Here is a 57,671-nt window from a genome sequence, read left to right on the forward strand (position 1 = left end):
TTGAAAGCGGCCTTCAGCTCTTATCGCTCTACATAGAGCAGGGCAAGCTAGATAAAGCGGTTGCTGTCATCAAGAAATCAGTGGCGCTTGATCCAGATTACCCTGGCGTAACGGAGATTGCCCGCGCTTTCTTTGAAGAGCATCAAGACTGGGGAAATGAAGTCGAGCTGGCAGTCAATGAAGGTGTTCGTACGGGTTCGCCTAAGTGGTTCGACGTCTTGAATCAATATGTAGAGCAGGGGCATACAGTACAGTTCGCACCGGATTATTTTAACGAAGCATTATCTGTTCTTTTCCAGGTGGACAGAAGCCGGTTTGAGCAACTGGCTGTATCCCTTTGGGAAAGCTACAAGGATCAAAGTTCATACATGACATGGCTAAGGGAATTCAACCAATTGTTCAGCGGAATGGATGGCAATAGAAAAGATGGCTGGACCCACTTGTCAGCGGTCTATCAGGACACATATTTCGAGTTGATTAACGGAGATCGATTAATCAAGGAAATTTCCCCATTGATCCCTGAATTGCTTACAAATTGGCTGAAAATCACAAGTCCCGCTAACAGCCTTGTATCCGCATCTTCTATCATTGCGTGGAATGAGGTATTTCCAGGAAGCATCACCTCGTCCGCAATTCACGATGCTGAAAATATCGTGCTGAATTCGCGCGAGTACCATGATGGCTACGGGGATAGCATGCAGCTATTCAAAAGAATCATTGAATGGGCAGAAAACCATGAGATAGAGGTTGGCAACAAGATTAAGTGGATGGTCCAGGAGCTGCAAGAATCCAATCTCCATAACCTGTTGATTGCCGGTTTATCAGGTAGCGGGAAGTCTTCCTTCGTCAATACCATTGTTGGGGAAGAACTGATCACGTCACCAACTGCTGCTGTCATCCGTTTCCAGAATGAAGAGAATCCAGAAATCCTTGAAATCACGGATACGGATGTCCGCCAAATCACGGATCTCGAGGACTTCAAGGAATCTGCAGGAATACGCCGTCAGACGCACAAGAATGAAACAATCATTGATTTCAAGGCAGAGTTCCCATTCCTGCGCGACCATGAACTTGCACTGATTGATACACCAGGAGTCAATAGCAATAACTATGACAAGCACCCGTTGTACAATTACTTGAGATTTGCTGATAGTATGCTTTTCGTGCTCAATGCGAATGATCCTTTTACGGAAAAAGAAAGGGAAATCCTCTCGAAAATTTCAGAGTACTTCCCGGATCTGACTATACACTTCCTGCTGAACAAAATAGATGTGATATACAGTCAGCAGGAGGCAATAGATGTCTTTGACCAAACATGGGCTGAAATCAGCCAATACTATCCTGACTCAAAAATGTTTGCTTTCTCATCTAACTACGATAAAGGCAAGCAGCTAAAAGATTTCTCTGATTTCATTAGGACAAACAGAAGCACAGTCGACTTCGAGCAGGAACGCACCGCAAAACTTCAGTTCTTCGTCAGAAGGGCCATCACGTATTTGCTCGATAAGCGAATTGAAATCGAGAATAACCATATAGAATCAAACAGCTGGAATGAAGAAATGGTGGGTAAGCTTAACGGCGCGATCAACCAGTTGGGAGACATTGAAGAAGAAAAATCACGATCCATCCAGAAGTCATACCGTAAAATCAAGGATGAAACCCGTGCAGAAATCATTGAAAAGATACCGGAAATACTGCGAGGTTGCTCTGAATTGGTGACGGAGGAGAGCGATTTCGGAAAGATCCATACTGATATGGACGAAGAAATGAATAAGAGAATACAGGAATATCTCGATGGAACCGTATTGCCGAAATTCCATGATGATTTGAGAGGCTGGATTCAACTTTCGAAGGACGAATTTGACCAAAGCCAAAACTATTTGAATGAAATGGCTGAGGGCTTTAACTCCATTTATGGGGATGAGCGGATCAGCCTCGACTGTGATTTCAGGGTACTTGATGACTGGCGCCGTGATGCAGACCGGATGACGAACGGTGTCCACTATGAAAAGGTCAACATCATGAACCGCTCGACGCCACAGCAGTTCTTCCTAAAAAGTGCTGGCAAGCTTCTTGCTGTGCTGCCGCAAAACAATGCGATGCTTTATAACAGATACAAAACCTATCTCGAGACGGAAGATTATTATGAAATCGGCGTAACCATTGCGAAAAGATTTCTGCAGCAATTCGAGATTTTTGAAAAATCGATTGAACGCGATGTGAACCTGTTCTTCAAAGACCCATTCAACGTTCTTGAAGAAGCAGTAGAAGAAGCCAAGGCCGAAATCGAATTCGGAAAGATCGAACTTGAAAAAATGAGAATCAACCCAGAGCTTTACCGCGACCCATTGACACTGTACGAAGTGAAGCTCCGCCAGTTTGAATGGATGACCGCGGCAGGCAAGGAATAATCAAAAAAGGAAGATTCCGAATTAGGGTCTTCCTTTTTTTCTGGGTACTGAAAAATAATAAAATTAAATTTTCATAATATTATTGACAATATGAGTATAGGAGTTTAAAGTAAAATTTATCGATTTGCAACATTAACTTAATAAAGAAATTCTCTTATCAAGAGTGGCAGAGGGACTGGCCCTATGACGCCCAGCAACCGTTCCAACTGGAATTGGTGCTAAATCCTGCAAAACAATCATTTGTTTTGAAAGATAAGAGAGGAATCCGACCTTTGTATTCTACTGCGTTTGAAACCTCTCTTTTCTGGAGAGGTTTTTTTATTTTAGTTAACCAAGCAGATCAATCAAAGGGGGAAAGTCAGATGAAAAAAGGAATTAAAAAAGTATTTTTAGGTGCAGTTGCTTCCGCATTGCTGCTGACAGGCTGTGGCGGAGGAGATACAAAGACGGCTAGCGGTCCGGTGGAAGGAGTACCGGAGCGATTTGCCAAAGGTGAGGAAGTCAAAATTAAAGTCATTCGCAAGATTGGCGGAGATGACCATACTGCGCAATTTTTAGCCGGAGCGAAGGCTGAGGGTGAAGCGCTTGGCTTCAAGGTAGATGTCTTCACGGCGAATGGAGATACAGCCAAATTCCATGACGCGATTAATCAGGGGCTTCAGCAGGACTATGATGGTTTCATCATTTCCCATGGTGATGATGCAGCAACGGTAGAGGACGTAAAGAAATTAGTTGATAACGGCAAAAGCGTCGTGACCTTCGACTCAAATCCGGATTTGGCTCAGGTAGAAGGAGTCACACTTACATCCCAGGATGATGAAGCACTCGCAACGCAGGCATTAGAACAACTTGTGAAGGACCAAAATGGAGAAGCGAATATCGTCTACCTCTGGGTCGATGGCTTCCCGCCAATGGTTAGAAGAAATAAAGTTTACCAGGAAACCCTGAATGCGAATCCAGGAATCAAAGAGGTTGAAAGATTTGGAGTAGCGGCTGCAGATACAAGCGTCCAGACGCAAAACGCGGTGTCCGCTATGCTGAACAAGCATCCAAAAGGAGAAATTGATGCGATCTTCGCAACATGGGACGCTTTTGCAATTGGCGCGGCTCGTGCGATCAAGGAAGCTGGCCGAGAAGAAATCAAAATTTACGGAATTGATGTTTCCAATGCTGACTTGCAGGAAATCCAGGGAGAAGGCAGCCCATGGAAATACACCGCCGCTGTTGATCCTAAGCTTATCGGAGAAGTGAATATGAGATTGCTGGCGAAAAAGCTGGCCGGCGAAGAAACACCAGCAACATATGACCTTGAAGCATCACTGATTTCACAGGAAAAGCTGCAGCAATCAAAAAATCCGGTGAACATGGTGAATCTTGCTGAAATTATCGAAGGCTGGGGCAAGTCTGATGCATTTTTGGAAGATTGGATGGAAAAATTGAAGGAGCATTATAAAAAGTAACGTTATTTCTTCATAATGTGCCCCGAGTTTTAGACGTTGAGAATTATATTGGCGGTTTTCACAAATTAATTGGCGATAATCGAATTTTATTGGCGGCGTTCACATATTTATTGGCGATTTCAGGGGATTAATTGGCGAAAATCAAAATTTATTGGCGAACTGGAAATTTTCTGCGATTTTTTCCAGTCCAACAAAATCAAACCGGGCAGACACTCTCAAAATCGAAGAGAGTGTCTGCTTTGCAGATTGATAGGGAGGAGGAACCGGAATGGCAGTTAAGAGATTGGAGATGAAGAGCATCACGATTGACTTTCCGGGGGTGCGAGCGCTGAACGGTGTGGATTTCAACACGGCAACAGGAAGTATTCAGGCGTTGATTGGCGCGAATGGAGCGGGAAAATCGACGTTAATGAAGGTGCTTTCTGGTGCCCACGATCATTACACAGGGGAAATCCAGCTCGATGGCGAGAGTGTCGAAATCAGGACACCAGCTGATGCACAAAAACTCGGCATCCAGACGGTCTACCAGGAGGTTGATACAGCCATCATCCCATCGTTGACAGTGGCTGAAAATATCATGCTCAACCAAACGGTGCAGGCGATGGGCCAACAGCACTGGATGAATTGGAAGCAGCTTTTCAAAAAGGCCGAGTCGATCCTATCCAGCATGAACCTTCACATTCCTGTAAAAAAGCTTGCCGGGGAACTGACGCTTGCCGAAAAGCAGCTTGTCCTGATTGCCCGGGCAATTTCAAGTGAATGCTCCTTTTTAATTCTTGATGAACCAACAGCTCCTCTCAGTCATACTGAAACATCGGAATTGTTCCGGATTGTCAGGGACCTGGCTAAAAGGAATGTGGGCATCATCTTCATCTCCCATCGAATGCCGGAAATCTTTGAATTGTGCGATGAGCTGACGGTTATGCGAAATGGCGAGCTGGTGGTAAAAAGGAATATTCCTGAGGTCGACACCCACCAAGTGATTGAGTACATGCTCGGCCGGAAGCTGGAAGACCAATTCCCAGCAAAGTTCAGCACATTCGGAGAAACCCTTCTGGAGGTCGAAGGCTTATCAGATGGAGATAAAGTGAAAAATACTTCCCTCCATGTAAAAGCAGGGGAGATTGTCGGGCTTGCCGGCCTGGTCGGGGCAGGAAAGACAGAGCTGTGCAAAGCACTGTTTGGCGCGGGACCAACCAAGAGCGGGACCGTAAAGCTAAAAGGAAAAATCCTTAACCTAACGAGTCCTCATGCTGCAGTAAAAAGCGGTTTGGCCTTGGTGCCTGAAGAAAGGCGCAAGGAAGGGGTCCTTGTCGCAGAATCGGTCACTTCCAATCTTACCGCGGTCAACCTCAAGAAATTCACCAGGTTTTTAAGCTTTATCAACCAACGTGCTGAAAAGAAAACAGCGCAGGAATACATAAAAGCTCTCGGCATCAAGACTTCATCGGAAATGGCTAAAGTTGAAAACCTCTCAGGGGGGAACCAGCAGAAGGTAGCGATTGGCAGATGGCTGATTGCCGATGCGGACGTTTATATTTTTGATGAGCCAACAAAGGGTGTGGATGTAGGAGCGAAACGGGATATTTTTGAGCTGATTGCCCAACTCGCAGCTCAAGGGAAGGGTGTCATTTACGCATCCTCGGAACTGTCAGAAATCACCGGCATCACGAACCGAGTTTACGTGCTCTATGACGGTGAACCTGTTAAGGAGCTTGAAACAGCCGTAACTACAGAAGAAGAACTTTTATTTTATTCAACAGGAGGAAGATAGGATGGAAGCGAAACTCCCATTGCAGCAAGATCCAACGCCGAAAAAGACCTTCGAACTGTTCCAGTTCCTATATAAATATGGGACGATTTTGACAATCTTTGTCCTGGTCGCAATCTTTGCGGCAGCGAATCCTTCTTTTATCAACGGTGATAATGTCATTAATATCCTACGTTCGATTTCCATCGTGACCATCATCGCGATTGGCATCACCATCTCGCTGACGGTGGATGGCTTCGATTTATCTGTCGGCTCTGTCGCTTCACTATCCAATGCCATCGTCATTTCGATGTTTGTCTGGTTTTCCCAGAACACCTTGATTGCCGTTCTATCCGCGATAGCGGCTGCCTTGATTGTAGGGGCACTCAATTCATTGATGATCGTAAAACTGAAGATTCCGGATATGCTGATGACATTAGCGATGATGTTCATCATTCAGGGAACGGCGTTGACTTATACGAAGGGCGCCACTGTTTCGGAAAATATGATTCTGCCTGATGGGAGTTTTTCAACAGGAACAATCAGCACGTTTTTTGCTAAAATAGGGCAGGTACCGTGGATTATTCTGATCATGGCCATCGCTGTCATCATCGTCCATATATTCCTGACGTACACAAAACATGGCCGCTATATGTATGTGATCGGTGGGAATAAAGAAGCGGCAAGGCTTTCAGGCATCCCGGTCAACCGTTATAAAACAGCAGCCTATCTGCTATCTGCATTATTCGCGGCAATCGGCGGAGTTGTTTTGGCATCCCGCGTCATGACTGCGGAAATCAATGCAGGTTCCCCATATTTAATGGATTCGGTAGCCGCTGCTTTCATTGGCTTTTCCGTCCTCGGTGCTGGCAAGCCAAACGCGTTCGGAACCTTTGTCGGTGCTGTGTTGATCGGCATTTTGCAAAATGGACTTGTAATGATGTCTGTCCCGTATTATGCGATGGATATCGTGAAAGGGACCGTGCTGGCTTTTGCACTAGGGATTACCTACTACAAACAAAAACATTAAGATGCACCAACGGAGTGACAAAGTTATCTGTTATGATATCTTTAGATAGCAGGACTCCGTTTGGATATAGAACAAGTAAGCCGGATTTAGAGACGATCTAAATCCGGCTTTTATTTTGGGATTATTTATTGTTCAAAAAACGGACTATTCGCATAGTAATACATCCAGCCCATCATGATTCCCCCTCCAATGAGATTGCCGATGGTTACGGGAATGAGATTGTGAATCACACCTGCAAAAGTAACAGACTGGGGGTCGTCCAGAACCATGCTAATCGCGAAGGTGCACATATTGGCGATGCTGTGTTCATATCCCGAAATGAAGAAGCAGTAGACGAAAAACACCATTGCGAACATTTTCGCTCCGTCGCCCTTCATCGACATTGGCAGGAAGAACGCGAGGCAGACGAGCCAGTTACAGAGAATTCCCCTGAAAAAAAGCTCTGATGTTGGTGCAAGTGTCTTTTTTTCAGCGACACTTAACAAGAATCCATTTACAGAATGATCGTCAAACAATCCCGTTGTGTAAATCAAAAAAGCAAATGCGGCAGCGCCGATGATATTGCCGATATAGCTGTAAATCCACATCCTGGCCACCTGCATCCAGGCCATTTTTTTCCGCAGTGCCGTAAACGTATAGTAAAAGGTGTTCCCTGTGAACAGGTCTCCTCCTCCATAGGCAATCAGGATGATCGCGGCACCGAAGGTAATCGCGGCTATAGGGTAGGCAAAGGGCGAGTGTTCTACATAAAAGGGATTTCCCGTCTTGAATGCGACAATCACCCCAAAGCCTATGAACATCGAAGCAAGGGCAGCCCTTGCCAGATAGCGGATTTTGCTTTGCTTAAAAATCGTGTGCTTTTTTAAGGCGAGTTTTTCGACCTCTTGCAACGCTTGCACTTCCAAATACAATCACCCAATCCAGTCTTTAATATGTACCATATTCTGTACTAAATCTCCTGGCCATATGTAATTGTTCCCCAGAAATCATGTGAAACGGGGTAGATGGAAAAAAGACTGAATCAGAGATCCAGTCTTTTTTTGCCTGTTAAAATGTATCTCTAACGAACTGGGGATTGCGCTGCATCGATGCAAACAGGACAATACCGCTTACCAGCAGTAGCCCGCTTGTCAGGACGAATACCGAGGTGAATCCAAAGTACCCCGAAAGGAAACCGCCGAGCACTGGACCGACAATATTCCCGAAGAAACGAAGACTCGTGTTATAGCCCAGCACCTCACCCTGCATCGCGACCGGTGCTTCCTGCCTGATATAGGCAACCCTGACAGGGATAATGCCGCCGATGGTGATTCCAAGCAGAAATCGAATCAGGACGAGCTGCCAGATGTTACTGACAAAACCACCCGGAAGATAGATAATCGCTGATAGAAACAGGAGAACGACAAGTATTTTTATATAGCCAACCCGGTCGGCAATTTGGCCCCATTTCCGTGCCATTAACAAATTACCGAGCCCTGCTGCTGAAAAGGCGATTCCAGAAAAGAATGCCAGGTTTTCAGGTCCATGCAGCTCTCCCACATATAGCGAAAGGATTGGCTGGATACTGAAATGGGCAATCTGCACAAGCATAGACATGAGCAGGACATTCACCATTATTGGGTTTTTGAGGATATGTTGGAGAACTTCTTTGCGGCTGTAATTTGTTTTTGTTCCTTTTTTGATATCAATTCTGTATTCCATCACCATGAACACTAACAATCCTGACAGGACGATGAAGGCAGAAGTAGATTGGAAGGTTGCTGCATAGCCTAGAGAGTCAGCAAGCACCCCGCCGATCATCGGTCCTAGAAGCGCGCCTGTTATGCTTCCTGTCTGGAGAGTGCCTAATACCTTGCCGGCCTGTTCCTTTGATGTCTGTGTTGAAATCAGTGCCTGTGAAACAGGAATGAAGCCAGAGAATAATCCCATGAACATCCTAAGTAAAAATAATTCCCATACAGAATTGGCTAATCCTAACAGGAAAACCGAAAATCCCATCCCGAAAGCCATGAAAATCAGGATCATTTTTCGGCCGAACCGGTCCCCCAACCTGCCGATGGCCGGAGAGAATAGAAATGCAGTCACGAATGTAATCCCGAACGTCAATCCCGACCAGTTCTGAACATACCTTTCTGAAAAATCACCGAAAGTCTCAATGTACAAGGAGAGAAAAGGCATCACCATTGTCATGCTGCCTGCGATGAAGAAATTCGCGAACCACATGATCATCAAGTTGCGTTTCGCCTTTTGCTGCTGGGTCATTCCATCAACACTTCTTTCTCAGTACGAATATTTCGCTTTTCTAAATATGATACCAAATTTTTGCTCGATTGAAAACCAATCGAGCAAGCAATAACTATCTGATCCACTCCAGTAATTCAATTCTATTGCCAAACGGATCATGTACATAAATCCTATTTGCGCCTGGAAGTTTATCATCTTCTATGTATTCAACTCTTGATACGGCAAGGTGCTCCTTCAATCCTTCAAGATTGTCAATTTCAAACGCCGGATGAGCTTTGCGTGCAGGTATAAACGGCTCCTCGATGCCAATGTGGATTTGGCAATTCCCATATTGAAACCATGCTCCGCCGCGCTTTTTCAACTCTGCCGGCTTTTCGACTTCATCAAATCCCAATATTTCTCCAAAAAAATTCCTGGCCTGCTCTTCTGAACCCTTAGGTGCTGCAAGCTGAACATGATCAAGCGCTTTAAACTTAAACTTCATAATCAATCCCTCCCCATCCCAATTTTATCCTGGAAGGAAAAATAAACAAATAACAAGATACCAATCTATTAGTATAAGTTTTTCTTATCATTTATTCGGTAATACAAGCCTCATTCTCTACATATAAATTATTAAAAGCTATGTACGTTTTTAATAAGAGGGGGAAGTAAGAATGAAAAAAAGATTTTTTGCCATTGTAATGATGGCGATCACGGCGCTCATTGTGACGGCATGCGGTACAAGCAGTTCTGGAGGAACCGGTACCGAGGCAGAAAAGAAGGAGTTAAGGGTCGTCACTGATGCAGCATATGCACCATTTGAATACATGGAAGGCGACAAGATTGTTGGTTTCGATATCGATTTTCTGAAGGCTGTGGCGAAAGAAGCAGGATACGAGCTGAAGATTGAAAATGTCGGCTGGGACCCAATTTTTGTGGAAATCAAGAGCGAGCGAGCTGATTTGGCGGTATCCTCAATTTCGATTAATGATGAGCGCAAGCAGACCTATGACTTTTCATTGCCATATTTCTTATCCACCAATAAAATCCTTGTCCGGGAAGACAGCGAAATTAAAAGTGCTGCTGATCTGAAGGGCAAGGTAGTTGCTGTCCAAAACGGCACAACCGGGCAGGCAGCAATGGATAAGCTCCTTGGCAAGAATAACGAGGATATCAAGAAATTCGATAACAACAACCTGGCAATCATGGAAATGCTTTCAGGCGGAGCAGATGCAGTCGTTGCCGATAACGGCGTTGTCGAAGTATATGCCAAAAACAATCCGAAAGAAAAACTGAAGGTCATTGAAGATAGCGGCAGCTTCGAGGCTGAATACTATGGAATCCTGTTCCCGAAAGGCACAGATTTGAAGGCGGACTTGGATAAAGCAATCAAGAAAATCGTCGAGAATGGCACATATGAAGAAATCTATCAAAAATGGTTCGGCCAAGAACCAAACCTGAAAATGCTGAAAGCGGAACAGGAAGCATCAGAATAACTTCTCATAAACAATGAATCTTCGATGATGCGTAACTCTTGAAAACAGCGTTACGCATTTTTTTGTAGAGCTCTTTTCGTAAACTTTATTGCTTTCACAGACTTATAATGCAATTTCGGTTCAGAAGTCACAACGAAAAGAGACCGATACCTTTTAGATGCAAGAAATGTGCGAAAAGCAACAGTCAATGTGAGTGTAAACTTCATCAAAATCTAGTCCCAGGCCTCGGGGCTTTGGAGGGCAAGCTATGGATTTTCGTTTTGATATTATTATTGAATATTCTCCTTATCTAGTAAAAGGCACGCTGCTGACAATCGGGCTATCATTGGCGGGGATTTTAATCGGGACAATCCTCGGCCTGTTCATCGGGCTTGGTAAAATACAGCGCCGAAAACTGCTGACATGGCCTTTTGTCTGGTATATTACTTTCTTTCGGGGAACCCCGTTATTTGTTCAAATACTGCTGATTCATTTTGGTGTGGTTCCTATGCTCATAGGGGAGACAAACGGGATTGTCGCGACAATCCTCGCCCTGTCCCTAAATGCGGCGGCTTATATCGCCGAGATATTCAGGGCGGGAATCCAGTCGATCGACCGCGGACAGATGGAAGCAGCCCGCTCGCTTGGGATGACCCATGTCCAGGCGATGAGGTATGTTATTTTACCTCAGGCCTTCAAGCGGATGATCCCGCCTCTAGGTAATGAATTTATCGTTCTTATTAAGGAATCATCACTTGCGGCAATTGTCGCGACCCCGGAAATCATGTACTGGGGCCGTGCAATGGCAGGACAGTATTATCGTGTATGGGAACCTTACCTTACTGCAGCAGTCATTTACCTCATCCTGACGCTCTCGCTTAGCTTTTTATTAAATCTTCTTGAAAGAAGGCTAAAAACAGAATGATAAAAGTCGCTAATCTGCAAAAGTCATTTGGCAGCCACAAGGTTCTGAATGGTATAAATGTTGTCGTCCAGCCCCAGGAGGTTGTTGTGGTGATTGGTCCATCTGGTTCCGGCAAATCGACCTTTCTCCGCTGCATTAATTTGCTCGAAACGATAACGGACGGGCGTGTGCTGATCGAGGACATCGACATTACTGATAAGGGTACGGATATCAACAAAGTACGCGAAGAAGTTGGAATGGTATTCCAGCACTTCAATCTCTTCCCGCATAAGACAGTGATTGAAAACATTATGCTGGCGCCGCTTAAGGTAAGAGGTGTTTCGGAACAACAGGCAAGGGCAAAAGGAGTGGAGCTGCTGAAAAAGGTAGGTCTTGAGGACAAAGCAGAAGCCTACCCTGACTCATTATCCGGAGGACAAAAGCAGCGGGTGGCGATTGCCCGCGCCCTTGCGATGGAGCCAAAAATCATGCTATTTGATGAACCAACCTCAGCCCTCGATCCGGAAATGGTCGGGGAAGTATTAGAGGTAATCAAACAACTTGCCCGCGAAGGAATGACGATGGTCGTCGTCACCCACGAAATGGGCTTTGCCCGCGAAGTCGGTGACCGCGTCATTTTCATGGACGGAGGATTAGTAGTAGAAGAGAACAAGCCGCATGAGATCTTCGAAAATCCGCAGCATGAGCGGACGAAAGCCTTTTTGAGTAAGGTGCTGTAGTTTGAAAAAGGAAGCCCGATTTTTAGAGTCGCGGCTTCTTTTTTTGAACAACCGTAAATAAATTGGATGCAACCGTAAATAAATTGGATGCAACCGTAAATAAAAGGCATGTAACCGTTAATAAAAGTAGGACAACCGTTAATAAATCTGCTGCAACCGTTAATAAAACTCTTGCAACCGGTAAAAAACTTCTTCGACCCAGAAATGAACATTGGGATACTGATAAGTTTACTGGCAATTACCCGGAATTTCGTTATCAAACTGTTTAAAATTTAACATTAATGGACTATAGATAGGGAAACTAGCCCGTTTTTTAAAATTTTTCCAATTAGTGATTGCGGAAACTAATAACATTAGTTAAAATAAAACTAATGACATTAGTTTTATTAGGAGGTTCAATAAAATGAGAATGATTAAAGAGGGGTTTTTATATCAGCTGACGTTCATGCCAAGGGTATTTCCTGTGAATTGTTATTTTATCGAGGAGGAGGATGGATTGACTTTAATTGATGCGGCACTTCCATACAGCGCGAAGCCAATTTTGCAGGAAGCTGAAAAAATCGGAAAACAAATCAAACGGATTGTTTTGACCCATGCTCACGGTGACCACGTTGGCGCACTTGATGAATTGAAAGACAAACTGAATGTTCCTGTATATATATCTGCACGTGATTCCCTTCTTTTATCGGGTAATACTTCTCTTGACTCTGCCGAACCCCAGACACCGATTCGCGGAGGCGTACCAAAAAAAATCAAAACAAGGCCGGATGTTCTAATAAAGGCAGGGGACCAAATCGGTTCTTTGCTAGTAATCTCAACTCCTGGGCACACACCGGGATCGATGTCGTTTCTTGATCAGCGAACAGACATGTTAATTGCAGGAGATGCCTTTCAGACAAGGGGCGGCACAGCAGTATCTGGTGTGACCATACCGTGGTTTCCTTTTCCGGCAATGGCGACTTGGAACAAAGAAACAGCCTTGCAAAGCGCCCGGAAAATCCATGGTCTAAAACCAAGCCTGCTGGCTGTCGGACACGGTGAACTGCTTCGTGATCCTGCAGCACATATTGAAAAAGCCATTCAAAACGCTGAAGCAACTTTTACAAAATAAAGGAGTACGAAATCATGTCACCAAGACCTAAGATTGCACTTGATAAGAATACGATTGTGCTTGCAGCTGCTGAGCTTGCGAATAACTATGGGAGTGAATATATAACCCTTGCATCGCTGGCAAAAAAACTGAACATTAAACCGCCTTCATTATACAACCATTTTGACGGACTGCCGGGAATCAAAAGAGAATTGGCGACATTTGCACTAGAAAAACTGTACAACAGCCTGGAGGAGGAAGCGGAAGGCAAGTCTCAAGGCAAGGAAGCAGTAGTGGCATTAAGCCAGGCGTATTTTACCTTCGCAAGAAGAAATCCAGGACTTTACGAGTTCGCATTATCAGCACCTGACCCTGCAGATGAGCGCGTACATGACATTGGCAACAAAATCGTTGGGATCGTCGTTTCAGCGATTCAACCATTTGGATTAGAGGAAAAGGAAACAATCCATGCTGTCCGCGGATTAAGAAGCCTAATGCATGGGTTTGCTTCGCTTGAGCAAAAGGGTGGTTTCGGAATGCCGCTTGATTTGGATGAAAGCTACCAGCTCGCCGTCATTGCCTTTATCCGCGGATTGAAAAAATAAGGCTAATTTTCATCTTCTGAAATAGATTCCAAAGGTACTCATATATATATGTATAGATGCCACTTTGAAAGAACAGGAGGAGCGCTATGGATATATATGTGAGAAGAGGAGATTCCTTTTGGTATTTCAGCAATATTTTCAACATCCCTCTCCAGTTGATCATAGATTCCAACCGTGATTTGGATCCGAACGCATTGGATGTGGGACAGACGGTGAGAATTCCCGGTTTTGCAGCTGTGGATTATCGAATCCGTGCAGGGGATACCCTTTGGAAGATCGCCCAAAGCAGGAATCTGCAGGTGGATGCACTGCTACTGGCAAATCGCAATATTAATCCGAACGCACTGTATATTGGCCAGATGATCAAGGTTCCGATAAGAATTACCTGGAGAATTGTCCAGGGGAAAAAGAAATATGATTATGCCTCGTTAATGAGTGATTTGAGACGATTGGAAAATGTGTATCCATTCATGAGGGTGCCTTCGATTGGCAATTCTGTTTTAGGAAAAAGAATTCCTGAAACATTAATCGGGAACGGCAATAAGAGGGTTCATTATAATGGTTCGTTCCATGCTAATGAATGGATCACCACTCCGATCATCATGACTTTCATGAATGACTACCTGCTGGCACTGACAAATAAATCCTCCATACGCGGCCTCTCCATGCAGAACTTCTATGGACAGTCGACTTTGTCGATTGTGCCGATGGTCAATCCTGACGGAGTCAATCTCGTGCTCAATGGGCCGCCTGAAGAGGAGCCATGGAATGGAAGAGTAGTAGAATTGAATAGGGGAAGCCTTGACTTCAGCGGATGGAAGGCGAATATAAGAGGAGTGGATCTGAACGACCAATTTCCGGCAAAATGGGAGCTTGAAAAAGAACGGAACCCAAGTCAGCCTGGACCGAGGGATTATGTTGGGGAAAAGCCATTATCCGAGCCAGAAGCGATTGCGATGGCAGAAATGACCCGAAGACGTGATTTTGCCAGGGTTCTTGCGTTCCATACTCAGGGAGAAGTCATTTATTGGGGATTCGAAAACCTGGAGCCGCCGGAATCAGAGACAATGGTCAATGAGTTTGCCAGGGTGAGCGGCTATGAGCCGGTAAAAACAATCGAGAGCTATGCCGGCTATAAAGACTGGTTCATCCAGGATTGGCGCCGGCCAGGTTTTACAGTAGAACTTGGCTTCGGTATAAACCCGCTGCCGCTGTCTCAATTCGATGAGATTTATGAAGAAGCATTGGGGATATTCCTCGCTGGACTTTATCTATGAAAAAGCAGATCACCTGAAAAGGTGGTCTTTTTCTATATCAGTAGTTGGATTTATCTGGTAAAATAAAGTTTATGAGGGGGGAGTTAGTTGACTTATTCAGGAAATATATCCAAAAATATTTTGTGGGGAATCATTTTCATGAGCGCATTTATCCTGCCAAATTTAAGCTGGATGATCCGGGTTACAATCACTCTTGCCGTGGTGGTAATTACTTTACATCAAGTCCAATTAACGATTACCTCAGATCAGCTTGATTATAAAATTAAATTCTTTAAGCTTACGCTTTACAGGAAGATTCTTACGCCAGAGAAAATCAAAAAAATTAAGTTCGGTCGGATTGGCTGGACGACGAAGAATGCAGTGGTGAAGGTAAGAAGAGGCTTCAATTTCAATGTTGCGCACTTTTACAGTGAACAGCTTATTCGTGAGCTTGAAGAATTTGCTTTGGCGAATAAAATTGAGATCCAAAAAACAAAGGATTATCTGCTGCTAGAAAAATACTATTCACATAACTAAAATAGCATCGGACAAGGGCCCGATGCTTTTATCATGATTATTTTTCAAAAATGCTGTTGGAAAGAAGTCGGAATAGGTAGTCTGTATGGTCGCGGAAGCCTGCTTCGAGGCCAATCAGCGTAACATCCTTATCCTGTTCTTTCACGATGACTGCCTTACCCTGTGCTTCCGCATTGTTTTTCCAGTGTCCGGCAACAAAGAAGTCGGAGTTGTTGTCAAATGTTGCGGATACCTCGTCGTTTTCGGTGTTTTCATACCAGACAGGGCGGTAAACAAAACCGATATCATCCTCGCCGTATCCTCCCGTCACACCTTCACCGCTGTAATCAACCTTTGCAATCCCGTTGCTGCTGTAGCCTGCGATGACAACTTCATCATCGGTAAGTCCCAATGCCTTTGTCGCGAGGGATGCGCCTGCCCCAACTGCGATATACTTCCCACCATTATTTAAAAATTCTTCTACATTGGTTTTGAAACTATCAAACTGGCCTGGATTCTGGAAACCAAACTCTTTATTGCCTGCACGTGATTGTGTTTTTGCAATCAATCCTTCCGTTCCGCTGTAAACAAATACATCAAAGCCAGAGATACCTTTTTCAGCCACTTCTACTGGTGTTACTTCAGTAACATTGAATCCAAGGCGTTTCAGCGCAAGTTTCGTTCCTGAATGAGACTGAGCCTTGTTCATGCCGCCATCCTTCAAAATCGCAACCTTCAAGTTCCCAACTTCGGCTGCATCAGCTGGAACCTTTGCTGATTCAATGTGCAGTCCGGATTGTTTTACTGCTGCTGAAATCACATTCGCCGCTGCTTCTGTGTAAAAATTACCTTCCTGATCGCGCTTAACTTTGACTCCTTGCTGTAGGAGCGTATTCACCAAGTTAACAGCTTTCACTGAACTGTTCGGAATCAAGAATGGACCTTTGCCATTGACAGAACCCTGCCCCTGGACCTGGTTCACTTTAGTCGCTGACACATCAAACTCGCTTTGAACCGCAATTGCTTCAAAGCCCCAGAGCTCTGGCAGGCTCCATGCTGAAATATCATACATGGCATCCACATCTTCAGTGATGTCCTCGCCATCCCACAGCATCGTATTGGCAAGGCCGGCTTTTGCCTGATCCATTTTAACGAGGTATGTGCCTTTAGGATAAGACTTTCCGTCCGCTGTAAAAGCTTTGGAAGCCTGGACGACTTCGATGTCGTTTTTCTGCAGATGATTGACAGCCTTATGTGTTACTGTTGGATCTTCTGAATCAACCGGGAGTACATAGGCAGTCGGGAAGAAGCCTTCTTCATGGAATGGGTGGTCAAAATTGATGCCTCGCTTGAACAATTCAATCTGATCATTGATCATTTCTTGCTTGTTGTCGGTTGCGTTTTTCAGTGCGCCCATGATGGCATCATACATCCAGCGAACGCCGTCGAGGTCATTCGTTGGCGCTTCAAGCGTGTGGCCGTATGCTCCGTGGTACATCGCATACATTGGCGTGAAAATCGGCGGATAATCATCCCAGCCTTCTGCGTCATCACGCTGAGGAATATATGTACCAACCATATTTTTATACAGGTTTCCAGAGTAAGTTCCCTTGTTGGACATGATTTCTGTTTCCATCGCTTCAGCCAGATCCATTGCCCATTTTTCATATAAATCATATTCGTAATTTGGGTTGTGCGGAACCGTACAAGGCTCAATAAGACCCTGCTTGTTCGGTGCATAATTTTTAACATAGCCATGAGTATCAAGGAAGACCATAGGATTCCATTCCTTGATCAGGGCGACAGTTTCCTGGGTTTCTGGCTGTGACTGGGTGATGAAGTCACGGTTCAAATCGATTCCTTCTCCGTTGAAACGTGTAGCTTCAATCCGGCCATCAGGATTCTGGACAACATTGAAAATCAAGATGTTATTTTCGAGGATTTCCTTTGTTGTATCATCATTTTCAAGAGCAAAGCGCTCGATCAGCTGCATGACAGCGTCACTGCCGATAAACTCAGTGCCATGGATGGAGCCATTGATCATGATTGGCACCTTGAAGTCGGGGTTCTCTTCAATCCAGTCCTGTGCTTTTCCAGGGTTTTTGAACATTTGTTTTCTTAATGCCTGAATCTTGCCGAACTTGCCTTGAGTGTCAGGTGCGGCAATCGTAACGACATAAAGAGGCTGTCCTGTTGATGATTGGCCTTTTACTTCAACCTTCACACGATTGGATTGCTTCTCGATTTGTGCAAGCTTATCGCCGATTTCCGAGAATTTCATAAAATCATAGTTTTCGCTGTTAAACAAGCTGCCGTCCTTTTCTTCATATGCATTTACGTAATTCCACTTCAAAGACCCCGCGAGTGCCGGAGTCCAGGGGGAGGATGCCAGCAAACTTGCAGCTACAACACCCGAGATAATTTTTTTATGCTTCATTTATGTATTCCTCCGTGATAAGTATTTGTATATTTATACATAATAATCATTAAATATTATTACGGCAATCGTACTAAATTCCTAAATATTTGTCTCGGCAGCATAAGCCTTGATTTTGCTTGATTTTAGCGTCGTTGGGAAATAAATCAGATGAAGATATAGGAAGATAGTCACCCTGCAGGAGCAAAATAAAAAAACAGGGCTTGATACCCTGTTTATTGTGGCTGCATTGTACGATTACGATGCTTTCGATTCCACTGTCTTGCCTTATATTTCTGTTCAAGATCAGCGACAGGTTTTGCAACAAGCGCGTTCTTGAATTCAAGAGGGGTCTGTTTTACTGAAAAAACAACTGTATTGACAGCTTTCTTTTTCTTTTCAAAATCAGTCATAAGCTTTTGCTGTTTAAACTTAAGTGAATCCGTTTCTTCTTTGATTGCATTGGTTTTTGTCTGGACACGAGATGCTGTCTCCTGAAGACTTTCAATCGTTGGCTTGGCGTCTTTATATGTTTTATAAACGACATATCCAAGATAAGCCAGGGCAGCCACGATGACAGCGAGGCTAACATAGACAATGATCATAATTCTACCTCCTTCAAATTTACTCCTTAAAGAGTATTTACCCATTAATGTTCAATTTTAAAAGGAGAAATGCTCCAGCAAAGGAAGGGACATTTTGGAAATGGTATAATTACTGTAAAACCTTTTAAGATCGGAGAATTTTTTATGAATAGATTTGTCGTGCTTCTGAAAGATAAACGGAAAGGAGAACTGGATTCCAGCCTGCTAGCAAGGCATATTGACCACCTGAGGCAGTTAAACCAGGCAGGGAAACTGATGGTTGCCGGACCTTTTAAAAATAACGAACAAGCAATGATCATCCTGAATTGCGAAGATATCGATGAAGCGATCAAGCTAGTAGAAAGAGATCCGTTCATAAAAGAGGAGTACTACAATACATATGACATCAATGAATTAATCATCGCCAACGAAGAAAATAACTGGCTGATGGACAGTCCGCAAACTACGGGAAATCTGGTTCACTAATGGATTATATTAAAGAAAGGACTTCCAGCTAAGCTGGAAGTCCTTTCAGCGGTAATAACTTAATTATTTTGTTTCTTCTACGATAACTTCATCAGTCACAGTTTTCGCAGAATCATCTGCTGACTTTTCAAAGACAGCAAGTACAGCAGAGATCAAAGCAGCAAATTTCTTCGCGATTTCACTTGCATGTACGCTAGCTTTAGACTCAGCTTTGTTCACAGCAGAAGTGTTTACTTTAGCTTCTTCAGTAGCAGTTTCATCAGCAACAACTTCCTCAGTCACTTCTTCAGTAGCAGTTTCATCAGCAACAACTTCTTCAGTCACTTCTTCAGTAGCAGTTTCATCAGCAACAACTTCCTCAGTCACTTCTTCAGTAGCAGTTTCATCAGCAACAACTTCTTCAGTCACTTCTTCAGTAGCAGTTTCATCAGCAACAACTTCCTCAGTCACTTCTTCAGTAGCAGTTTCATCAGCAACAACTTCTTCAGTCACTTCTTCAGTAGCAGTTTCATCAGCAACAACTTCCTCAGTCACTTCTTCAGTAGCAGTTTCATCAGCAACAACTTCTTCAGTCACTTCTTCAGTAGCAGTTTCATCAGCAACAACTTCCTCAGTCACTTCTTCAGTAGCAGTTTCATCAGCAACAACTTCCTCAGTCACTTCTTCAGTAGCAGTTTCATCAGTGACAACTTCCTCAGTCACTTCTTCAGTAGCAGTTTCATCAGCAACAACTTCCTCAGTCACTTCATCAGTAACAGCTTCGTCAGCAACGACTTCCTCAGTCACTTCAACAGACAAAGCAACAGCTGAATTTTTGTTAGCTTTTTCTTTAGCAACATCACTAGCATTGAAAGCTTTAGACTTCATTTTGTTAGCAATAGAAGGAGATACTTTCTCTTCTTCATCTTCTTCAGTAACATCTTCTTCAGTAACATCTTCTTCAGTCACTTCTTCTTCAGTAACATCTTCTTCAGTCACTTCTTCTTCAGTCACTTCTTCTTCAGTAACATCTTCTTCAGTCACTTCTTCTTCAGTAACATCTTCTTCAGTCACTTCTTCTTCAGTCACTTCTTCTTCAGTAACATCTTCTTCAGTCACTTCTTCTTCAGCAACTTCTTCTTCAGTCACTTCATCTTCAGTAGCTTCTTCTTCAGCAACCTCTTCTTCAGTCACTTCATCTTCAGTCACTTCATCTTCAGTTACTTCATCTTCAGTCACTTCATCTTCAGTAGCTTCTTCTTCAGCAACGTCTTCTTCAGTCACTTCATCTTCAGTAGCTTCTTCTTCAGCAACCTCTTCTTCAGTTACTTCAACTTCAGTCACTTCAACAGACAAAGCAACAGCCGAATTTACATTAGCATTCACTTTAGCAGTTTCACTTGCGTTGAAAGCGTTGGAATTAGCTTTGTTAACAGCAGAAGTGTTCACTTTTTCTTCAGTGTCGTCTTCATCTGTATCTTCTTCTTCGTCTTCTTCAGTTTTCACTGTTGCATCTGTATCAAGATCGATGTCTTCAGAATCAGAGTCATTTTCTTCGTCTTCTTCAGTTTTTACAGTTGCATCTACATTTAGGTCCATGTCTTCAGAATCCTCATCAGATTCTTCTTCATCTTCCTTTTTCATTTCAGTGTCAACGTCAAGATCAGCATCTTCATCTTCTTTGGTTGCGTCAATATCTGTTGTTTCCTCTAATTCAGTATCAGTGTCTGTATCCTCAGTTACAACTGGTTCTGCTTCAACAACCTCTTCAACAACTGGCTCCTCAGTAACAACTTCTTCAGTTGGAACTTCCTCAGCAGGTGCTTGTTGAACAGTTGAGTGAACAGCTGCGTTTGGTGCTGCGTTCTTTTTAGCAGTTTCACTTGCATGATTGCTAGCCTGTGATTTCGCTGCATTTTCCTCAGCTTCCGCTTTTGGTGCTTTTGCTTGAGGCTTGGCAGCAGGCTTTGCTGATACAGCCGGTTTTGCTTTTACATCAGCCTTTTTATTAACAGTCTGAACCTTTGCTGGTTTCACTGCGTGAGATTGTTCAACCTTCACCTTTTCAGGTCCTGCAGCTTGAGTGAATTGTCCTCCAGTCAGTACCCCGATTGACAATACTCCGGCTAGCATAAAAGACTTAACAACTTTAGTTCCATTGATATAATTATTCATTTTAATAATTCGCTCCCTTTTTTATAATCGTGACCCGTGGCTGGTAGCATCGGTATACGTTAAAAAAGCAGGAGCTTTGAGCGGTGGCGGGGAAGGAGGGGCATTGACCCACTGGCTTCGAAAAACAGCGACTCGTGATGAATACGGCTGTATGAGATTAAAATTAAAAGATTGATCCCAAACAAACCACTTATCGCTTAAGAAAGTGCTTGTGTTCCCATAACTTGTCCTGTCACTGGAAGGCCCCCCTGAAGCCTTCGAGCGTGAAGGAGGATTAGGCAGGTTATCGCCTTTCGGATACCTCTCATGTTGGGATGAATCGTGTTCATCTTTTTCAACGGGAGGTGTTTTTCTGCTTGCCACTTTGACGCTGCTTTTAACATCAGCCGGCTTAACTGCAGAATCCCGGGATGGCTCAACCTTATCCTTCAACCCAGGTGATTTACGTTTTGTTTCTTTTGCGTAATCACTCTTATTATGTACGGATTTTGTAGCACCTTTAATGCTTCGGTTATTGATATGTTTTGTTCTGTTTTTTGCCTGATTGGTCTTCTTTTTAACCACTGCCTTAGACTTTTGCGGTTTGGCTGCCTTCTCATTTTTTATTAATGATGGAGCTTTTCCTTTTGATTTCCCTGCTACAGCAGGATTCGCATCAGCTTTTGTCTGGACTGGTTTTTGATTGACAGGCTTCCTCTGCGCCGTTTGTTTTTTAACAGCAGGATCGGAAGTTTTGGCACTTTCAGCTTTATCTGGCAGAGTTATCTGCTCAGCCGCCATTGTGTGTTCAGACTTTCCGGCATTGGATCCTTTTTCAGCAAAAGCCATATCAGGCACCAACATAGCTGCACCAGCAATAAAGCCAGTAATAATCAGTTGTCGGAAGTGCATCCTTTCACCTCCTTTCAAAGCGGCAGTCTATCTCTCAGGAATAGCATTCTGGATATTAAACCTCTTTTTGTCGGTTTTTGATGGATTTTATGTTAAACCATTCTTTTAACCTATGAGGTTATGATACAATTTTCCCTTCTTTTTGGTACTTATTATTCTGAGTGGTAAATAATTGGTATTCCTTTCTCTTGCCCTTTTGGAAAAAAGGAGTAAAATGATAGTTATGCTTTAACCGTTTAAATGAAAGAAGGATGCATCATGAAAAACCTTAAAATATATTTGATTCTTACTGGTGTCATGTTTTTATGGGGGATGAATGTAACGGCCCTTAAGATCATAGTAGGGAACTTCCCCCCAATTACGATTACCTCGCTCCGCGTCTTCACTGCCGGAGTCTCGGTTTTTATTATTCTATTTTTCATAAAAAAAGTCCGGCTGCCATCCCGGAAAGAATGGTTATATATAATTGGCGGAGGAATCCTGAACGTCACTGGCCACCATCTTTTCCTCGGAATTGGCTTAAAGGAAACATCGGCAGTAAATGGAGGACTGATCCTCGGGCTGGGACCATTGCTGACTGCATTAATGGCTATTTTGTTCCTTGGAAGAAACTTGACATTTGTACGGACTCTTGGCTTTATTTTTGGAGGTATTGGCGTCACTTTGACTGTATTGGCAGGAAGCACAGGCTTGTCAGGAATGTCGATCGGTGATTTTTATGTGTTTCTGTCGATTTTTTCACAGGCGATCAGCTTCATCATTATTTCTAAAGCTGCGAAAACCCTGGATCCCCGTCTGTTAACGGGATATATGCTTGTCTTTGGTTCAATTCTGCTGTTTTTTATCGGACTATGGAAGGAGCCAGATGGATTAACGAGCCTGGGAAATGGTTCCCTTGGATTGTGGAGCATATTTTTTGCATCAGCGATTTTCGCCACGGCAGTAGGCCATATGCTCTACAATTATGCAATTGGCAAAGCCGGACCGGCGGAAGCATCAATTTTCCTTAATTTAAATACATTCCTTTCAATCTTGTTCGCAGCCATCTTCCTTGGGGAAAATATTACATCCTCTCACCTGTTGGGACTGATTTTCATCGTTTCCGGTGTCATATTCGGTTCAGGAGCGCTTGAGGAATTGGTGTTGAGAAACAAGATGAAACGGAACGCAGCTTAATATTGAAATTGGATGCAGGGCTTCGGCTCTGTTTTTTTGTCTAGGTTAAAATGAAACCAAAGGTATTAAAACCGATCATGTGCAGCAACGGGGAATAAATCAGCTTCAAGAGGGAATAAATTCGAACGAACGTGGATTAAAATTGATCCAACGAGGAAAAAAATCATTCCAACGGGGATAAAGTAATCAAAATACAGTTTGGCTGGTTAAAAGTCTCCACCCCAAAGTCGCAAGTGTCCATTTATCCATAAAACTGTCCTGTTACTGGACACTTGTCTCTAATAATCTCTTTATTTTCATGAAAAACAAACCTGGCACGATTCTTGCTTTATATAAAACTAACAATTTTATAGAAGTGGAGGTCATACAAAATGAAAATGAATGGAGCAATAGCGATTGTTACAGGTGGAGCGTCCGGTTTGGGGGAAGCGACTGTCAGGAGAATTGCAGAGCAGGGGGGGAAGGCTGCGATCCTTGATTTGTCAGTGGAACGCGGCAATGCTCTCGTTAAAGAACTTGGGGAACAAGCAGTATTTATAAAAACAGATGTAACGAGTGAGGAAGAAGTATCGAATGCCATCAACAAAGCAATTGAATCATTTGGGTCGATCAACACGGTTGTGAACTGTGCGGGAATTGGAGTTGCGGGCAAGCTGTTATCACGAAAAGGTGTCCATTCCCTGGACATGTTTTCGAAAGTAATCTCCATCAACTTGATCGGAACCTTCAATGTCATCAGGCTTGCTTCAGAACAAATGTCTAAAAACGAAGCTAATGAATTCGGAGAGAGGGGCGTCATCATTAATACAGCATCCGTTGCCGCATTTGACGGACAGATCGGGCAGGCTGCCTACAGTGCTTCCAAAGGCGGGGTTGTCGGCATGACGCTGCCGATTGCAAGAGAGCTTGCTGCATATGGCATCAGGGTCATGACAATTGCACCGGGTTTATTCCACACCCCAATGTTCGACACGCTGCCTGAGGAAGCAAGGGATTCGCTTGGTAAAATGGTGCCATTCCCACAGCGGCTTGGTTATCCAGAGGAATATGCGCTGCTTGCTGAAAGCATCCTGACAAATACAATGCTGAATGGCGAAACAATCCGCCTGGACGGAGCCATCCGGATGCAGCCGAAATAATTTTGCGCAAGCCCTTTCTCACAAGGATGAAAGGGCTTTTTAGTGGAAAAATTTAAGCGTTGTTGAAATTCTTAAAAACGAATATGATATTTTTGCAATATAACATTTTACGAGAGAGCAGGGACAACGAGAGTGACAACTAAATTTATTAGAATTTTCATGCTTTCATTCATTGCGATAGTGATCGCATACCCGCAATTCGCTTCTGCGATGGCGGAGGTCACTTCCTTCAGCCAGTCCACAGGAACGGTTGCATATCAAGGGAACAGCGTACCAGGATATGTAACGTTTGAGCTGAAAACAAGTGAACCGACGCGCGGATATATTTTAGCAGTGGGCAATGGTGTTCAGACCCAAATCAACCTTTCTACTACAGATTTTAAAACAGTCCATAAAGTAGATTGGGTGCCATGGGATGACACGAAGAAAACTCCATTGCCAGCTGGGGAATACCAGCTGAAGGCATATTTATCTGATCAAGGCTACAACCAGATGCAAGGTTATCCACTTGGTAAATTGACCGTTGTATCAGAGGCTAATCCCAAGCCATTGTTTGACCAGGTTTCAATTAATCCTGACGTGTTCTCACCAAAATATGGCGGAGCATCAACCGTCCAGATTCCTTTTAACCTGAACCGCCCAGCTGAAGTTCAGCTAAGCATTTGGCAAAATGGTGCGGAAGTTTTTGCGGGCAATAAAATGAAGCTTTTGCCTGGAAGCCATTCCGTAAGTTGGAACGGAACAGATAAAGCTGGCCGAGTTGTTGCGGATGGAGCTTATGATGTCAACTTCAATTATATTGAGACAGCATATAATTACCCAGCAACCAGACAATCAGCTCAGAAAGCTGGAACAATTACGATCAAAGATGGTGAATATAACATCCCGTTATGGAGACTGAAAGAGGTCGTTACGGATGCTGTCTTCACTTCTGATGTCATAAGCCCTGACGGTGACGGTGTTAATGACACTGTTACTGGGCAATTTACTTTGGCAGAGACGGCAAAAGTATCTATCTATATTGCGAATGCCGCAGGCGCGCATATGAAAAATGTCGTTACCGAGCAGTCTTTCCAGGCGGGGACCCATACTTTTGTATGGGACGGAACCGACTTTATGGGAGGCAAAGCGGTTAACGGAAATTATTATATTAAAGTGATGGTGATTGAAGGAGCGAATGCAGGCTATATCTCTTTCATGGACTCAGTGAGTTTTGAAGGTGGATATGAGGTTAAAGCGCTCCAGCCTGAAAAGCGTGTAAGGATAATTACAGAGACCGCGAAGCTTTCTGTATATCCAATGGGGCAGGGCTATACCGCTGTAAAAGGTGATACATTCCCATTAATCTCCGAAACAATTGAAAATGGCCAGTACCAGGTACTTGTCAAGGAAGGTGTGTCAGGAACTATCAATGCAAGTGACGTAGAGCTTGTTGTTGAAACTGTTCCGCCAGCAGTTCCAAACACTGCTGAATACACTGTGGTAAGCGGTGATACTCTATGGAAAATCGCAGCTAAATTCAACACTTCTATTTCCGAAATTGTCACCCTGAACAATCTTGATCCAAATAAATACCTGTATATTGGGCAAAAGCTAAAAGTACCAGCGACAGTTTCACCTGAACCAGTACCACAGCCTGTTATCCACACGGTGCAATCAGGGGATACTCTCTGGAAAATTGCCCAGAGGTACGGTACAACGATTGATGCAATTGTTAAAGCAAACAATCTAGACCCAGCCAAATACTTGTATATCGGCCAAAAAATCACGATCCCATCTACAACATCAACTCCAGAGCCACCGGCAGTTCAGCCTGTGATTCACACAGTTGTGAGCGGTGATACGCTTTGGAAAATCAGTGTCAAATATGGCACGACAATTGATGCAATCGTAAAAGCGAATAATCTTGACCCGGCCAAGTACTTGTATATTGGTCAGAAAATTACGATTCCACGCTAGTTCAAATCCTGCTCCTCATTTGGGAGCAGGTTTTTATTTTGCAATAATTGTATCTTTCCGGAACAGTGCTTTATAATATAAGTTATAATATTCAGAAACTTTTTTGGTAGAGGAGGGAAATGATTGATTGAATTCAGGGATATCGTGACTCCTGTCGACTGCCATGTTATTGAAAGCACAACATTACGAGAAGCACTAAGTATTTTTAAAGAAAAGAAATGGAATCTGCTGCCGGTGACAGATGCCACACAGAAGTTGCAGGGTGTTTTTACCCGGAGCGGGCTTTATCAAATGATCCTCGATGCCAGTCCGCTGGATGCACCAATCCAGCCATACATAAAGAAGCAAGCAAGGTCAATTCGTATAGACACCCCTTACCGGGAAATCGAGCAACTTGTAAAAACGAGCAAGGTTGGCACCGGTGTTGTACTTGATGAGCAAAACAAGGTCATCGGTTTACTGACCAAGACCGACATGGTGGTCGCTCTGTTAAAATCTGCAAATACACTCAAGGATCAGCTGGAAACAATCCTGCAGCACTCCAATATCGGGGTACTCATGACTGACGGCGGGATGCAGATAGTTTATGCAAATGAAGCTTTTGCCCAAATTAGCGGCCGGTCAGTTGATTCAATTATGTCCAGGAAGCTTGACGAGATTTTTCCTGGCTTGCTGGAAGAAGACAATTCGCCTCATCATTATGAAAAATTTAAATCGATTCTCCATATCTCTTCCTATGAAACAGTGAATCATGATGAAGGGAAAATCCTGTTGTTCCAGGATATTTCCGAATTTGAAAAAATGGCAGAAGAACTGGAGACGGTCAAAAAACTGAAGCTGACAATCGAGACGACGCTCGAAAATGCGTATGATGGGATTCTGATGACCGACGAAAAGAACATAATCACAATGGTCAGCCCTCCGCTGCTCGAACTGTTCAACCTGGAAAAAACAGAAGTTTTATATAAACCAGTTGAGCAAGTGCTACCGCAACTGAAGCTTGGCAATGTGTTCAGCTCAGAAATGGCGGAAGTCAGCGATTTTAACGAGATGAACGGAATTAGATACATTGTCCATCGAATTCCCATCAAGAAGGATGGCAAGGTAATCGGAGCAATTGGAAAAGTGATGTTCCGCCAATTGAATGAGGTCAGCGAGTTGTTCAAGAGACTTCAGAAAGCGGAGAACAAGGCAAGCTTTTACCATCAGCAGCTGCAGAAATCAGAGTCAGCCAGATTTACATGGGATCATATTTTCAGTGAAGATCCTTATATGGAAAAATTGAAGAAAAGTGCAGCCAAAGCAGCGAAAGGCAGATCCACTGTATTGGTCAGGGGGGAAAGCGGCACCGGAAAAGAGCTGTTTGCGCATGCCATCCATAACAGCAGTGCCCGGGGCGAAGGCAAATTTGTCGTCGTCAATTGTGCCGCTATCCCAGAGGACCTGCTCGAATCGGAGTTTTTCGGATATGAAGAAGGTGCCTTTACGGGGGCAAAACAGAGAGGGAAAATCGGGAAGTTTGACCTTGCGAATGGCGGGACGCTATTCCTCGATGAAATAGGAGACATGTCACTGTCGCTCCAGGCAAAACTGCTGAGAGTCCTGCAGGAGCGGGAGTTTTACAGGGTAGGCGGAAATGTCCGCGTGAAGGTCGATGTCCGCATTATCGCGGCAACAAACCGCAACCTCGAAGAAATGGTGAAGCAGGGGGAATTTAGGGAGGACCTTTACTATCGCTTGAACGTCATATCGTTGAACATTCCGCCTCTGAGGCAACGAGTACAGGATGTCGAGTTTTTGATCACTGGGTTAATGAAAGAATTGAACTCAATGCTAGGCACTAGCATCACCGGTATCTCTTCACAGGCAAAGGCGGCATTGCTCCGTTATGAATGGCCGGGCAATGTCAGGGAATTGCGGAATGTTCTTGAGCGCGCCATGACCTTTGCCGAGCATGGGAAAATTCAGGCCGAGGACTTGCCGGACTACTTAATCTCACAACTATCCAGCCCGCTCAGCGAACAAATCAGCCTTGCAGAGGATGCCGAGCTCGGAGCCATCAAAAAAGCCCTATCCCAGACGAACGGAAACAAAGCAAAAGCAGCAAGACTGCTGGGCATCAGCCGTTCAGGCCTTTATGAAAAAATAAAGAAATATCAGCTGAGCGTATAGGAGGGTAAATGTATTCTAAAAAATACTGGTTCTTGATGCCGCCTTTCTTTTTGTTTGGAATGCTGCTACTCATCTTAGTACCAGTGGAAAAAAGGGCGTTTATATTTTGGGTGCCGCTGATATTCTGGGCTGTTTATTATTGGTGGGACCGGCGCGATCGAAAAAATTAACTGTATCTCCTGGCGAACTGGAAAAAACACGTGATTTTTTCCAGTTCGCCAATAAAATGAAGGAATTTCCAATAAAAATTGAAAATCGCCAATAAAGTTGTGAACTTCGCCAATAAAATTGTGAACATAGCCAATAAAAGTTGAACTTCGTCAATAAAAGCTGTGAGCTTTACAAAAAAAGTGAATTTCACTCATTTAAAGATGAACTTCCTCCAATAAAAATTGAGTTTATCCAATAAAGTGGGGGATTTGACCAAAAAAATCGATCTCGCCATTAAAATAGAATGCAAAAAAAATCTGCGGCCGCTTTTTCTATGGCAGATTGCCGATGAGAAGCAGTTTTTCCCTCCCATTTGCAAGAATTATGTAATCCATCCAAGTGTCCAAACAAGGTGTCCAATATTTGGACACTTAGATGGACATCTGCGAAGATCCTCACTTGGTTTAACTGTATTTATCATTTTCGGAAAATTGGCATAATTATTGCATATAAGTAAATGAATGCGTTTCCAAATTAAACTAAGGGGGAAGTTCTGTATGGATATCGGATCATATTTAGAGCAAAATGCCAGGAAAACACCAGAGAAGCTTGCAATTGAATGTGAAGGAAGGAGCTATACGTACAAGCAGTTTAATGAGGAAGTGAACAAGCTAGCCCACGGGCTGCTCAGCCTGGGGATCAACAAGGGCGATAAGCTTGCTTTAATGATGAAGAACTCTGATCAGTTTGTATTTGCTTTTTTTGCTGGAGCTAAAATTGGTGCGGTAATCGTACCGGTGAATTTCCGCCTGACAGCATCCGAGGTCCATTACATACTTGAACAGTCTGGAACTGTCCTGGTTATTTGTGATGATGAGTTCGAGGATATCATCACTTCAGCACGTGAAGGAACAAATGCAGTGCATGTCATCACGACGGGAACCCCTAAAGCAGTTGGACATCATTCATTCGCTAATGTCCTTTCCGACAATGTCACTGATCCACAAATTGAAGTCAGCGATCATGATGATCTTGAAATCTTATATACATCCGGGACGACCGGCAGGCCAAAGGGTGCCTTGTTTGACCATAAACGAGTCTTCAATGTCGGCCTGACGATGATGATCAGCATGGGCATCAACCAGGAGGAAAGAATCCTCCATATCGCACCGCTATTCCATTCGGCACAGCTTAATCTATTCCTGATTTCAGGCGTCGTCCTTGGGGCAACCCATATCATCCATCGGGATTTTCATCCGGTTACAACGCTCGAAGCAATCCAACAACATAAAATCACCCACTTCTTTGGAGTCCCGGCAATGTACAACTTTATGCTACAGGTGCCGAATGCTTCTGATTACGACCTTTCTTCGATCAAAAGATGCGGCTATGGTGCTGCACCAATGGCTCCGGAACTTGTCCGAAAAAGCATGGAACTTTTTAGGACTGACCAATTTTACAATCTTTGCGGCCTGACCGAAGCTGGTCCTGGCGGCATCCTGCTTGGTCCTGAAGGTCATAAAAACCATCTTGGAAAAGGGGGCAAAGCCGCATTCCTGACTGAAGCAAGAGTGGTGGATGAAGAAGGAAAGAATATCAAGCCAGGTGCGGTCGGAGAGTTCGTCATCAAAGGCGAGTCCATTATGAAGGAATACTATAAGAAGCCGGAAGAAACGGCAAAAACAATCAAGGACGGCTGGCTTTATACCGGGGACCTGGCAACGATCGATGAAGATGGATATGTCACTCTCGTCGACCGGAAAAAAGACATGATCATTTCTGGCGGGGAAAATGTGTATTCAATTGAAGTAGAAGAAGTTCTTTATGAACATCCTGCCGTACTGGAGGCAGCGATTATCGGACTGCCAGATGAAGTATGGGGTGAAGCCGTCTGCGCAGTCATCGTGCCAAAGAAGGATGCAGTCGTTGATGAGCAGGAGCTTAAGAGCTTTTGCCGCCAAAAACTTGCAGGCTATAAAGTTCCGAGAAAGATATTTATCGAAGAGACATTGCCAAGGAATGCTTCTGGTAAAATCCTGAAATACCAGCTTCGACAGAAACTGAATGAAGTGAAGCTTTAATAGTTTGAGAGAAAAGGGGAGAGACAAATATGAAACACCCTTATTTAACAGATGACCATGAAATTTTTCGCAGGTCACTAAGGAAGTTTTTAGAGAAGGAAGCTTATCCGTTCTATGACCAGTGGGAGGAAGAGCGGATGATCCCACGGTCATTCTGGGAGAAAATGGGCGAGCAGGGTTATCTTTGCCCTGATATCGATGAGGAATACGGCGGCAGTGAAGTCGACTGGGGATTCGCGGTGGTCATCAATGAAGAGCTCGAGCGGGTCGGCTCAGGCCTGGTTGGCGTAGGGTTGCATAATGACATCGTAGTTCCGTATATAACTGCATATGGAACAGAGGAGCAGAAAAAACGCTGGCTGCCAAAATGTACGACAGGTGAAATCGTTACTGCGATCGCGATGACAGAGCCAGGGACCGGTTCGGATCTGGCGAACATACAGACAACCGCGATCCTTGATGGCGACCACTATATTGTAAATGGACAAAAAACCTTCATCACCAACGGGATCCAGTCTGATTTGATTGTTGTAGCCTGCAAGACCGATCCGAAAGCGAACCCGAAGCATAAAGGTGTCAGCTTGCTTGTAATTGAGCGGGATACACCAGGTTTATCACGAGGGAGGAAGCTGAATAAGGTGGGGCTGCACTGTCAGGATACGGCAGAGCTTATTTTCGAAGATTGCCGGGTCCCAAAGGAAAACCTGCTAGGTGAGGAAGGTAAGGGATTCCTTTACTTAATGGAAAAACTCCAGCAGGAACGCCTGCTTGTTGCGATTGCCGCGCAAACAGCATCTGAGGTCATGCTGAAGCAGACAATCGAGTATGTGAAAAGTCGAGAAGCATTTGGCAAGCCAGTCAGCAAGTTCCAGAATACGCAATTCAAGATTGTTGAGATGGCGACAGAAATCGAAATGGGCAGAGCTTTCCTTGACCAGCTGATTGCTGAGCATATCGAGGGCAAGGATGTTGTCACAAAAGTATCGATGGCAAAGTGGAAGCTGACAGACAGCGCGAAGAAAATCGCCGCGGAATGCATGCAGCTCCATGGCGGTTATGGATATATGGAAGAATACGAGATTGCGAGGAGATTCCGTGATATCCCGGTTGCCAGTATTTACGCCGGAACGAACGAAATCATGAAAACCATCATTGCTAAAAACCTAGGATTGTAGACAAAGATTCACAGAAAGGAAGATGAACATGCGTGAAGTTGTAATCGTCGAAGCCGTCAGGACACCTGTTGGCAGAAGAAAAGGTTTATTGAAGGATATCCGGCCGGATGAGCTGGCTGCAGGAGTTTTAAAAGAGGTTGTGAAGCGGGCTGGAATCGATGCAGGGCTTGTTGAAGATGTCATCCTGGGCTGTGTGACACAGTCAGGTGAACAGGCCGGGGATATTGCCAGGGTAGCTGCTTTGACTGCAGGCTTTCCGATTGAAGTACCAGGAACAACGATTGACCGTCAATGCGGGTCAAGCCAGCAGGCAGTTCATTTTGCTGCCCAGGCGATCCTTGCGGGGGACATGGATGTCGTCATTGCCGGCGGCGTTGAGAATATGACACGTGTTCCAATGGGTTCGAATTACCAGGACGCTAACCCTTTTAGCCCTAAATTAAGAGAACAATACGAGATGATCCATCAGGGCCTATCCGCGGAACGGATTGCGGAGAAGTACGGCTTTACCCGCCGCGACCTTGATGAATTCTCTGCAGAAAGCCATCGCCGAGCTTTGAAGGCACAAGCAGAAGGTTATTTTAAAAAAGAAATCATGCCGCTAGAGGTCACCCTTGAAAATGGTGAAACGACTTTGATGACGGAGGATTCAGGACCTCGCGAAGGAACCACGCCTGAAGTTTTGGGCGGGTTGAAAACGGTCTTTAAAGAGGATGGTGCCATCCATGCCGGGAACTCGAGCCAGATCAGTGACGGTGCCGGTGCCCTGCTTTTGATGAGCCGTGAAAAAGCCGAGGAGCTAGGATTGAAACCGCGCTTCAAGGTTCACACCAGAGTTGTGGTAGGTTCAGACCCGACGCTGATGCTGACAGGTCCAATTCCGGCAACGGAAAAAGTCCTCAAAAAAGCCGGCTTGAAGCTGGAGGATATTGATGTCTTCGAAGTGAATGAAGCATTCGCGCCTGTACCGATGGCATGGCTGAAGGAAACTGGAGCGGATCCAGCAAAACTCAATCCGAATGGCGGCGCCATCGCGCTTGGACATCCTCTTGGAGCGAGCGGCGCCCGCCTGATGATTTCGATGCTGCACGAACTTGAACGGACCGGCGGCCGCTACGGCCTGCAGACGATGTGCGAAGGGCACGGAATGGCAAACGCCACTATTATTGAACGTCTGGATTAAAAGATTCCTAACACTCAATGGCGCCCGAAAACAACAGAAGTGAGAAAAACAGGTCACCAATAAGGGCTATTGGCGCCCGAAAATTGCAAAAAAGAGAAAAACAGGTCTCCAATGGCACTACTATATACAACTACTCTGTAAAGCATAAAAACGACATTTTATTTAGGAGGAATGCAAATGAGCACGACGATCGGCAAAATTTTTGACCTGACCGTAATGAAATTCCCGAACAAGGAAGCCCTCTATGATGTCCGCAGAAATGTCCGCTTTACTTATAGTGAATGGAATGATGAAGTGAACAGGCTTGCCAATGCCCTCCTTGCTGAAGGAGTGAAGAAAGGCGACCGAGTTTCTACATTCACGTTTAATACCGAAGAGTTGGGTACTGCGTTTTTCGCCTGTGCGAAAATCGGAGCAGTCTTCAATCCAATCAATTTCCGGCTGATGGGAGAGGAGGTCGCCTTTATCCTGGGTGATGCCGAGCCAAAGGTTGTTCTCTTTGAAAAGGCCGTAGAGCCAGTCATCGCCGCCATTGAAAAGCGATTCCCGCATATCGCTTTCTGGTACATCGACGAAGATACACCAGAGTATGCTCAAAGCTACCATGAAAAAGTTCAAGCTGCTGAAACGAAGCCTGTTGAGATTGAAGTGGACGAAAACGACCTTTACGCGATCATGTACACAAGCGGGACAACCGGCAGGCCTAAAGGAGTTATGCACAAGCACCGCAATATGGTCGAGCAGAGCTTGATCGTTGTCAGTTCAACCAAACTGGATGCAAATGATGTAGGTCTCGTGACTGCGCCGATGTTCCACTGTGCTGAACTGCATTGTGCGTTCCTGCCAAGAATCCATGTTGGCGGCAGCAATGTTATCCTCCACCAATTCGCACCAAAGAAAGTGCTTGAACTGATTGATTCGGAAAAAATCACGAAGTTTTTTGCGGCACCAACAATGTGGAACATGCTTTTACAGGAGAATCTAGAAGACTATAACATTGCAAGTCTGAAGCTCGGCCTTTATGGAGCAGCCCCTATGGCGCCATCTCTTGTCCATGCCTGTCATGATAAGCTGGGCATCAAGCTAGTCCAGGCGTATGGAATGACGGAAATGGGTCCTGCGATCACCTTCCTTTCTGAGGATGACCAACTGACAAAAGCAGGTGCTGCAGGCCAGGCTTGCCTTAACCATGAAATCAGGATTGTCCGCCCGAATGAGGATGGCCCTTCCGATCCGGACGACGTCCTTCCGTCACGCGAAAGCGGGGAAATCATCGTCCAGGGACCATGCATGATGTCAGGCTACTTCAATCGTGAAGAGGCTTCTGAAAAAGCGATGTATAAAGGCTGGTACCATTCAGGGGATATTGGCTACCTGGATGAAGAGGGGTATCTCTGGGTGAAAGACAGGGTAGATGACATGATCATCAGCGGCGGTGAAAACATCTATCCTCGTGAGGTAGAAGACGTTCTCCATGCCCATGAAGGTGTGCTTGATGTTGCGATCGTCGGCCAGCCGGATGACCGCTGGGGTGAAACGGTAACGGCTTTTGTCGTGAAAAAAGATCCACAGGTAACAGAAGAGGAATTGGATGGATGGTGCAAAAACAGTGACAGCCTGGCAAACTACAAACGCCCGCGCAAATACCTGTTTGTGGATGCACTTCCTAGGAATGCGAGCGGCAAGATCCAGAAATTCATGCTTAGAAAGCAAATGGATGAAATGTTTTCAAAAGGGCAGCCGACGTAAAGGAAAGGGATTTTTATCATGTTAGACGGAATTAAAATATTAGACTTCACCAATTATATCCCTGGACCTTTTGCGACGCTGAGGCTGGCTGAACTCGGGGCTGAGGTTGTCAAAGTCGAAGCACCCGAGGGAGACCCAGCAAGGAATACAGGGGGAGGATATGTATTCAATGCGCATAACCGCGGCAAGAAGAGTATTGTCATCAATCTGAAGCAGGCAGAAGGAAAGATGCTCGCTCTTGACTTACTTGCGAGGGCGGATGTGGTTGTTGAGAGCTTCAGGCCGGGAGTCATGGATAAGCTCGGCCTCGGTTATGAAGCGGTAAAAAGGACTAATCCTGGAATCGTCTATTGCTCGGTGACGGGATACGGCAGGTACGGAGATATGAGCAGCCTGGGCAGCCATGATTTGAATTACATGAGCTTGAGTGGTGCTTTGGCTCAGATGAAGGACAGCGAAGGCAGACCTATTCATCCAACCCATACGTTTTCTGACTATATTGGGGGGATGGCGGCTAGTGAGCGAATCCTTGCCGCATTAGTAGCTCGTGGGAAAACCGGGGAGGGAAGCTATCACTGCATTTCCATTGCTGACAATATGGCTTCTTTGATGGCAAACCATGTCATGATTGAAAAAGAAACAGGTTACCAAAATGGCGTTTCCGTGTTGAACGGTACTGTGATTGGATATGGCCTGTACGAAACGATGGATGGCCGTTATGTCAGCCTTGGAGCTCTTGAGCCAAAGTTTTGGCGCAATTTTTGCAGTGCTGTCGGCCGGGAGGATTGGCTGCCAGCGCATTATTCCAGGCCGGAAAACTCAAATTCTGTTTACCTTGAGCTTGTTGATCTGTTTAAAAGCAAGTCACTCTCACAGTGGGCAGATTTCGGCATGAAGGTCGACTGCTGCCTTACACCTGTACTTGAGGCAGGAGAGCTGGCTAACTATCCATATTGGAGCGAAAAGGATTTTGTAATGTCAGAAGGCCAGATTAAAATGCATGTAGATTTGCCAACACAAGAGGGAGCGGTTCCGCCAAGAAAAGGAGAACAGACAGAAGAGATTTTACAAGATTGGCTTAGTATTAAAAGCAGCAAATAAAAGAAGATTTCTATTTTTAAAAGCGGAAGGGGAAATGTCGGTATGATGAATGTTCCATTGACAGTAGGATCGCTATTGGAAAGAGCGGAAAAGTTTTTCCCGAAAAAGCAGGTGGTGTCCAGGACACTATCAGGTATTCACCGGTTCACTTACAAGGAGATTGGCGAGCGGACCCGCAGGCTTGCCAGTGCGCTTGAAAAGCTGGGTGTGGAAAAGGGGGACAGGGTCGGCACCTTTGCCTGGAATCACCATCGCCATCTTGAAGTCTACTTCGCCGCTCCGGGGATGGGGGCAGTGCTTCATACAATTAACATCCGACTGTCACCAGAACATGTCTCTTACATTATCAATCATGCAGAAGATAAGGTGTTGCTTGTCGATGAAGACCTGGTGCCGCTGATTGAGCGGAGCAAGGATCAATTTAAAACGGTAGAGGCATACATCATCATGACCGACAAGGATGAACTGCCGGAAACAACATTGGAGCCAGTCTATTCCTATGAGGAACTTCTTCGCGAGGGTAGTCCGGAATTTGAATTCGTGAAAGATCTAGATGAAAATGATCCAGCTGGGATGTGCTACACATCGGCAACAACTGGGAATCCGAAGGGCGTTGTTTATTCTCACAGAGGCATCGTTCTCCATAGCTTCGCTTTCGGGTTGGCGGATACGGCAGCACTTTCTGAAACCGATGTCGTCCTGCCTGTGGTCCCAATGTTCCATGCCAATGCATGGGGTCTGCCATTCGCAGCGACATGGTTCGGCTCGACTCAGGTGCTGCCTGGACCACTGTTCACGCCTAAGCTGCTAGCTGATCTTATCGAACAGGAAAAAGTCACCTTCACCGCAGGAGTGCCGACGATTTGGCTTGGCTTGCTGAATGAGCTTGAAAAAGGAAGCTATGATACCTCTTCACTAAGATCGATTGTCTGTGGTGGTTCTGCTGCGCCGCGAGGCATGATCAAAGCGTTTGAAACAAAATACAAAATTCCATTCCTGCACGCATACGGCATGACCGAGACCACTCCGCTGGCAACGGTATCACGTCTGAAGAGCTACCAGGTAGGATTGGAAGAAGATGAAATTTTAGACATCCGCTCTAAGCAAGGACTCCTTGTCCCAGGACTAGAAATGAAAGTCATCGGCGGAAATGGTGAAGTGAAGTGGGATGGCGAGGAAATGGGAGAACTATTATTGCGGGGCCCGTGGATTGCGGATGAATATTACAAGGATGAACGTTCGGCAGATGCATTCCGCGATGGCTGGCTGTACACTGGGGATGTGGCCACTGTTGATGAAGAAGGCGTCATCAAGCTGGTCGACCGTACGAAGGACTTGATTAAGAGCGGCGGAGAATGGATCTCATCGGTCGATCTTGAGAACGCCCTGATGGCTCATGAGGCTGTATTCGAGGCGAGTGTCGTTGCCGTTCCACACCAGCAATGGCAGGAACGTCCGATTGCTTGCGTCGTACTGAAGGAACAATATAGAGGCAAGGTCGACAAGCAGGAAATACTAGAATTTATCGCCCCGCAGTTCGCCAAGTGGTGGCTGCCGGATGATGTTGTATTCATGGAAGAGATCCCTAAGACCTCAGTAGGGAAGTTCCTGAAACGCGCTCTAAGGGACCAGTTGAAGGATCATCTGGTGCAGAACTCATGAAAAAATATATTTAAAGCAGCATCGTCTTAATAGGCGATGCTGCTTTTTTAGTTGTAAAATTGCTAAGGATTTTTATAACACAATTTAACGACCAAAAGGCAAAATAAAATTATTCTCTTTCAATTCAAAAAATTCACCAAAAGAGGTATGATAGTAGATATAAAATTCGAAAGTCGAAATAGTTATAGGTCGCTTCAACGGAGGTCTTATCTTCATGAGTATATTTTCATTTGTAAAACCATATCGCATCCCGATTGCGGCTGCGCTGAGCTTGATGCTCGTCGAACTTGCGGTTGAACTTGTGCAGCCGCTCTTGATGGCTAAAATCATCGATGATGGAATTATCGCCAGGGACCTGGATACTGTCATTAAATGGGGCGGGGTCATGCTGGGGATTTCATTCCTTGCTTTTGCATCCGGAATCACAAATTCATTTATTGCTGCCCATGCAGGCCAAAGTTTTGGCTACGATTTGCGGGAGAAGCTTTTCGCCAAGGTCCAGGCTTTTTCCTTTACAAACTTCAGTAACTTTCCTTCCTCTTCTTTGATCACGAGGATTACCAATGACGTGACACAGCTGCAAAATACCTTTTTTATGAGTCTGAGGATTGCGATGCGCGCTCCATTGTTGGTCATTGGCGGAATCGTTATGGCTATGTTTGTTCATGTGAAATTGTCGCTTGCATTTGTCGTTATTATCCCGCCTCTTTTGATTTTCCTGATATGGATTATGACTAAGGCGGCAGGCTTGTTTAAAAGTGTGCAAAAGCGCCTCGACAAAGTGAACGGTGTCATGAGGGAAAACCTTGTCGGTATGAGGCTTATCAAGGCATTTGCCAGAGGTGGCTATGAAGGTACAAGATTTGAAAATGCGAACAATAATCTCAAGGATAAAACCGTGTTTGCTTTAAGGGTCACCGAGGTAACGATACCAGTCCTCCTGCTTTTCATGAATCTGAGTGTCATCGCTGTCCTTTGGTTCGGAAAAATAGAAGTCCAAACTGGAGCTGTCTCGGTCGGTGATGTGGTTGCGATTGTCAATTATGCAGCCAGAATCACCACTGCATTTTCGATGTTTTCATGGATTATCATGGTATTCTCCCGTGCCCGGGCGTCTGCTGAGCGTGTGACTGATGTGCTGAATGAGGAAATCGATCTGGAAGATACAATAGAAAGCAGTAAAGAGTATGGGATTACTAAAGGGGAAATTGAATTTGACAATGTATCATTTCAGTTTCCGAACACCAATATCCCAATCCTCCAAAATCTATCCTTCTCCATTGCGCCTGGTGAAACCGTGGCTGTACTTGGGGCTACTGGTGCCGGGAAAACATCGATGTTCCAGCTTATTCCCCGGTTATATGATGTAACCAGAGGGGAAATCCGCATCGACGGACGAAGCATCAAGGACTTTAAACTGAAAAGTCTCAGAGAAGGGATTGGCTACGTCCCCCAGGAGGCTTTACTGTTCACAGGTTCTATCAAGGAAAATCTGGCATGGGGTAAAGAGAATGCGACCTATGAGGAAATGGTTAAGGCCGCATCTCATGCCCAAATCCATGAAACGATCAAAAAACTTCCAGATCGGTATGATACACTTCTGGGGCAAAAAGGCGTCAATTTGTCTGGCGGTCAGAAACAGCGACTATCCATTGCGAGGGCTCTAATCAAAAATCCAAGAATCCTGTTGCTAGATGACAGCACAAGTGCGCTTGATTTAAAAACGGAAGCAAAGCTGTTAGATTCGATAAGCAAATATAAATGCACAACAGTCATCATTACCCAAAAAATAAGCACTGCTAAGGAAGCAGATAAAATCCTGTTGCTTGAAGATGGTTCCTTAATTGGGTCCGGAGACCATGAGTACCTGTTGAAGCATTCTTCCCTTTATCAGGCTATTTACGAATCCCAATTCGGGGAGGTGAAGGCAGAGTGTTAAAAAAGCAAAAAGAAAGGAAAACAGACCAAAAAGGAAATAATACTGCGAGGGGAATTGTACCGACGGTTAAGAGAATTTGGTCATACCTTGCAGACCAGCGGCGCCTGCTGATCCTTGTTCTATTAATGGTTGTGGCGAGTTCTGCCTTTGGCTTATTAGGACCATTCCTGATTGGATGGGGAATTGACGAGTATTTTGCAACAGAGTCCACTGATGGATTCATCTGGCTGTTAGTTGGTCTTGGTGTTGTGTATGGGATGCACTCCATCTCCTTATGGCTCCAGAGCTACTGGATGATCGGGATTGCCCAAAAGACAGTCTATACAATGAGGAAACAGCTTTTCACCCATTTCCATAAGCTGTCGATTGATTTCTTCAACAAACGTCAGCATGGTGAATTGATGAGCAGGGTAACCAATGATATTGAGAATGTCAGCGTAACACTGAATTCTTCAGTTATCCAAATTTTTTCTAGCGTGCTTACCCTGGTAGGAACTCTCGTCGTCATGATTTGGCTGAGCCCCTTGCTCACCCTGGTCACGATGATCATTGTGCCGCTGATGTTCATGGGGATGAAGTGGATAACGAGCCGGACAGGGAGGCTGTATAAAGAACAGCAGCGCCGGCTTGGAGAAATGAATGGGTATATTGAAGAAACGATATCTGGCCAGAAGATCATTAAATCCTTCTCACAGGAAACGAAAGTTATTGAAGAATTCCGTAAAAAAAATAAGCAGTTGAAGGAGTCCGGTTATTGGGCTCAGACCTTTACGGGTTTCATTCCGAAACTAATGAATATGCTCAATAACCTGAGCTTCACCATTGTGGCTGCAGTTGGCGGTTACTTTGCTCTTAGAGGGTACGTATCGATTGGGACAATCGTTATTTTTACTGAATACTCCAGGCAGTTCACAAGACCGCTGAATGACCTGTCGAACCAGTTTAATACATTGCTTTCTGCAGTAGCAGGGGCTGACAGGGTTTTTGATATCATTGATACGGAAGAAGAGGCGGTCGATGAGAAAGAAGCCGCCCCCCTTCATAACATCAAGGGTAAGATAGAGTTCAAGGATGTTTCTTTTTCATATGAAAAAGGCGGTGATACAGTATCTGATTTGAAATTCAAGGCTGAACCTGGCCAGAGTGTTGCTTTGGTTGGACCTACAGGCGCCGGAAAGTCCACGATCATCAACTTGATTTCACGATTTTATGAACCAGATGAAGGCTTGATTTTAATTGACGGATATGACAGTAAAAAAATCACTCGTGAAAGCTTGCGTACACAAATGGGATTTGTCCTCCAGGATTCATTCCTTTTCCAGGGCAGCATAAGAGAAAATATCCGTTACGGCAGACTGGACGCAACAGATGAGGAAGTAGAGCAGGCTGCAAAGGCAGCGAATGCCCATTCCTTTATCCAACGGTTGCCAGTAGGGTACGATACCGTGTTGAGCCAGGATGATGCCGGCATCAGCCAGGGGCAAAAACAGCTGTTGTCCATCGCGAGAGCCATCCTGGCTGACCCATCAATTTTGATTCTCGATGAAGCAACAAGCAGTATTGATACGATTACAGAGCTTAAAATCCAGGAAGCACTCCAGCATCTGCTGAAGGGAAGAACAAGCTTCATCATCGCCCATCGGTTGAATACGATTAAAAGCGCAGACCAGATTATCGTCATTGAAAATGGCCAAATCATTGAAAAAGGCAGCCATGACGAACTGTTGGTACAAGAAGGTTTTTATCATAATCTTTATACGAGCCAGTTGGAAAAGAAAATGTTAATGAATTATTAGGGAGCCTCAGGGCTTCCTTTTTTTTCTGGAAAAAGCGGAGCGATGCATGGAGACAATCTTCCCTGTAAAATATGACAAATTTCCCGGGGAATAGAGGATTCATGAAAAGTTTGTCGTATTCCTTAAAGGAGAAAGCGAACCACTTGAACAGAGGCATTCTCTGCGCAAGAAAAGTGTATTTTAAAACCTCTTCGAATGGAGAAGATAAAATGCTCATCGAGAAGCTTTTATTAAATGTATTAATTATCCTTCTGCCAATCTTTATTCATAGTGTACTTTTTGATAATAAAAGGGTTGGGAAATCTCCTTACTTGTGCGGTGTCCTCCAAAGTATTGCTGTGTTTCTGTCTCTAGTGTTTTCATTTGAGGAAGGCGGTTTGTATTGGGATCTTCGTTATGTTCCATTGGTATTGGCCTTTCTATATGGTGGACCGATAGCGGGTGCTATGGTCTTGTTCTCCTATCTGGCAACGAGGACATTTATGGGCGGGGATCTTCTGCTTGGGTATGCCAGCGGTTTTCTGGCAGCGCTTATTCCATTCATATTCATGAAGAAATTTTGGACCTTCGATGCAAAGAAGAGAATTAGGACAGCAGTTCTAGTTGGTTTATGGCCTTCACTTTCAATGCTGCTGATTCTTGTGGCCAATATTTTCATAAATGATGCAACAGCTGAAGATACAAATCAAATTATGATGAATGTAGCGATTTTTGGCTTAATACAGATTTTCGCCGTATGGGTTGCTGCGATTCTGAATGAGTCCTTGGTTGAGAAGGATCTAATGAGAAAAGAAATCCTGCGCGCAGAAAAACTGAATACACTGGGTGAACTAGCTGCATCAATCGCCCACGAAATCCGGAATCCGTTAACAGTGGTAAAAGGATTCCTGCAAATGATGCATAAGCAAGAAAAAGGGGATAATTATTATTATTTGAGCCTCGTCCTGGCCGAACTTGGCAGGGCGGAATCAATCATAAATGATTATTTAAATTTCGCAAAGCCCCAATTTGAAAAAAAGGAGGATGCTGAGCTGGCAGAAATCATCGCTGATGTCACATTGCTTTTAGAGGCTTTAGCTGCAAAGGAAGGGGTCCAGGTGAATGTTCAGCTCGAATGGGGGATATGTGTAAAAACGGATCGGAACCAGCTGAAACAAGCTCTTGTGAATATTATAAAGAACGCGATCGAGGCTACGGATGATGGCGGGGAAGTCAACATCAGCCAGGCTTCAGCAGGTAATGAATCATATGTAGTGATTTCGGATACGGGAAAAGGAATGGATAGTGCGCAAATCGCCAGACTTGGTACATTATTTTATACAACTAAAGACAAAGGTACAGGGCTTGGAACCTCTGTTTCGATAAAAATCATTGAGGCTATGGGCGGAGCTATTTCATTCAAGAGCGAAAGAGGAGTGGGGACAGAGGTCACTATAATCCTGCCGACGTTCAAGAAGGAACGAGCTGAAAAACCTGATCAGGACCAGATGAATGACGCAATTTAAAAGTAGTTTTCCGGAAATAAACACGCATTAGAAAAAGCGAACCGGAATTCGGTTCGCTTTTAAGTAACTTGCTACTCCACAAGATTTATAAAAATCATCCATTATAAACTTTTTGCCGCGGTACAAAATTCCACTTGACCATTTTTTAACCTAAACGACACAAGCCCTACCTCTCTTGTATCCTTACGGCTCCGAAGCCGATCCAGTGTGAATAAGTTGTTACCTAAAAATAAAAGCAGAACGCCATTAATTGTTTACATAATAATTTGTTGTGTTTCAAGTTACTTCTTTTTTGGCGAAGCTTTATTATTATATGTTATTTTCCAGCAGATGTCAATCGTTTTTACAAATTGTTAAAATCCTTACTGCTTACGCAGATTTTCTTGTGCCATTTTAACGAGTTCACGAACCATGTTTCCTCCCAGTCTGCCTCCAACTTTACCAGCTTCCCGTGTTGAAATGTTTCCGTTATAACCCTTGTTTAAGGGAACGCCAATCTCTTTGGCTGTCTCGTATTTGGCGTCCTCCGCTTTCATTGTTCCCGCAACCTGCGCCTTCAAGTCATCCAATGCCATTCTAGCTTCAGGTACAAGTATTTTATTCCTTCTTGCCATCAATGATCCCTCCGTATTGTTAAAATGCAGCTTCCAATTAAAATTAGTATTTGATTTATTAATGTAAATTATTTGGCCCTGACATAATGAATAATGGTTTGGAGCATTTGGAAAAAGGGTAATATTAATAGCGATTATTTATCACCATACTTACCAACAAGAAAAAACACTATTTTTCGAGTGCTCCACAGACTTATCCACATTATCCACAAAAAAGGCTTGGAAAAATTGTATGATAAAAATCCAATAATAGTAAGCGATATGAGGAGTTATTAACATTGTCCACACTTATGTTGATAACTGTGAGTCATATTTATTTTTGAACAATTCGTGAAAGCCATTGAGTAAGTTGGGGGGAGAGTGTATAGTAAAGATATCAAAAGTTAGTGAAAACATTCACAATATAAATCCCGATGCTAACTGTTGATATATTCCCCTTCCCTTTAAAAGAGAAAGCAGAATCCTGTATGGATTCTGCTTTCTCTTTTATTTAGGGTTATTTTCGGTTTTTTGCTCGTCCATCTGCTGCCCTTGATCGTGCCAGCGCTTCAAGATCAGCCTGATCGGCAAGCTCGCGGTTGAATTCCACGTCGATTCCATCAGATTTCATATTTTTAGGAACCTGAGGAAGCGAAGCTTTGTTACGGTCACGTGTTTTATGTCCATGCGAACGACCCATTCGAAAAAACCCCTTTCAGGATAAAAGTACGGAAATATAATCATTTCCGTACTTTTATGTTCCGCAATAAAGAGATGATTAATGCTAATTATCTCTTTCCATTTGTATAACCGGCAGCTCTGTCGGCCTTCTTGAATTCATGGCTGTATGTAACTTCCTGCATGCTTGATAAATTGCTTTTCATCTTATCGCGTTTCTTCTTTTCCATTGGTTGTCCACCCTTTCAAAGTGATATACATTACCAGTATTTCCTTGTTGAAAGGGATTAAACAGCTTTATTTGCCGAAAATTTCTTTGAGAGCCTCAAAAAGTTCAGGATACCTGAATGCAAAACCTGCGTTGAGGAGTTTTTCTGGAATCGCACGTTGCCCTTCCAATACAAGAATGCTCATTTCTCCCAGCAGTATTTTTAGCGCAAATGAAGGCACAGGCATCCAATGAGGACGATTAATGACCCGGGACAAGGTTTCTCCGAATTGCTCCATCTTGACCGGGTAGGGGGCTGTGAAATTAACAGGGCCGATCACTTTAGTATTTTCGATTGCGAAAATGATTCCTCGTACCACATCCTCTATATGAATCCATGAAAGCCATTGCTTACCGGAACCAATTTTTCCTCCAGCAAAAAATTTATAGGGAAGGACCATCCTCGGCAGGGCACCAGCAGTGTTATCAAGTATGACGCCAAAGCGGCAAAGTACAGGTCGAACTCCTATTTCATGAACCTGGGCGGCTGAAGCCTCCCATTGATCGACTGTGTCGGCTAGGAAGTCGCTGCCTTTATTTGATTGTTCTGTAAACTCTTTGCTTAAAGATGTGCCATAATACCCTACAGCACTTGCATTAACTAAAACAGAAGGCTTTATCGGCATTATTTCAATTATTCTTTTGACCTCAGCAGTTGCCTGCAATCGGCTATCAATAATTTTCTGTTTATACTCATCCGTCCATTTGCTATTGATCGTCGCGCCAGCAAGATTGACAATAGCATCTATGCCTTCGACTTCCTTTTCAGGTCTGTCTCCAGGGTTGAGCCATTGGATATACTTAGGGTTACTGCTTTGTGATCCATCTGAATTCCGAGTTAATATATATACTTGGTGGCCTGCCTGTATCAAATGACGGCTTAGGACCTTGCCAACAAGTCCTGTTCCTCCAGTTATCGCTATCTTCATCATAATCCTCCTCAAGAAATCCTCATATTAATATAGTACTTCTTTTAATATGATAAACCTCCTTTGAATGTGTTAAAGTTTCATTAGAGGTGAAAATCACATGCCAGTGATCACAAAGATTTCCGTCCAAAAACATAATAAAGAACGATACAGCATTTTTACCGACAGCGGACGAGGGGAAGAGTATGCCTTCAGCGTTGATGAAGATATACTGATTAAGCACAACCTGAAAAAAGGGATGGAGCTCGATGACTTTTCAGTAACAGAAATGCTTTTCCAGGATGACATCCGCAAAGCTTATAATACAGCGATCAATTATTTAGCACACCGCATGAGGTCTGAAGCTGAAGTACGTGAATACCTGATAAAAAAAGAAATTGCTGAACCAGTCATAAAAGAAGCAATCCATAAATTATATGAATACAAATTCCTGAATGACGAGGAGTTTGCCAATGCATTTGTCCGAACCCAGCTCAATACGACGGACAAGGGAGCCGAGGTCATTAAAATGGAATTAAAGAATAAAGGGATATCTCCAGATCTGATCTCTAAGGTAGCAGAAGAGGTTTCGTTCGATGAACAGCTGGAAAAAGCGATTAAACTTAGTGATAAATATGCACAAAAGAATAAGAAGGATTCTTCAAGAATTCTTAAACAGAAGATAGAGCAGATGCTTCAGCGTAAAGGATATTCCTTCGCGATCATCCGGGCTGCCCTGGATGAAACAAAAGTGGAGAAAGAAGAAGACGATGAGATGGACGCATTAAGGATTCAGGGGGAGAAGCTGCACAATAAATACAGTAAAGTGCCAGAACGTGAATATAGGCAAAAGCTGAAAATGGCGTTGTACCGTAAAGGGTTTCCAATGGAAATGATTGATGAATTCATTTCTGAAAAAGAAAATGAGGAATAAAAAAATCATGACAATGTCATGATTTTTTGGATTCTATAACAATTTCGTCTTTTTCGAGATTTTCGATGATGATTTCCGCCACTCCAGCGGGGGAGCGAAGTCTTGATGGGTCAGCTACATGTTCGCTTTCATCCCAGAATGGGGTGTTCATGCCTCCCATATAGGCAGCGACGAAACGGATTCCTGTTCCATCGTACTCCTTTTGCAGGCTTTCAGTGAAGCCTCTGACTGCAAATTTGCTGGAGCAGTAGATTGCCTCATTCTTTTTACCGCGAAGGCCTGCGGTTGATACGATGTTAAGGATCAGACCAGCATTATTCAATTCCAGGTAAGGAAGAATCGCTTTCGTCATTTGGATTGTCCCGAAGACGTTCGTCTGGAACATCTCTTCAATTTCTATGTCGGATGTTTCGGAGAACGGGCCGAAATGACCGAGACCTGCATTATTCACGAGACCGTATATCTCATGCTTTTTGCTGATCAATAGAGCTTTTTCCTTTATATCCTCAAGGTTGCGAAGATCGAGTGCCAGAGCAGTGGCGCTGCCGCCTGATTGTTCGATCTGCGCTTTTACGTTATTTAGCTTATCCTCAGTTCTTCCAGTTAAAATCAGATGGTAGTCCTGCTTGGCCAACAGCAACGAGAGTTCTCTCCCAAGTCCGGTACCGGCTCCAGTAACAATGATCGCTTTCATGATAGCCTCCTTAAAATAACATGCTATAATTCAGTTATAACGTAAATGCTTGTATGTTAAAAGCGAGAACAATCCAGGAGTGAATATATATGGCTAGAGAAAAACGTTACAGCGAGTTGAATGAATACGAATTGAACCAGGAAATCGCCAGTCTTCGGGATAAGGCAAGGAAATCAGAGCAGATGGGGATGGTAAGTGAACTTGCCGTTTATGAACGAAAAATTGCTATGGCCAAGTCCTATATGCTGAATCCTGATGATTTTAAGCCAGGCGAAATTTATGCTATTGATGGCGATCCGGGATCTTTTTTCAAAATTGATTATATGAATGGCGTATTTGCTTGGGGCGAACGCCTTAATGGAGATGGAAAAGAAGAAGCACTGCCGATTTCTCTCTTGTTAAAATTGGAACAAAACCAGATGTAAGTATCTGGTTTTGTGTCCGTATTCATTTCAGAACCCAGTGGAGACATGTACCTCGATTGATCCTCTTGTAAGCAAGAGCTTCTTAATGGTCCTTGATAACTGCTGAAGTGTCATCCTCACGGTGAGAGGATGCGTACATACGCTCCTGAGGATGAGTATTGATGGTGCCATCAGCTCTTCTAGAAGCATACTCAGCTTTTGCCCGAGGTTCGCCCTCAAGCTTATTGTTGTTCTGGTTTGGGAAGTTGGTTACTTTATTTCGCATATAGCCCTCCGTGACGGGTGGAATTTACGTGTATGCCTTTATAGCTGCACGCATTTATAGTATTAGAGGAAGAACAGTCATTCATAACTACATTAAAAATTGGCAAAGGGTGATTACGATGCAAGAAACTCATGAAAGGCTAGCCAGCCTGCTAAAGGAAAAAAACAATGGCATCACTTATGAACAGGCATTGACATGGGTAGAGCTTTTGTGGGGAGACTTCGAGTCCACCTACGCAAAAGCAGGACATGAATATATGGGCAGCGAAATGACTGAAAAAGTCGTCCGTCAATGGATTGAAAATTACGGTGGACAGCTGCATGAATTCGTTGCCAGGAATCCAAAGTATAAGCATTTATTGGATCAGCAGGATTCTGGAAATACGCACTAAAGACTTAATCCTCTTAATAAGGGGATTTTTTTCTGTCATGGACGACCTTGCAATAATATAAAATGCAAATCGAGTCATAATGGAGTGAGAATCAAAGTTATGGTCAAATAGAAGGTAAGCTCCGCCTAAAAAGAAGTGCACCGAGGAGTCTCGATCGCAGAAATGTTCTAGCCCCCGAAAAGAGGCACCACCCAGAAGTATGGCCACATCAACTACTCCTATCCACCCACTCAGAATATAAAAAAACCGAGCGCATATTCACTCGGTTTTATCCTTCTCCAGGAAGGAACTCCAATTTCTTTCTTAGCTTTTCCTCGCTGTAAATCCATCCGGTGTACGAGCTTAGGACTTCCAAGTCCTTGCTGAGGTTCACGACGGCGACGAATGGATAGTGTCCGTTGCTGCGATAGCGCAGGTCAATGAACCTGACTTCGTAATAGTCATCATATTCATCGCATTCCCAGCGGTAGACAGGTGAGAAGGACAGGAACGCTGACAGGTTCTTGTCTTTCTTTGCTGCTTCCAGCACTGGAGTTTCCGGGACTGGTACACGATTGAATTGATCGAGAATTCTCACATGGTGCTTATGCCCACGGCCGACAAAGAACTGGTGCTTGTTCATGACCGCGACCCGCCAATGATTGAATTTCATTGTCGGGGCGATAATGATATCTGTAGCATCCGGGACAATATTTTCAACTGCCCGTCTGATACGATGCTTCATGATGAAGCGATAAATATAGTAGAACACCAGGACTGCATAGATCGTTAAAAATGTATATCCAGGGTGATATCCAAATGCCCAGAGAAACAAACCAACGACATGAAGCGCAAAAATAATCGGGTCAAATGTATTGATTACCCCCAGAGCGACCCATTTCGACGAGAAAGGACGCAATGCCTGTGTCCCATATGCATTGAAAATGTCGACAAAAACATGAAGGAATACAGCAATAAATGTCCAAATCCATAAATGCAGCAAATTTGCTTCTGGGTAGAAAAAGTAGATTGTCCCAGAAATAAGCAGCGGCCACAGGAGGACTGCTGGGATCGAATGGGTAATGCCACGGTGATTCCGTATATAGACAGCATTATTCCTCAATTTCAATACAGTATCGATATCAGGGATTTGCGAGCCAACAAGTGTAGCAATCAGAACGCTTGAGCCAGTAACGGTGCTTTCGCTTACAGCAGGATCAAGCGTAGCTAACCCGCCAAGAGCGAACCCCATCACAACATGGGTTCCTGTATCCATAGAAACAGCCTCCTTTTCATAAAAATTCAGTAACACTAAACCAGCACCTGGCAGTTAAAAGTCCTTGTCACAAAACGAATAATAGTTTACTTTTAAAGGGCTGTATCAATCAGTCCCTTTGCGAATCACATAAAGGAGCTGAATAAATTGATTCAGATGATCGTCCAGTATGAAGTAAAACAAAATTTGCTTAGCCAATACCATGAGACAATTGATAAGATCTCTACAATGCTTCCCGATTTTGAAGCTGATATGTTTTCCTGCAGCCAGTCGGAAGAGCGGAATTTTTTCGTTGAATCATTCTATGTCCCGACTGAAGCCCATTTCCATGCATTGAAAAAAATGCGGCTATCCCGTAACCATTCCGTTTTTGGAATCCTTGAGGACTTTGTTCCTGGCGGATTGGAACGAATGGGCTTCATGGCGATTAAGCAGAAGCGTTAATATTATATTCCCAAATTTCCGGAAAGTTTAACACCTGGAGGAACAAAAGTGGCAACTAACATCAAGAAAAGTGTAGATAAAATGGATATAAAATCCTTTCAGGATGACTTAATAGGGTGGTTTACTAGTGAGCAGCGTGAACTGCCATGGAGAAAGGATCAGGATCCTTACAAAGTGTGGGTATCTGAGATCATGCTCCAACAAACACGAGTAGATACTGTCATCCCTTATTTTAATCGATTCTTGGAAAATTTTCCAACGATAGAAGCGCTTGCGAATGCTGATGAAGAAAAGGTGCTCAAAGCATGGGAAGGACTCGGTTATTATTCCCGGGTCCGGAATTTACAATCCGCTGTAAGAGAAGTTCATGAGAAATACGGTGGAAAAGTCCCTGATTCACCATCAGAGATTTCTTCTTTAAAAGGTGTCGGCCCATATACGGCAGGAGCAATCCTGAGCATTGCTTATGGAAAGCCGGAACCAGCTGTCGATGGCAACGTCATGAGGGTTTTATCCCGTATTTTGCTGATTTGGGATGATATTGCGAAGCCTGCGTCCCGTAAAATTTTTGAAGCGGCGGTCAGGGAGCTAATATCCCACGAAAATCCCTCCTTTTTCAATCAGGCGGTAATGGAGCTTGGAGCCCTTATTTGCACCCCGACCTCTCCTTCCTGCCTGCTTTGCCCGGTCAGGGAACACTGTGAGGCATTCCATGAAGGAGTGCAAAATGAATTGCCTGTAAAAACAAAAAAGAAGAAACAGAAAAATGTCCAGCTTGCTGCCGGGATTTTTAAAGACGATAAAGGAAGAATCCTTATACGGAAAAGACCTGAAACCGGCTTGCTGGCAAACTTGTGGGAGTTTCCGACAGTTGAGTTGAGCCTCGACTTCCAGAGACAGAGAGACCAGTTGTCTGAGCATTTCGAAGAGACCTATGGCTTAACACCAAAGATAGGTGATTCCATAGGGGAAATCAATCATGTATTTTCGCATCTGGTATGGAACATACAGGTGTTCAGCGGACAATTTAAGGGCGACATCTCAGAAACGCCGCAGCTGAAACTAGTTACCGAGCAGCAAATCGAGGAGTTTGCATTTCCGGTGCCATACCAAAAAATGCTGAAGCAGTATATGGAATATAAAAAGGCTGACTAACCATCGGAGGCAGCAGCCTTACTTTACTTAAACTAATGTCTAGCTCCAGCGCCTAGCCAGTTTTCATCCCTGCGAGTGCTTCCTCGAGTATCTTGCGAGAAGCGTTAGCTTTGAGCAGCTCGAGTCGCTTGTCTAGCTGCGGCTCCTAACTCCTCGAGACGCTTGTCTAGTGTCGCCTCCTAGAAACTCCGAAACTTCAACTCCGCCGGCAGAAGCAAAAAGCGCTTATTTGGCGGAGTCTCCAAGTTTCTGCGTTTCTGGACAGTCGGCTATACTTTTCGATTTCGGTCCTGCCAATGGCGCTCTAAGGCGGGCAGCGCTTGTCGGGGCTGACCAAGGCGCTTGAGCTTTTTTATTAATCGTAGCTTACTTTCGTTCCATGTGTGTAATCGGCTTCACCGCGGTTCAAACCGCCCCGGCTTTCGATTTCTTCAACGATTTCCCTGTGGATCGTCTGGCCTTCGGCATTCAGGTAAGGGACCATTTGCTGTAGAGAATGGTGGAAGAAAGCAAGCTCGCTATCCTTCCAATCAGTTTTGGGCATCATTGATAATTCAGTCATATCACGGCCTACATACATCAGGAATCATCCTTTCAAAAGAGTATCAACCTAAAGAATAGTGTTTTCAGTACTGGGTGTTTTTATCACACAGCTTTCAAAATATGGAACAAGGAATAAATCCTTATTGTCATATATACCTGAAAGGGCTAAAATGAAACAAAATTAAGGTTCGGCTTTTTAGCAAGAACTGTAGAAAGGGATTTTGAGATGACACAAAAAGTTGCACTTATTACCGGAAGCAGCCGAGGAATCGGAAAAGCTGCGGCCATCAAGCTCGCAAAAGAAGGGTATGACATCGTCGTCAATTATGCCCGCAGCAAAAAGGCAGCCCAGGAAACTGCAGAGCAAATCGAAGCCCTTGGCAGGAAAGTCCTTGTCGTTAAGGCGAATGTCGGGGATGTCAGCAAAATCAAAGCAATGTTCGAACAAATCGATACGGAATTCGGAAGACTTGATGTCTTTGTTAACAATGCAGCCTCAGGCGTACTGCGACCGGCAATGGAGCTTGAGGAATCTCATTGGGATTGGACGATGAACATCAATAGTAAGGCGCTGTTGTTTTGTGCACAGGAGGCGGCGAAGCTGATGGAAAGGAATGGCGGAGGTAAAATTGTCAGCATCAGCTCGCTGGGCTCGATTCGATACTTGGAAAACTATACAACAGTGGGGGTTTCCAAGGCGGCTCTGGAAGCATTGACACGCTATCTAGCGGTAGAGTTAGCACGTAAAAATATCGTTGTCAACGCCGTTTCAGGAGGGGCTGTCGATACAGAAGCATTGACACACTTCCCAAATAGAGAGGACCTCCTGGCTGAGGCTAGAGAAAAAACCCCTGCTGGAAGAATGGTCGAAATCGACGATATGATCAATGCCATCATGTTCCTGCTGAAGGATGAATCCAGCATGATCCGTGGCCAGACACTCATCGTCGATGGCGGTATCTCGTTGTTAGTGTAAGAATCATGTTTTTGGATGAATTTGGTATAAAATAGTCGGATAGCACCTTCCTCGGATGGATAATCTATTATTCGTGGAGGTGATAACAATGGCAAAACAACCAAACCAAACTCAAGCTGGAACAAACATTCAGCACGTGAAGCAGCAAAACGCTCAACAAGCTGGTGGACAAGGCCAATACGGTGCTGAATTCGCTAGCGAAACAAACGCTGCAGAAGTACGCAAGCAAAACCAGCAAGCTGAAGCTCGCAAAGGCCAAAACTCTGGCCAACAGAGCTAATATCACCTAAACGAAAGGCACTCTAATTCGTAGAGTGCCTTTTCCAATTGTCTGGCAATCCTCAAAAGGGAACACAAACCAGTTTAGGATCAACCACCAGCGAGACTCAATATCCTCCATTCGACAAAGTTTCCAATTCCTCTACATAACTAGTCAAAGGAATTCCGTCTCCACCCAAGAATACATTTAGAAGATAAATTTTACAGGCGGTGGAAAAGTATGGATAAATTTAACGAGTTGGTTTCTACACAAATGCAAACGATGGAAAAGCTTCTATATCTGCAGTCTGAATTGGAAAGATGTCAGGAGATTGAAAAGCAGCTGGATGCCCTTAAGCAAAGTGCTGAACTAGAGGACCTTCGGATGGAAATTGACCGAAAAAAGCATGATTTAAGGGAAATTCATCGGATGTTTGAAAAGCAGACTGAGGAAGTTATCCATACGTACCAAGAGCTTGCTATGAGCTATCGTTAAAAAATGATTCTTCCATTATCAACTGAAATATAAAATAAATGAATTTTTATAAAAATTTAAGCAAATTTATTGGGCGATCGAGGAAATCGGTGGCTCTTTTGTTTTAAATTCTCTCTTTAACCGTTATAATAATAAAAAATAGGAATCGTTCTTTGTTGCCTTTTGTCGTTTTGAAGAATTTAGATAAATATACATTAATAGGTTGCAAAGTTTCCGGGAAAGGAAAGTAGGGGAGAAGAACATGGGCGTACCCACAGAAGGTGAACCGGTCCAAATCCATAGTTATAAGCATAATGGGCACATCCATCGAGTCTGGGAAGAAACTACCGTCTTAAAAGGAACGCAAAATCTTGTGATTGGCGGAAATGATCGGACAGTCGTGACTGAGTCAGATGGCAGAACTTGGATTACGCGAGAGCCTGCAATCTGTTACTTCCACTCGCAGCTATGGTTTAACGTTATAGGCATGATTCGGGAAGATGGCGTGTATTATTACTGCAATATTAGTTCTCCATTTATTTTTGATGGAGAAGCGCTGAAATATATTGACTATGATCTCGATATTAAAGTTTTTCCAGATATGACGTTTAATCTGCTCGATGAAGATGAATATGAACGCCATCGAAAAGAAATGCAATACCCTGATGTGATCGATAAGATATTGAAATATAATGTTGAAAAGCTCAAGCGCTGGATCAGGCAAAGGAAGGGTCCCTTTGCGCCAGATTTTATCGACATTTATTATGAACGGTATTTAACCTATCGTCGTTAACCATACAGGGTAGACAAGCATCAGCCTGTTGATTAGATTCAACAGGTTTTTGTTTCGTGTAAATAGCAAGACCAGGCTCCACAAGGGGGAACTATTAAATGGGCAGCATCCGCAGATACTTGAAATTCGTAAAACCATATCGGCTGCAAATCATCGGAACCATCCTCATCGGAATCCTTAAATTTGCGATTCCTTTATTGATTCCACTTTTAATCAAATTTGTCCTTGATGATGTCATCGGTAATGAAACACTGGAAAAGGATGAAAAAATAGACAAACTGGTTTGGGTAATGGGCGTCATGATCGTCGTTTTTGTCGTGCTCAGGCCGCCTATTGAATACTATCGTCAGTATTTTGCACAGTGGACAGCGAGCAAAATCCTCTACGACATTAGAGACAGACTATTTACCCATATGCAGAGGCTCAGTTATAAATATTATTCCAATACGAGAGCGGGAGAGGTCATCTCAAGGATGATCAATGATGTCGAGCAAACAAAGACCTTCGTTGTTACTGGACTGATGAACCTGTGGCTTGACGTTGCTACGATTTTGATAGCAGCTGCTATCATGTTCTCTATGGATGTCCAGTTGACATTTGTCTCACTGATCCTGTTCCCTTTTTACGCTTTTTCGGTAAAATTCTTCTTCGGGAATCTTCGTAAGCTTACGAGGGAACGGTCACAGGCGCTCGCAGGGGTGCAAAGCTATTTACATGAGAGAGTGGCTGGAATCTCGGTGATCAAAAGCTTCGCGATTGAGGATTATGAGCAGACACAGTTTGACCGACAGAATAAAAACTTTTTGACAAAAGCTCTCGAGCATACAAGCTGGAACGCAAAAGCATTTGCAGTAGTCAATACGATTACTGATATAGCGCCGCTGCTAGTCATTGGCTTTTCGGGTTACCAGGTACTTCAAGGCAATCTTACCATCGGGGAAATGGCCGCTTTCATCGCATATATCGACCGCCTATATAACCCTCTGCGCAGGCTGGTGAATTCATCGACTACATTGACACAGTCGATTGCTTCAATGGACCGCGTTTTTGAGTTCATGGATGAAAAGTACGATATAAAGGATTCTCCTGATGCTATTGAATTGAAAAAAGTGCATGGGGATATATCTTTTAGAAATGTAAGCTTCTCATATGAGGAAGATGGGGAGACGGTACTTAAGAATTTGAATATAGAGGTTAACAAGGGAGAAACAATTGCCCTGGTCGGAATGAGCGGTGGCGGAAAATCCTCGTTTGTCAGCCTGATTCCAAGATTCTTTGACGTTACCGATGGCGAGATCCTCCTTGATGGGAAGGACATCCGCGCATTCAAGGTCCGTTCCCTGCGCGATAAAATCGGCATGGTTGCGCAGGATAATATTTTGTTCAGTGAATCGGTCAAATCAAATATCCTGTTAGGCAGGCCGGGAGCCAGTGATGAGGAAGTAATCCAAGCGGCAAAGGCAGCAAATGCCCATGATTTTATTATGAATCTGCCAGAAGGCTATGATACGAAAGTCGGGGAAAGGGGAGTCAAGCTTTCCGGGGGCCAAAAACAGCGTGTTGCGATAGCGCGCGTATTCCTGAAGAATCCACCGATTTTAATTCTTGACGAAGCAACATCAGCGCTTGATCTTGAGAGTGAGCATCTTATTCAGGAAGCGATAGAGAAGCTGGCGAAAGACAGGACAACATTTGTTGTAGCCCACCGTTTATCCACGATTACTCATGCCGACAGGATTGTCCTCATTGAGCACGGCGAAATCGTCGAGGACGGCAGCCATGATGAATTGATGGTAAAGCAGGGTGGCTATCATAGACTCTTCCAGGTGCAGCAGCTTGAAAGTTAAATAAACTACAAAAAACCGAGGCGTTTTGCCGCGGTTTTTTATTTTGCTTATCGCAACATACCGATTCCCGGACATTATTCTTGTCCGGGAATTTTTATTTGGAGAGAGTTTTTACCAGAAAAAATGTTACTTCCTCCTTATTTCAAAAGTGTCATAATTTATCAACATTTGACATACAAATAGTACCAATTGCCTATAACAATTCTAAATTATTATTATATTTAAATAATTAAGAAAAATCAGTGGACTATCCCGGTGCATTTAATATAAAATGTTTTACACAGACATAAGTTATTTTTATTCAACAATAATATTTCGGTAATAGAAAGGAGTAGGAAAGTGGTACATGCTCCGGTTTTAGATGTAAAAAACTTAAAGACATCATTTATCACTAAAGATGGTGAGATTCCTGCAGTAGATGATGTAAGCTTTTCGGTTAACAAAGGAGAAATCCTCGGGATAGTCGGAGAATCGGGCAGCGGAAAAAGCGTAACTTCCTTATCAATCATGAAGCTGATTCCCCAGCCTCCGGGAAAAATCGCTGGCGGGGAGATCCTACTCAATGGTGAAGACCTGGTGCATGCTTCGGAAAGAAGAATGCGGGAAATTCGCGGAAATGATGTCGCAATGATTTTCCAGGAACCCATGACCTCGTTGAACCCATTATTTACAATTGGTGAACAGCTCGTTGAGGCTTTAAAAATACATAAGAAGCTGGGTAAAAAAGCTGCTTATCAGCAGGCTGTGGAGATGCTGAAGCTTGTTGGACTGCCAAGAGCAGAACAAATCATTAAGGAATATCCTCATCAGCTTTCTGGTGGAATGAGACAGAGGGTCATGATTGCAATGGCATTGAGCTGCCATCCGCGGGTGCTGATTGCGGATGAACCTACAACGGCGCTTGATGTGACCATCCAGGCGCAAATCCTGGCGTTGATGAAGGATCTGAACGAAAAGCTTGAAACGGCGATTATCATGATCACTCATGACCTAGGTGTTGTCGCTGAGGTTTGCCAGCGTGTCGTCGTCATGTATGCCGGGAAAATCGTCGAGGAAGGGCTAGTAGGGGATATCTTCAAAAATCCGAAGCACCCGTATACTCTCGGCCTGCTCAAATCGATTCCGGATATCAGGGATAAACAGGAGCGGCTATACTCCATTCCTGGTAACGTGCCGAAGCCGGGTTCAATTAAGGTTGGCTGCAGGTTCGCGGCAAGATGCGAATTTGTCATGGACAGATGCCTGAGCGAAGATCCTGAACTCTATGAAACTGGCAGGCCTGGCCATACCGTTCGCTGCCTGCTGCATGAGAAGGAGGGAGTAGCCAATGACAGAAGTACTGTTAAAAGTTGATGGATTAAAAAAATATTTTCCTATTACTGGCGGCATCCTTGGTAAACAGACGGGTGCTGTGAAAGCTGTTGATGATATCAGCTTTTGGGTGAATAAAGGGGAAACACTTGGCCTTGTTGGCGAGTCAGGCTGCGGCAAATCAACTACAGGAAGAATGCTGATGCGCCTGACCGACCCGACAGAAGGGCAAGTCGTTTTCGAAGGGAAAGACCTTGTGACCCTCTCGGACAACGATATGCGCAAAGCCCGTAAGGATATGCAGATGGTCTTCCAAGATCCATTTGCTTCACTGAATCCGAGGCATACAGTAGAGAAAATCCTGGAGGAACCTTTGATTGTCCATGGAATCGGGACAAAGAAGGAACGAAAGCAGATGGTCAAGGAAATGCTTGAGGTAGTAGGGCTCAGCAGCTACCATGCCAAAAGGTATCCACACCAGTTCAGCGGCGGACAGCGCCAGCGGATCGGGATTGCCCGGGCGCTGATGACGAGACCGAAGCTAATCATAGCCGATGAACCTGTGTCCGCACTCGATGTTTCGATCCAATCACAAGTATTGAATCTTCTGGAGGACCTGCAAAAGGAATTCCAGTTGACTTATATATTCATAGCCCATGACCTTGGAGTTGTAAGGC

At 44.2% G+C, this 57,671-nt stretch carries 53 protein-coding genes and 1 riboswitch (2 of these 54 only partly in view); of the genes, 38 read left to right on the top strand and 15 right to left on the bottom strand.

All coding sequences use genetic code 11. The annotated features are described in order from the left end of the window. From DYI25_RS20440 to DYI25_RS20455, 4 genes are all read left to right on the top strand, one after another. Positions 1–2,411 carry the 3' portion of a dynamin family protein gene (locus DYI25_RS20440; RefSeq protein WP_213372346.1) on the top strand. Its footprint begins 334 nt before the window's first position, so 2,411 of the gene's 2,745 nt are visible here — the last part of the coding sequence; its start codon lies off the left edge, out of view; the stop codon is at positions 2,409–2,411. A 151-nt stretch (positions 2,412–2,562) separates the two neighbouring features. Beyond that, positions 2,563–2,670: riboswitch (SAM riboswitch) on the top strand. 103 nt (positions 2,671–2,773) lie between these two features. After that, positions 2,774–3,871, top strand: coding sequence for a sugar ABC transporter substrate-binding protein (locus DYI25_RS20445; protein WP_213372348.1), 1,098 nt, complete (start codon positions 2,774–2,776; stop codon positions 3,869–3,871). Positions 3,872–4,139: 268 nt separating this feature from the next. Continuing rightward, on the top strand, positions 4,140–5,645 hold the full coding sequence (locus tag DYI25_RS20450; protein ID WP_213372349.1) for a sugar ABC transporter ATP-binding protein: 1,506 nt from the start codon (positions 4,140–4,142) through the stop codon (positions 5,643–5,645). Between the two features lies 1 nt (position 5,646). Then, positions 5,647–6,651, top strand: coding sequence for an ABC transporter permease (locus tag DYI25_RS20455; protein ID WP_213372351.1), 1,005 nt, complete (start codon positions 5,647–5,649; stop codon positions 6,649–6,651). A 125-nt stretch (positions 6,652–6,776) separates the two neighbouring features. Here the strand turns inward: DYI25_RS20455 and DYI25_RS20460 are convergent, their stop codons facing one another. From DYI25_RS20460 to DYI25_RS20470, 3 genes are all read right to left on the bottom strand, one after another. Further along, positions 6,777–7,556, bottom strand: coding sequence for a formate/nitrite transporter family protein (locus tag DYI25_RS20460; protein WP_213372353.1), 780 nt, complete (start codon positions 7,554–7,556; stop codon positions 6,777–6,779). 142 nt (positions 7,557–7,698) lie between these two features. Then, the gene (locus DYI25_RS20465) at positions 7,699–8,913 is read right to left on the bottom strand and encodes an MFS transporter (protein WP_213372355.1); all 1,215 of its coding nucleotides are present in this window, start codon (positions 8,911–8,913) and stop codon (positions 7,699–7,701) included. A gap of 94 nt (positions 8,914–9,007) precedes the next feature. After that, entirely contained in the window at positions 9,008–9,379 is a 372-nt protein-coding gene (locus tag DYI25_RS20470; protein WP_213372357.1) for a VOC family protein, read from the bottom strand. A gap of 172 nt (positions 9,380–9,551) precedes the next feature. Here DYI25_RS20470 and DYI25_RS20475 point away from each other — a divergent pair, with 172 nt between their 5' ends. From DYI25_RS20475 to DYI25_RS20505, 7 genes are all read left to right on the top strand, one after another. After that, a complete protein-coding gene (locus tag DYI25_RS20475) occupies positions 9,552–10,373 on the top strand; it encodes a basic amino acid ABC transporter substrate-binding protein (protein WP_213372359.1) in 822 nt (273 codons plus the stop codon). A gap of 247 nt (positions 10,374–10,620) precedes the next feature. Then, on the top strand, positions 10,621–11,277 hold the full coding sequence (locus DYI25_RS20480; RefSeq protein ID WP_213372361.1) for an amino acid ABC transporter permease: 657 nt from the start codon (positions 10,621–10,623) through the stop codon (positions 11,275–11,277). After that, positions 11,274–11,996, top strand: coding sequence for an amino acid ABC transporter ATP-binding protein (locus DYI25_RS20485; protein WP_213372363.1), 723 nt, complete (start codon positions 11,274–11,276; stop codon positions 11,994–11,996). The genes DYI25_RS20480 and DYI25_RS20485 overlap by 4 nt, the downstream gene beginning before the upstream one ends. A 403-nt stretch (positions 11,997–12,399) precedes the next feature. Beyond that, positions 12,400–13,107, top strand: coding sequence for an MBL fold metallo-hydrolase (locus DYI25_RS20490; protein WP_213372365.1), 708 nt, complete (start codon positions 12,400–12,402; stop codon positions 13,105–13,107). Positions 13,108–13,121: 14 nt separating this feature from the next. Further along, a complete protein-coding gene (locus DYI25_RS20495; protein WP_213372367.1) occupies positions 13,122–13,691 on the top strand; it encodes a TetR/AcrR family transcriptional regulator in 570 nt (189 codons plus the stop codon). An 86-nt stretch (positions 13,692–13,777) separates the two neighbouring features. Next, complete coding sequence (locus DYI25_RS20500; protein WP_213372369.1) at positions 13,778–14,968, top strand: M14 family metallopeptidase; 1,191 nt, start codon at positions 13,778–13,780, stop codon at positions 14,966–14,968. 87 nt (positions 14,969–15,055) lie between these two features. Beyond that, complete coding sequence (locus DYI25_RS20505) at positions 15,056–15,484, top strand: hypothetical protein (RefSeq protein ID WP_213372371.1); 429 nt, start codon at positions 15,056–15,058, stop codon at positions 15,482–15,484. Positions 15,485–15,521: 37 nt separating this feature from the next. Here the strand turns inward: DYI25_RS20505 and DYI25_RS20510 are convergent, their stop codons facing one another. Together DYI25_RS20510 and DYI25_RS20515 are read right to left on the bottom strand one after the other, a co-directional pair. Continuing rightward, on the bottom strand, positions 15,522–17,900 hold the full coding sequence (locus DYI25_RS20510) for a M14 family zinc carboxypeptidase (protein WP_213372373.1): 2,379 nt from the start codon (positions 17,898–17,900) through the stop codon (positions 15,522–15,524). A gap of 215 nt (positions 17,901–18,115) precedes the next feature. Then, positions 18,116–18,484: a DUF948 domain-containing protein gene (locus DYI25_RS20515; RefSeq protein WP_213372375.1), complete on the bottom strand. Its 369-nt coding sequence runs from the start codon at positions 18,482–18,484 to the stop codon at positions 18,116–18,118. Positions 18,485–18,628: 144 nt separating this feature from the next. Between DYI25_RS20515 and DYI25_RS20520 the strand changes: the two genes are divergently transcribed. Continuing rightward, positions 18,629–18,949 carry a YciI family protein gene (locus DYI25_RS20520; protein ID WP_213372377.1) on the top strand — a complete coding sequence of 107 codons (321 nt, stop codon included), beginning with the start codon at positions 18,629–18,631 and terminating at the stop codon, positions 18,947–18,949. Positions 18,950–19,012: 63 nt separating this feature from the next. On the opposite strand, the gene DYI25_RS20525 is transcribed toward DYI25_RS20520, so the two are convergent. Together DYI25_RS20525 and DYI25_RS20530 are read right to left on the bottom strand one after the other, a co-directional pair. Next, on the bottom strand, positions 19,013–21,103 hold the full coding sequence (locus DYI25_RS20525) for a hypothetical protein (RefSeq protein ID WP_213372379.1): 2,091 nt from the start codon (positions 21,101–21,103) through the stop codon (positions 19,013–19,015). Positions 21,104–21,124: 21 nt separating this feature from the next. Beyond that, the gene (locus DYI25_RS20530) at positions 21,125–21,994 is read right to left on the bottom strand and encodes a hypothetical protein (RefSeq protein WP_213372381.1); all 870 of its coding nucleotides are present in this window, start codon (positions 21,992–21,994) and stop codon (positions 21,125–21,127) included. Positions 21,995–22,252: 258 nt separating this feature from the next. On the opposite strand from DYI25_RS20530, the gene DYI25_RS20535 reads away from it, so the two are divergent. The 14 genes from DYI25_RS20535 to DYI25_RS20600 all read left to right on the top strand — a co-directional run bounded on the left by DYI25_RS20535 (position 22,253) and on the right by DYI25_RS20600 (position 42,781). Then, positions 22,253–23,170, top strand: coding sequence for a DMT family transporter (locus tag DYI25_RS20535; RefSeq protein ID WP_213372383.1), 918 nt, complete (start codon positions 22,253–22,255; stop codon positions 23,168–23,170). 371 nt (positions 23,171–23,541) lie between these two features. Further along, positions 23,542–24,309 carry a 3-hydroxyacyl-CoA dehydrogenase gene (locus tag DYI25_RS20540; RefSeq protein ID WP_213372385.1) on the top strand — a complete coding sequence of 256 codons (768 nt, stop codon included), beginning with the start codon at positions 23,542–23,544 and terminating at the stop codon, positions 24,307–24,309. Between the two features lie 132 nt (positions 24,310–24,441). Continuing rightward, complete coding sequence (locus DYI25_RS20545; RefSeq protein WP_213372387.1) at positions 24,442–26,268, top strand: LysM peptidoglycan-binding domain-containing protein; 1,827 nt, start codon at positions 24,442–24,444, stop codon at positions 26,266–26,268. Between the two features lie 123 nt (positions 26,269–26,391). Then, positions 26,392–28,440, top strand: a complete 2,049-nt coding sequence (locus DYI25_RS20550) for a sigma-54-dependent Fis family transcriptional regulator (RefSeq protein WP_213372389.1) — start codon at positions 26,392–26,394, stop codon at positions 28,438–28,440. A gap of 106 nt (positions 28,441–28,546) precedes the next feature. Continuing rightward, positions 28,547–28,705 (top strand): hypothetical protein, encoded by a 159-nt coding sequence (locus tag DYI25_RS20555; RefSeq protein ID WP_213372391.1) that lies wholly within the window; start codon positions 28,547–28,549, stop codon positions 28,703–28,705. 442 nt (positions 28,706–29,147) lie between these two features. After that, positions 29,148–30,671, top strand: coding sequence for a class I adenylate-forming enzyme family protein (locus DYI25_RS20560; RefSeq protein WP_213372393.1), 1,524 nt, complete (start codon positions 29,148–29,150; stop codon positions 30,669–30,671). A gap of 29 nt (positions 30,672–30,700) precedes the next feature. Beyond that, positions 30,701–31,846, top strand: a complete 1,146-nt coding sequence (locus tag DYI25_RS20565) for an acyl-CoA dehydrogenase family protein (protein WP_213372395.1) — start codon at positions 30,701–30,703, stop codon at positions 31,844–31,846. A gap of 28 nt (positions 31,847–31,874) precedes the next feature. Continuing rightward, a complete protein-coding gene (locus DYI25_RS20570) occupies positions 31,875–33,029 on the top strand; it encodes a thiolase family protein (RefSeq protein ID WP_213372397.1) in 1,155 nt (384 codons plus the stop codon). Positions 33,030–33,206: 177 nt separating this feature from the next. Continuing rightward, a complete protein-coding gene (locus DYI25_RS20575) occupies positions 33,207–34,778 on the top strand; it encodes a fatty acid--CoA ligase (protein WP_213372399.1) in 1,572 nt (523 codons plus the stop codon). Positions 34,779–34,796: 18 nt separating this feature from the next. Next, positions 34,797–35,879, top strand: a complete 1,083-nt coding sequence (locus DYI25_RS20580; RefSeq protein ID WP_213372401.1) for a CaiB/BaiF CoA transferase family protein — start codon at positions 34,797–34,799, stop codon at positions 35,877–35,879. A 42-nt stretch (positions 35,880–35,921) separates the two neighbouring features. Continuing rightward, the gene (locus tag DYI25_RS20585) at positions 35,922–37,541 is read left to right on the top strand and encodes a long-chain fatty acid--CoA ligase (protein WP_213372403.1); all 1,620 of its coding nucleotides are present in this window, start codon (positions 35,922–35,924) and stop codon (positions 37,539–37,541) included. A 214-nt stretch (positions 37,542–37,755) separates the two neighbouring features. Continuing rightward, entirely contained in the window at positions 37,756–39,480 is a 1,725-nt protein-coding gene (locus tag DYI25_RS20590) for an ABC transporter ATP-binding protein (protein ID WP_213372405.1), read from the top strand. Continuing rightward, entirely contained in the window at positions 39,474–41,276 is a 1,803-nt protein-coding gene (locus tag DYI25_RS20595; RefSeq protein ID WP_342032546.1) for an ABC transporter ATP-binding protein, read from the top strand. Before DYI25_RS20590 ends, DYI25_RS20595 begins: the two co-directional genes overlap by 7 nt. Before the next feature lie 101 nt (positions 41,277–41,377). Continuing rightward, complete coding sequence (locus DYI25_RS20600) at positions 41,378–42,781, top strand: ATP-binding protein (RefSeq protein WP_249745566.1); 1,404 nt, start codon at positions 41,378–41,380, stop codon at positions 42,779–42,781. Between the two features lie 362 nt (positions 42,782–43,143). On the opposite strand, the gene DYI25_RS20605 is transcribed toward DYI25_RS20600, so the two are convergent. The 4 genes from DYI25_RS20605 to DYI25_RS20620 form a co-directional block, all read right to left on the bottom strand. Then, positions 43,144–43,395 (bottom strand): alpha/beta-type small acid-soluble spore protein, encoded by a 252-nt coding sequence (locus DYI25_RS20605; RefSeq protein WP_213372407.1) that lies wholly within the window; start codon positions 43,393–43,395, stop codon positions 43,144–43,146. 496 nt (positions 43,396–43,891) lie between these two features. Beyond that, positions 43,892–44,074 carry a YfhD family protein gene (locus tag DYI25_RS20610; RefSeq protein ID WP_213372409.1) on the bottom strand — a complete coding sequence of 61 codons (183 nt, stop codon included), beginning with the start codon at positions 44,072–44,074 and terminating at the stop codon, positions 43,892–43,894. An 88-nt stretch (positions 44,075–44,162) separates the two neighbouring features. Further along, the gene (locus DYI25_RS20615; protein WP_213372411.1) at positions 44,163–44,282 is read right to left on the bottom strand and encodes a YfhE family protein; all 120 of its coding nucleotides are present in this window, start codon (positions 44,280–44,282) and stop codon (positions 44,163–44,165) included. A 67-nt stretch (positions 44,283–44,349) separates the two neighbouring features. Continuing rightward, complete coding sequence (locus DYI25_RS20620) at positions 44,350–45,249, bottom strand: TIGR01777 family oxidoreductase (protein ID WP_213372413.1); 900 nt, start codon at positions 45,247–45,249, stop codon at positions 44,350–44,352. 100 nt (positions 45,250–45,349) lie between these two features. Here DYI25_RS20620 and recX point away from each other — a divergent pair, with 100 nt between their 5' ends. Then, complete coding sequence (gene recX / locus DYI25_RS20625) at positions 45,350–46,162, top strand: recombination regulator RecX (RefSeq protein WP_213372415.1); 813 nt, start codon at positions 45,350–45,352, stop codon at positions 46,160–46,162. A gap of 16 nt (positions 46,163–46,178) precedes the next feature. Here the strand turns inward: recX and DYI25_RS20630 are convergent, their stop codons facing one another. Beyond that, positions 46,179–46,856, bottom strand: a complete 678-nt coding sequence (locus tag DYI25_RS20630; protein ID WP_213372417.1) for an SDR family NAD(P)-dependent oxidoreductase — start codon at positions 46,854–46,856, stop codon at positions 46,179–46,181. A gap of 89 nt (positions 46,857–46,945) precedes the next feature. Here DYI25_RS20630 and DYI25_RS20635 point away from each other — a divergent pair, with 89 nt between their 5' ends. Continuing rightward, a complete protein-coding gene (locus DYI25_RS20635) occupies positions 46,946–47,281 on the top strand; it encodes a YfhH family protein (RefSeq protein WP_213372419.1) in 336 nt (111 codons plus the stop codon). Between the two features lie 82 nt (positions 47,282–47,363). Here DYI25_RS20635 and DYI25_RS20640 read toward each other — a convergent pair whose 3' ends face one another. Beyond that, the gene (locus DYI25_RS20640) at positions 47,364–47,546 is read right to left on the bottom strand and encodes a small, acid-soluble spore protein K (protein ID WP_023625563.1); all 183 of its coding nucleotides are present in this window, start codon (positions 47,544–47,546) and stop codon (positions 47,364–47,366) included. A gap of 118 nt (positions 47,547–47,664) precedes the next feature. On the opposite strand from DYI25_RS20640, the gene DYI25_RS20645 reads away from it, so the two are divergent. After that, positions 47,665–47,937 carry a YfhJ family protein gene (locus DYI25_RS20645; protein WP_213372421.1) on the top strand — a complete coding sequence of 91 codons (273 nt, stop codon included), beginning with the start codon at positions 47,665–47,667 and terminating at the stop codon, positions 47,935–47,937. Between the two features lie 268 nt (positions 47,938–48,205). Here DYI25_RS20645 and DYI25_RS20650 read toward each other — a convergent pair whose 3' ends face one another. Further along, complete coding sequence (locus DYI25_RS20650; protein WP_213372423.1) at positions 48,206–49,192, bottom strand: metal-dependent hydrolase; 987 nt, start codon at positions 49,190–49,192, stop codon at positions 48,206–48,208. Between the two features lie 147 nt (positions 49,193–49,339). Between DYI25_RS20650 and DYI25_RS20655 the strand changes: the two genes are divergently transcribed. After that, positions 49,340–49,636 (top strand): hypothetical protein, encoded by a 297-nt coding sequence (locus DYI25_RS20655; protein ID WP_213372425.1) that lies wholly within the window; start codon positions 49,340–49,342, stop codon positions 49,634–49,636. Between the two features lie 81 nt (positions 49,637–49,717). Continuing rightward, a complete protein-coding gene (gene mutY, locus DYI25_RS20660; RefSeq protein WP_213372563.1) occupies positions 49,718–50,791 on the top strand; it encodes an A/G-specific adenine glycosylase in 1,074 nt (357 codons plus the stop codon). A gap of 355 nt (positions 50,792–51,146) precedes the next feature. On the opposite strand, the gene DYI25_RS20665 is transcribed toward mutY, so the two are convergent. Then, complete coding sequence (locus DYI25_RS20665; RefSeq protein ID WP_023625558.1) at positions 51,147–51,371, bottom strand: hypothetical protein; 225 nt, start codon at positions 51,369–51,371, stop codon at positions 51,147–51,149. A 189-nt stretch (positions 51,372–51,560) separates the two neighbouring features. Between DYI25_RS20665 and fabL the strand changes: the two genes are divergently transcribed. The 7 genes from fabL to DYI25_RS20700 form a co-directional block, all read left to right on the top strand. Then, positions 51,561–52,310: an enoyl-[acyl-carrier-protein] reductase FabL gene (fabL, locus tag DYI25_RS20670; protein ID WP_213372427.1), complete on the top strand. Its 750-nt coding sequence runs from the start codon at positions 51,561–51,563 to the stop codon at positions 52,308–52,310. An 88-nt stretch (positions 52,311–52,398) separates the two neighbouring features. Continuing rightward, the gene (locus DYI25_RS20675) at positions 52,399–52,590 is read left to right on the top strand and encodes a gamma-type small acid-soluble spore protein (RefSeq protein WP_213372429.1); all 192 of its coding nucleotides are present in this window, start codon (positions 52,399–52,401) and stop codon (positions 52,588–52,590) included. A gap of 219 nt (positions 52,591–52,809) precedes the next feature. Further along, positions 52,810–53,064 carry a YgaB family protein gene (locus DYI25_RS20680; protein WP_213372431.1) on the top strand — a complete coding sequence of 85 codons (255 nt, stop codon included), beginning with the start codon at positions 52,810–52,812 and terminating at the stop codon, positions 53,062–53,064. A 241-nt stretch (positions 53,065–53,305) separates the two neighbouring features. Then, on the top strand, positions 53,306–53,836 hold the full coding sequence (gene ntdP, locus DYI25_RS20685; protein ID WP_167834545.1) for a nucleoside tri-diphosphate phosphatase: 531 nt from the start codon (positions 53,306–53,308) through the stop codon (positions 53,834–53,836). Between the two features lie 98 nt (positions 53,837–53,934). After that, the gene (locus DYI25_RS20690) at positions 53,935–55,683 is read left to right on the top strand and encodes an ABC transporter ATP-binding protein (protein ID WP_213372433.1); all 1,749 of its coding nucleotides are present in this window, start codon (positions 53,935–53,937) and stop codon (positions 55,681–55,683) included. 339 nt (positions 55,684–56,022) lie between these two features. Beyond that, positions 56,023–57,036, top strand: a complete 1,014-nt coding sequence (locus DYI25_RS20695; RefSeq protein ID WP_213372435.1) for an ABC transporter ATP-binding protein — start codon at positions 56,023–56,025, stop codon at positions 57,034–57,036. Continuing rightward, positions 57,011–57,671 carry the 5' portion of an ABC transporter ATP-binding protein gene (locus DYI25_RS20700; RefSeq protein ID WP_213372437.1) on the top strand. 308 nt of this gene lie beyond the right edge of the window, so 661 of the gene's 969 nt are visible here — the first part of the coding sequence; its start codon is at positions 57,011–57,013; the stop codon falls past the right edge of the window. The genes DYI25_RS20695 and DYI25_RS20700 overlap by 26 nt, the downstream gene beginning before the upstream one ends.

Source organism: Mesobacillus boroniphilus, from assembly GCF_018424685.1.
GTDB lineage: Bacteria > Bacillota > Bacilli > Bacillales > Cytobacillaceae > Mesobacillus > Mesobacillus boroniphilus_A.

Coding starts and splice junctions, on each gene's coding strand:
- DYI25_RS20585 (WP_213372403.1), top strand. CDS start 35,922: ATGATGAATGTTCCATTGACAGTAGGATCGCTATTGGAAAGAGCGGAA.
- DYI25_RS20620 (WP_213372413.1), bottom strand. CDS start 45,249: ATGAAGATAGCGATAACTGGAGGAACAGGACTTGTTGGCAAGGTCCTA.
- DYI25_RS20645 (WP_213372421.1), top strand. CDS start 47,665: ATGCAAGAAACTCATGAAAGGCTAGCCAGCCTGCTAAAGGAAAAAAAC.
- DYI25_RS20680 (WP_213372431.1), top strand. CDS start 52,810: ATGGATAAATTTAACGAGTTGGTTTCTACACAAATGCAAACGATGGAA.
- DYI25_RS20495 (WP_213372367.1), top strand. CDS start 13,122: ATGTCACCAAGACCTAAGATTGCACTTGATAAGAATACGATTGTGCTT.
- DYI25_RS20455 (WP_213372351.1), top strand. CDS start 5,647: ATGGAAGCGAAACTCCCATTGCAGCAAGATCCAACGCCGAAAAAGACC.
- DYI25_RS20570 (WP_213372397.1), top strand. CDS start 31,875: ATGCGTGAAGTTGTAATCGTCGAAGCCGTCAGGACACCTGTTGGCAGA.
- DYI25_RS20480 (WP_213372361.1), top strand. CDS start 10,621: ATGGATTTTCGTTTTGATATTATTATTGAATATTCTCCTTATCTAGTA.
- DYI25_RS20520 (WP_213372377.1), top strand. CDS start 18,629: ATGAATAGATTTGTCGTGCTTCTGAAAGATAAACGGAAAGGAGAACTG.
- DYI25_RS20650 (WP_213372423.1), bottom strand. CDS start 49,192: ATGGATACAGGAACCCATGTTGTGATGGGGTTCGCTCTTGGCGGGTTA.
- DYI25_RS20630 (WP_213372417.1), bottom strand. CDS start 46,856: ATGAAAGCGATCATTGTTACTGGAGCCGGTACCGGACTTGGGAGAGAA.
- DYI25_RS20675 (WP_213372429.1), top strand. CDS start 52,399: ATGGCAAAACAACCAAACCAAACTCAAGCTGGAACAAACATTCAGCAC.
- DYI25_RS20540 (WP_213372385.1), top strand. CDS start 23,542: ATGAAAATGAATGGAGCAATAGCGATTGTTACAGGTGGAGCGTCCGGT.
- DYI25_RS20525 (WP_213372379.1), bottom strand. CDS start 21,103: ATGAATAATTATATCAATGGAACTAAAGTTGTTAAGTCTTTTATGCTA.
- DYI25_RS20615 (WP_213372411.1), bottom strand. CDS start 44,282: ATGGAAAAGAAGAAACGCGATAAGATGAAAAGCAATTTATCAAGCATG.
- DYI25_RS20565 (WP_213372395.1), top strand. CDS start 30,701: ATGAAACACCCTTATTTAACAGATGACCATGAAATTTTTCGCAGGTCA.
- DYI25_RS20635 (WP_213372419.1), top strand. CDS start 46,946: ATGGCTAGAGAAAAACGTTACAGCGAGTTGAATGAATACGAATTGAAC.
- DYI25_RS20600 (WP_249745566.1), top strand. CDS start 41,378: ATGAAAAGTTTGTCGTATTCCTTAAAGGAGAAAGCGAACCACTTGAAC.
- recX (WP_213372415.1), top strand. CDS start 45,350: ATGCCAGTGATCACAAAGATTTCCGTCCAAAAACATAATAAAGAACGA.
- mutY (WP_213372563.1), top strand. CDS start 49,718: ATGGATATAAAATCCTTTCAGGATGACTTAATAGGGTGGTTTACTAGT.
- DYI25_RS20475 (WP_213372359.1), top strand. CDS start 9,552: ATGAAAAAAAGATTTTTTGCCATTGTAATGATGGCGATCACGGCGCTC.
- DYI25_RS20510 (WP_213372373.1), bottom strand. CDS start 17,900: ATGAAGCATAAAAAAATTATCTCGGGTGTTGTAGCTGCAAGTTTGCTG.
- DYI25_RS20605 (WP_213372407.1), bottom strand. CDS start 43,395: ATGGCAAGAAGGAATAAAATACTTGTACCTGAAGCTAGAATGGCATTG.
- DYI25_RS20560 (WP_213372393.1), top strand. CDS start 29,148: ATGGATATCGGATCATATTTAGAGCAAAATGCCAGGAAAACACCAGAG.
- fabL (WP_213372427.1), top strand. CDS start 51,561: ATGACACAAAAAGTTGCACTTATTACCGGAAGCAGCCGAGGAATCGGA.
- DYI25_RS20690 (WP_213372433.1), top strand. CDS start 53,935: ATGGGCAGCATCCGCAGATACTTGAAATTCGTAAAACCATATCGGCTG.
- DYI25_RS20490 (WP_213372365.1), top strand. CDS start 12,400: ATGAGAATGATTAAAGAGGGGTTTTTATATCAGCTGACGTTCATGCCA.
- DYI25_RS20530 (WP_213372381.1), bottom strand. CDS start 21,994: ATGCACTTCCGACAACTGATTATTACTGGCTTTATTGCTGGTGCAGCT.
- DYI25_RS20450 (WP_213372349.1), top strand. CDS start 4,140: ATGGCAGTTAAGAGATTGGAGATGAAGAGCATCACGATTGACTTTCCG.
- DYI25_RS20665 (WP_023625558.1), bottom strand. CDS start 51,371: ATGTATGTAGGCCGTGATATGACTGAATTATCAATGATGCCCAAAACT.
- DYI25_RS20465 (WP_213372355.1), bottom strand. CDS start 8,913: ATGACCCAGCAGCAAAAGGCGAAACGCAACTTGATGATCATGTGGTTC.
- ntdP (WP_167834545.1), top strand. CDS start 53,306: ATGGGCGTACCCACAGAAGGTGAACCGGTCCAAATCCATAGTTATAAG.
- DYI25_RS20590 (WP_213372405.1), top strand. CDS start 37,756: ATGAGTATATTTTCATTTGTAAAACCATATCGCATCCCGATTGCGGCT.
- DYI25_RS20470 (WP_213372357.1), bottom strand. CDS start 9,379: ATGAAGTTTAAGTTTAAAGCGCTTGATCATGTTCAGCTTGCAGCACCT.
- DYI25_RS20515 (WP_213372375.1), bottom strand. CDS start 18,484: ATGATCATTGTCTATGTTAGCCTCGCTGTCATCGTGGCTGCCCTGGCT.
- DYI25_RS20575 (WP_213372399.1), top strand. CDS start 33,207: ATGAGCACGACGATCGGCAAAATTTTTGACCTGACCGTAATGAAATTC.
- DYI25_RS20580 (WP_213372401.1), top strand. CDS start 34,797: ATGTTAGACGGAATTAAAATATTAGACTTCACCAATTATATCCCTGGA.
- DYI25_RS20500 (WP_213372369.1), top strand. CDS start 13,778: ATGGATATATATGTGAGAAGAGGAGATTCCTTTTGGTATTTCAGCAAT.
- DYI25_RS20610 (WP_213372409.1), bottom strand. CDS start 44,074: ATGGGTCGTTCGCATGGACATAAAACACGTGACCGTAACAAAGCTTCG.
- DYI25_RS20445 (WP_213372348.1), top strand. CDS start 2,774: ATGAAAAAAGGAATTAAAAAAGTATTTTTAGGTGCAGTTGCTTCCGCA.
- DYI25_RS20535 (WP_213372383.1), top strand. CDS start 22,253: ATGAAAAACCTTAAAATATATTTGATTCTTACTGGTGTCATGTTTTTA.
- DYI25_RS20640 (WP_023625563.1), bottom strand. CDS start 47,546: ATGCGAAATAAAGTAACCAACTTCCCAAACCAGAACAACAATAAGCTT.
- DYI25_RS20485 (WP_213372363.1), top strand. CDS start 11,274: ATGATAAAAGTCGCTAATCTGCAAAAGTCATTTGGCAGCCACAAGGTT.